The organism is Rhodococcus ruber NBRC 15591 (genome assembly GCF_001894945.1).
Lineage (GTDB): Bacteria > Actinomycetota > Actinomycetes > Mycobacteriales > Mycobacteriaceae > Rhodococcus > Rhodococcus ruber.
The window spans coordinates 113,331-160,854 of sequence record NZ_BCXE01000002.1 but is presented as its reverse complement, the minus strand read 5'-3'; the positions used below and the strand labels follow the sequence as shown (position 1 = coordinate 160,854).

The window sequence follows — 47,524 nt, the reverse complement described above, 5'->3', positions numbered from 1 at the left end:
GACGTTCTCCCACGGCACCAGCACCTTGTCGAAGATGAAGATGGCGTCGTTCTCGTCCATGCGCGAGGAGAGCGGGTAGTCGAACGGCGAGCCGACGACGGCGGCGTTCTGGCTGTAGGAGGCCCGGGAGATGAGCTTGATGCCCGGCGCGTCCATCGGCACCGTGCAGATCAGGGCGAATTCCTTCTTCTTGATCGGCAGGCCGTAGTGGGCGATGAAGTTGTAGTTGGTGATCGCCGAGCCGGTGGCGACGACCTTCGCGCCGGAGACGATCAGGCCGGCATCCGTTTCCTTCTCGACCTTCATGAACACGTCACCCACCTGGTCGGGCGGGAGCTGACGATCCACCGGGGGGTTGATGATGGCGTGGTTCCAGTACAGGACCTTCTCCTGCGATTCGCGGTACCAGCGCTCGGCGTTGTCCTGGAACGGGGCGTAGAGCTCGCTGTTGGCGTTGAGCGTGCCGAGGAAGGACGCCTTGTAGTCGGGGGACCGGCCCATCCAGCCGTAGGTCATCCGCGCCCAGGTGGCGATGGCGTCGCGCTCTTTCAGCAGGTCGTCGGAGGTCTTCGGGGTGCGGAAGAACGGCATGGTCACCCCGCCGTTGCCGGTGTCGGTGGGGCAGGTGAGGGTGCCGACGTGCTCACCGGTGTGCAGCGCGTCGTACAGCCGGGCGGTCATGCGGATGGAGTTGCGGAACGCCGGGTGGTTGGTGAAGTCCTTGACGCGCTCGCCGTGCAGCCAGATCTCGCGGCCGTCCTTGATCGACTCGATGTACTCGTCGCCGGTCATCGGTCGCGTGGCGAAGTTCTGCTGCCGGTTCGCCGGGGCGTCGGCGGCGACGTTGACCTCGGAACGGTCGATCGCGTTCTCGTCGGGACGGGACTCGAGGGTGGTCATGGCTGTCTCCTTGCGAATGGGACGTGACTGGGATGGAAGATGCGGGGTCAGCGGACGGCGGTGTCGACGTGCAGCGGGGTGAACCGGGTCCGGGCGTCGAACCAGCCGCTGTGCGGGTCGTCCATCGACCCGTTCCACGCCGCGGAGGCGCTCGGTGCGCCGAGTTCGTGGAAGGTGCTGCGGTAGAACAGCAGCGGCTCGGTGTCGCGGCACTGCGCGTCGACGATCTCGCCGATGTAGATGACGTGGTCGCCGCCGTCGTACTCGCGCCACGGAACGCAGGACAGGGTTGCCGCTGCTCCGGTGAGCACCGGTGCGGTGGGGCCGTCCTCGAACACCGGGCCGGGGGTCTGCGGCCGGCCGGCGAAGTGCAGGGCGGTGTCGACCTGGTCGGCGGCGAGGATGTTCACTGCGAACGGCGCGCCGGAGAGGAAGGCGCACGCCTTGGACGTCCGGGTCAGGGTGACCTGGCACAGGCGGGGCTCGAGGGAGACCGCGGTGAACGCGGTGACCGTTGCGCCGTGCGGGGTGCCCTCGTGGTTGGCGCAGGTGATCACGGTGACGCCACTTGCGAACTGTCCGAAGATGTTTCGGAGCCGACGCTGATCCATTTCGGCGCTCCTTGCCGGTCGTTCCGTCGTGATGTGATGTAGACCATAGGAGCGGTCGGACGGCCTTCGCGATCCGCTGAGCGCGGTCGCTATCCGTTCGACGCGGTCGTCATGACGAACGACGCTGTTTGCCCGGGGACGTGTTGCTCATCACACTGGGTAGTAGTGTTCGCGGACACGGGCTGAAAGCCCTCGGACGACACGGGCTGAAAGCCCTCGGACGACACGGGCTGAAAGCCCTCGGACGACACGGGCTGAAAGCCCTCGGACGACACGGGCTGAAATGCCCCGAGGATGCAGGGCCGAAGGTCCCGAGAATGCACACGGGAGGTGCACACGTGGTGTCGACGCCGGAGCCGGTCGACTGGGACGAGGCCGAGCATGTGGTGTCCGACGCGTATTTCCCGCACACCCTGACCCCGCTCGCACGAGGTTCGGAACCCCATGTCAACGTGCGGTCGCTGCAGCTCGGTCCGCTGCGGCTCGCGCGTATCGGCTGGGGGGCCGAGGTCGCGGTGGATTCGGATCATCCGGGTGCGTACGCGGTCAACATCCCGCTGTCCGGCCACATCGAGTCGGTGGCGGCGGGACTGGAAGTGAGTTCCGCCCAGGGGCAGGCCTCGGTGTTCCGGCCCGACACGGCGGCGCGGATCACCCGGTGGACCGAGGACTGCGAGATCGTCGGAGTCAAGCTCGACCGTGACTACCTCGACCGCGAGATGCACCGGATCCTCGGTCGTCCCGACCTCGGGCTGCCCGACCAGGTGGACCTGACGAGCGAGGCGGGGCGGAGCTGGATGGCCCTGCTGCAGTCGGTGGTCGAGCAGCTGCGGGCGGACGAGGGGCTGTGGCGCAACCCCCTCGTCGCCGACCAGCTTTCCGGGGCGCTGACCTCGGCATTCGTGCTCGCCGTGATGCCGAACGCGGGTGCCGGCACGGCGGCGCGGCCACGGATCGTCAAGCGCGTTCTCGACCGCATCCACGAGGACCCGGCGCAGCCGTGGACCACCGCGGACATGGCCGAGCTGGCGGGTGTGAGTGTGCGCCGGCTGCAGGAGGGCTTCCGCGAGTACCTCGGTGTCTGTCCCCGCGACTACCTGCTCGATCTGCGGCTCGAGCGGATCCACGAGGAACTCGCGGCCGGCGACCCGGCGACGACGTCGGTCACGGACGTGGCCCTGCGCTGGGGGATGACCCACACCGGCCGATTCGCGGCCGCCTACCGCCGCAAGTACGGGGTGGCGCCGTCGGCGACCCTGCGGGGTTGACGCGCCCTATCCGCGGTATCCGAGGTCGGCGCCGAGGGCGTGCGCGGACTTCATCAGGCATTCCGCGGCGAGCTCGCGGAACTCCCCGGGTGTGTGCCGGGCCGTCGATGTCGAGCAGGCGAGCACGCCGACCACGGTGCCGGTCGCGTCCCGGACCGGCGCCGCGGCCGAGATCAGCCCCTCCTCGAGCTCGGCGGAGGTGAGCGCGTAGCCCTGGGCACGCACGCGCGCGAGCTCGGCGCGCAATTCGTCGGCGTTGCGCACGGTGGCGGTGGCGAGCTTCTCGAAGCGGGTCGCGGCGACGACCTGCTCGACGAGTTCCTCGGGTGCCCACGCCAGCAGCGCCCGGCCCATCGACGTGGCGTACGCCGGGACCCGGGTGCCGACCGAGACGTTGATGCTCATGATGCGGCGCACGGGGACGCGGGCGGCGTAGACGACCTCCGCGCCGTCGAGCACCCCGAGGGAGGCGGATTCGCCGGTGTACTCGGCGATCTCCACCAGTCGCGGCATGGCCGCCTCGACCAGGGCGTGGGAGGCGGAGTAGTGCTGGCCGATGCTGAGCACGCGCGGGGTCAGCGACCAGCGGCTGCCGGTGCTGGTCACGTAGCCGAGCTTCTGCAGGGTGAGCAGGATGCGGCGCACCGCAGGGCGGGACAGGTCGGTCTTCGCTGCCAGTTCGGCGAGGGACGGGGTGGGATGCCGCTCGTCGAACGCGAGCAGCACCGCGAAGCCCCGTTCGATGCTCTGGACGAAATCCCGGTCCTGACTAGGCATTGTGGTCTCCTACCTGCGGTTTCGGGCAATCCGGGCGCCCGGGTGTTGACAATCACCTGTGACTGGACGCACAGTGTGTGTACGCACTGCGATACGGAAGTACGCACAGCGTACAACCCGAGTGGCGAGAGCGCCAGCCCCGCGATCACCACCCACAGCTTTCGCGACCACCGTTCGAGCCTCGCCGAGGAGGACACATGACCACCACCGAAAACCCCACCGCCCACGCCTCGGGCAACGCCGCCACCGACAAGTTCAAGAGCGAGCGGGTCTCGTCGGACACGTCGGTCGAGCGCGCCGCTGCCATCTACAAGGACGTGCTCGGTGCGTTCGCCGAGATCATCCACAAGCACCAGGTCACCTACGACGAGTACCGGGTGCTCAAGCAGTGGATGATCGACGTCGGCGAGTACGGCGAGTGGCCGCTGTGGCTGGACGTCTTCGTCGAGCACGAGATCGAGGAAGTGCACTACAACCGCAAGCACTTCTCCGGCACCAAGGGCAGCATCGAGGGCCCCTACTACGTGCCGGACTCGCCGAAGCTGCCGGCCAAGTGCACCATGCCGATGCGCGAGCAGGACAAGGCCGCCGAGGCGCTGATCTTCAAGGGCCAGGTCACCGACCTCGAGGGCAAGGGCCTGCAGGGCGCCACCGTCGAGCTGTGGCACGCCGACGAGGAGGGCTACTACTCGCAGTTCGCCCCCGGCATCCCCGAGTGGAACCTGCGCGGCACCATCGAGTGCGACGACGAGGGCAACTTCGAGATCACCACGCTCAAGCCCGCGCCCTACAAGATCCCGGCCGACGGCCCGACCGGCTGGTTCATCGACTCCTACGGCGGCCACCCGTGGCGTCCCGCCCACCTGCACCTCATGGTGAAGGCGCCGGGCAAGCGCGCCATCACCACCCAGCTCTACTTCCAGGGCGGCGAGTGGGTCGAGGACGACGTCGCGACCGCGACCAAGCCCGAGCTGATCCTGGACCCGCAGCCGAACGCCGACGGCGTCGACGAGGTGACCTACAACTTCGCGCTCGACCCCGAGGCCTGAGCACTCCTGTGAACCGGGTCCACGAGTGGTGACGAATGCCGGTGTCCGCCAAGGGCACCGGCATTCGTCGTCGCGGAGGCCCGGCTGTTGCCCGCATCACCGCCGAAATCCGATTGTGAGCTGTTCGATGTCCGACCCCGACCTGAAGATCGTCTCGATCGATACGACGATCGTCGACGTACCGCTCGTGCGTCCCCACAAGTTCGCCACCACCACCGCCGAGAAGCAACCCATCCTGCTCGTGGCGATCACCACCGCGGGCGGGGTCACCGGCCACGGAGAGGGCGTCGTCCCCGGCGGTCCGTGGTGGGGCGGCGAATCCGTCGAGACCATGAAGGCGATCGTCGACCGCTACATCGCCCCCTACATCACCGGCCGCGGCGTCGACGAGATCAGCGGCATCATGGTCGACATCGAACGCGTCGTCTCCGGCGCCCGTTTCGCCAAGGCGGCCGTCGATGTCGCCCTGCACGACGCGTGGGCCCGCGCCCTCGGCGTCGGGGTGCACACCCTGCTCGGTGGCGCCTTCCGCACCGGCGTCGACGTGCGGTGGGCGCTCGGTGCGGCACCGGTCGAAGAAATCCTCGAGGAGGTCGAGGAGAAGATGGCGGCACGGCTGAACTTCGCGTTCAAGCTCAAGATGGGCGCGCTCGACCCGAAGGTCGACACCGAACGCGTCGTCACGATCGCTCAGGCCCTCGAGGGCAAGGCCGGCGTGAGCATCGACGTCAACGCCCGCTGGGACCGGTTCACCGCGCTGCGATACGTTCCGCAACTCGTCGACGGCGGTGTCGAGCTCATCGAGCAGCCCACCCCCGGCGAGCAGCGTGAAGTGCTCGCCGAGATCAACCGGCTCGTGTCCGCCCCGGTGATGGCCGACGAGTCCGTGCAGACCCCGCACGACGCCCTCGAGATCGCCAAGCTCGGGGCCGCCGACGTCATCGCCCTCAAGACCACCAAGTGCGGTGGTCTGCAGCGCAGCAAGGAGGTCGTGGCGGTCGCGAAGGCTGCCGGAATCCGCTGCCACGGCGCCACTTCGATCGAAGGACCCATCGGCACCGCGGCATCCGTCCACTTCGCCTGCGCCGAGCCGGGAATCAACTACGGCACCGAACTGTTCGGGCCGCAGCTGTTCGCCGTCGAACTCCTGCAGACCCCGCTGGACTACTCCGAGGGTCAGGTGCACCTGCCCCAGGGACCCGGCCTCGGCGTCGAACTCGACATGGACGTCGTCAAGCACCTCGCCCGCGACTGACCACCCCCCGTGCGCGGTTCCGGTAGCACCCGCTACCGGAACCGCGCACGGCCCGAAAGGAGTACCGACCATGGCACTGTTCCACGTTCGCATGGACGTCGACATCCCCCGCGACCTCGACCCCGAGGTGCGCGCCGAGACCGTCGCGCGGGAGAAGGCGTACAGCCAGGAACTGCAGCGCGAGGGCAAGTGGCGGGAGATCTGGCGCATCGTCGGCAAGTACAGCAACATCAGCATCTTCGACGTCGACTCCGCCGACGAACTCCACGAGATCCTGTGGAACCTGCCGCTGTTCCCGTACATGAACATCGAGATCATGCCGCTGACCAAGCACGGGTCCGACATCAAGGACCAGTGACGCCCGGCAGGCCATACTCGGGTAATGGACCTGCCGCTGCACGACGTCTACGCCGAACCCACCCTCGCGGATCTGATGCCGTCCGTCCTCGCGTCCGCGGGGGTGCCCGGTGAGGCCAACCGTCTCGCCCTCCCCGAGCAGTCCCGCACCGTCGTGCTGCTCGTCGACGGCATGGGGTGGAACCTCCTGCGACGAAATGCGGCCGCCGCCCCCTTTCTCACCGGCCTCGACGGCCGGCCGATCCGCGCCGGATTTCCCACCACCACCGCGGTGAGCATCGCCTCGCTCGGCACCGGCCTGGCCTCCGGCGCTCACGCCGTGACCGGCTACCAGTCCTACGTCGAGGAGATCGACGCCCCGTTCAACTGGCTGCGCTGGACCCTCGCGGGGACCGCCGTCGATCAGCGCGAGCGATTCGTCCCCGAATGGATACAGCCCCACCCGACGGTGTTCGAACGCGCCGACGCGGCCGGGCTGACGGTGACCACCGTCGTGCCCCGCAGTTTCGACGGCAGCGGCCTCACCCGGGCCGTGCTGCGCGGCGGCAACTTCGTCGGTGTCTCCGCCTACGGTGACCTGCTCGCCCACGTCGTCGCCGCCGTCACCGCCGACGACCGCACCCTCGTCTACTGCTACCTCGGCGAGGTCGACACGGTCGGGCACCTGTACGGACCCGAGTCCCCCTCCTGGACCGCGCAGCTGACCGTCGTCGACCGGTTCGTCGAGCAGCTCGTCGCCGCCCTGCCCACCGGGACGCGGCTGCTGATCACCGCCGATCACGGCATGATCGACGCCTCCCGGGGCCGGCGCGCCGACTTCGACCACCTCCCCGCCCTCTCGGAGGACGTCGACGTGATCGCGGGCGAACCCCGCTGCCGGCACGTGCACACCCGGCGACCCGGCGCGGTGCTCGAGCGGTGGCGCAACGAACTCGGGGACGACCTGTGGGTCGGCACCCGCGACGACGTGATCGCCGGCGGACTGTTCGGCCCGGACCCCTCGCCCGCCGCGTGCCGGCGCATCGGTGACGTCGTCGCGATCGGGCTCGGCGAGTCCACGGTGATCCGCACCGACGGCGAGCTGGTCATGTCGCAGCTGCCCGGACAGCACGGTGCGCTGACCGACGAGGAGCTCCTGGTGCCGTTGCTGCAGGTCTGAGGCGGCGGATACGTGTGACGGAGAGTACCTCGACCGGGTGCCGGACCCGTCCTATCGTGGCGTACATGCGCACCCACGGATCGACGATCTGGCACTGGACGGTGAGCCTGCGGGCCATCCTCGTCTTCTGGTTCGTGCGGATCTTCGTCAAGCCGCTGTTCGCCTACTGGCCGGCCACCGACCGCGGGATCGAGGCCCTCAGCCGGCTCGACCGTCGCGTGGACAAGATGCTGCCCCGCCCGCGCAACGTCGACATCGATCCCCTCACCCTCGGCGGGGTGCCCAGTGAACGCATCGAACCGCCGCGTCCCGCCGCGGACTCCCTCGCCGGCGCGACGATCCTCTACTTCCACGGTGGCGCTTTCGTCTTCTGCGGGCTCGCCACGCACCGCACGGTGTGTTCGCTGCTCGCCACCGAATCGGGGGTGCCGGTGTACTCCGTCGCCTACCGGCAGCTACCTGTCGGTTCGATCGGGACGTCCGTCATCGACGCGATGGCCGCGTACACCGGGCTGCTCGAGACGGCCGAGGACCCCACGCGCATCGTCGTCGCCGGCGACTCGGCCGGGGGTTACCTGGCGATGAAGGTCGCCGAGATCGCCGCGCTGCGCGGCATGATCCGGCCGGCCGCGGTGATCGGCTACTCGCCGCTGCTCAACCTCGACCTCGAGGAGCACGATCCCGACTTCATGAAGCGCGACGCGTACCTGCCGATGCGGCAGGTGGAGAAGCTGCGCGACCGCTGGCTCGCCGGCCCCGATCACATCGAAGGCGCCCAGTCCCCGGTCCGCGCCGATCCGGCACTGTTCCCGCCCGCGTTCTTCTCCGTCGCCGAATACGAGATCACCCGCCCCGACGTCGAGATCATGACCGAGGCGTTCGACGAGGTGGGCACGACGGTCGAGACGCACCTGTGGGCCGGTCAGGTGCACGCCTTCCCCGTCATCGGGCAGGTGCTGCCCGAGGCGCGGACACTGCTGCAGCACAGCATCGACTTCGCGCGGCGCACCGTCGTTGCGGAGGAGCGTCGCCACACGGCGTGATCCTGGGTGGCCGACCCCCTGGGTGGCCGACCCCCTGGGTGGCCGACCCCTGGGTGGCCGAATGTCACATTCGGTCGACTGCATCGACGCGATGTGACATTCGGCCACATCCACAACCACAACCACAATCACGCATTGGTGTTCACCGGGTCCGGGGTTGTGGGGAACCCAGCGGACGGGGGACCGTCGTCACCGGCCGCGCACGTGAGACCGAGGGTGTAGGCGCTCATCGACAGCGACCCGTACGCGAAGCCGTCGATCAGCGGTTCGACGAGGTCCTCGCCCACGCCCGCCAGGCCCGCGAAGTACAGCAGCGGCAGGAAGTGGTCCGGGGTGGGAACCGCGTGGTCGAAGTCCGCGTGCCCGTCGAGGGCTGCGACTCCCTCGGGGCGGTCCATGACCATGACCCGCGCGGCGGCGTCGAACCGGTGCGCCCAGTCGAACCCCTCGTCCGGGCGGCGACGATCCATGCCGGCCAGGTTGTGCACGATGTTCCCGCTGCCGACGATCAGCACGCCGCGGTCGCGCAGTGGGGCGAGCTTCGCGCCGAGCTCGAGGTGGTAGTCGAAGTCGCGGTAGGCGTTCAGGCTCAACTGCACCACCGGCACGTCCGCCTCGGGGAAGGCGTGGGTGAGCACCGACCAGGTACCGTGGTCGACACCCCACGAGTCGACGTCCGCACCCACCCACGTCGGATGGACGACGTCGGCGATCTCCTCGGCCAGCTCCGGCAGCCCGGCCGCGGGGTAGTCGACGTCGAACAGCTCCTGCGGGAATCCGTAGAAGTCGTGGATGGTGCGCGGGTTCGGCATCGCGGTCACCGCGGTGGCGTTGATGTACCAGTGCGCCGAGATCGCGAGTATCGCCCGGGGCGTCGGCACCGCGGAACCGAACGCCCGCCACGCCCTGGTGTAGCGATTCGACTCGAGCGCGTTCATCGGGCTGCCGTGGCCGACGAACGCGGCCGGCATGCGCGCGGACGGAGCGGCTGTCACCTCAGCCGAGCCTCGGTCGGAGCCATTCCACCAGGTCGTCGAGTACCTGCTTCTTCTCCGGCTCGTTGAACACCTCGTGGTAGAGGCCCTCGTACAACTTGAGCGTCACGTCCTGCGACCCGACCAGGTCGGCGACGAGCCGGCTGCCGGACGGCGCGGTGAGCCGGTCCTCGGTGCCGTGCTGCAGCAGGATCGGCAGATCCAGCGCGGGGAGCCGGGCCGGCAGGCTCTCTCCCGTGGTGACCAGTGCGCGGGCGATGCCGGCGGGTACGAGACCGTGGTGCACGAGCGGATCGGCTTCGTACGCGGCGACGACGTCGGGGTCGCGCGAGATGCCCGCCGAGTCGAGCTTCTGCACCGGCAGCTGCGGTAGGACGCGCCCGATCACCTTGCCGAGTGCGACGACGGGCCGCGGCGTGCCGGAGGTGACGTCGACGGCGGGACCGGACAGTGCGAGGGCCGTGAGCTCGTCGGGGTGCTCGAGCGCATAGGCCAGGGCGATGGCTCCGCCCATCGAATGGCCCAGCAGGACCCGCGGCAGGCCGGGCTGATCGAACGCGGCGATGCCGACCAGGCGATGCACGTCGCCGGTGAACTGGTCCATGTCCCGCACGAACACTCGTCGGCCGCCCGAGCGGCCGTGCCCGCGGTGGTCGAGGGCGTAGACGACGAGACCCAGCTCGCCGAGGCGCTCGACCACGTGGTCGTACCGGCGGGCGTGCTCACCGAAGCCGTGGCAGAGCACCAGCACGCCCGCGGGGTCGCCGTCGGGCGACCACACGTCGTACACGACGCGGGTGCCGTCGGCACTGGTGAACGAGGTCTCGGTTCGCTGCATGATCGCTCCTCACCGCGTGGGTCCGCCGCCGGCTCGGGCCATCCTTCCACGAAACGGCACCGGATCGGTACGCATTGCGACGACCGCGCGGCGGTGTTCAGCTCTCCGGTCCCGGTGGTGTCCGGCTGGTCATCGACTGGTGCAGCGCGAGGATCAGGCTCGACATGGCCGCCGATCGGGGCGCGTCGTTGCGGAGTACCCCGCACACGGGGATGCTGAGCCGGTTGCGCGCCTCGCGCATGTAGGCCAGGCCGGTCCGGGGGGTCTCCGCGGCGGTGCTCGGGTACAGAACCGTCCACGCCCGCGGATTGGTGATGACGTCGAGGGTGGCGGTGTGGTCGCTCGCGATCGACGGCCCGAGCTGCACCCGGCGTCCCACCGCCCGGAAGGCGTCCTCGATCACCGTGTGGATGAGCACCTGGCTGTGCCGGGGCGGCAGGAGCAGCGGGTAGGGCGCGAGATCGCCGAGGTCGACGGTGGAGAACGCGGAGAGCGGGTGCCGGCTCGACGTGACGATGACCAGATCCTCGATGCCCAGGTCCACGGTCTCGAGTCCGGGGCGGTCGACGCCGCCCCGGATCAGGGCGATGTCGGCGTCGCCGCCGGCGACGGCGTCGATCCGGTCGGCGAAGCTCTTGATGACGAACTCGATGTCGACCGCCGGGTACTGCTCCCGGACATGCGCGATGGCGTCGAGGCTCTGGGATGCGAAGGTCATGTTCGCGGCGATCCGGATGCGGTTGCGCGGCTCGCGCGCCACCGAGAACGCCTGCGCTTCGAGGCTCAGCACCTGCTGGGCGATGGGGACCAGGCGCGAGCCGGCCGGGGTCAGCCGCACCATCCGCGTCGACCGCTCGAACAGCGACGCACCGAGTTCCTTCTCGAGCCGAGTGATCTGATGGCTGATCGCGGACTGGGAGATGAAGCACTTCTGGGCGGCCTTGCTGAAGCTCAGCTCCTCGCTGACGGCGAGGAAGTACCGCAGCTGCCGGAAATCCATACCCCCATCCTACTTATGAGCGATCGAGATAAGAGCTCCCCGAATTCGGCAGGTTGGTGGCCTCGACGGCCCCCCGTCCATACGGTGGGTGTCATACATCGACTTCAGTGTGGAGGTAGAGGTAATCGTGAGTAGCACAGCAGTGACCGACCGGACCGAGGTCGTCGTCGTCGGTTCGGGCTTCGGCGCGCTGGCGACGGCGAAGAAGCTCGCCAAGGCCGGGACGCCGTTCGTCCTGATCTCCGAGACCACCGAACATCTCTTCCAGCCCCTGCTGTACCAGGTCGCCACCGGTGTCCTCTCGGCCGGGGAGATCGCTCCGTCGATCCGCTCCATTCTCGCGAAGTACCCGAACGCGGACGTGCGGCTCGGCCGCGTCGTCGACGTACGGCCCGACGAGCACGAGGTCGACTACGTCGCCGGTGGCACCGTGCACACGGTCGGCTACCGGTCGCTCGTCGCAGCGACGGGCGCCCGGCAGGCGTACTTCGGCCGCGACGAGTTCGAGAAGGTCACCTACGCCCTCAAGACCGTGGAGGACGCCGAGCGGCTCCGCCGGCAGATCCTGCGGTGCTTCGAGGAGGCGCACACCACCACCGACCCGGAGCGCCGCCGCAACCTGCTGAGCTTCGTGGTCATCGGTGCCGGCGCGACGGGCGTCGAGCTCGCCGGCCAGATCAAGGAACTCGCGGGCCGCTACTTCGAGCAGTCGTTCCACGACATCAGCGCCGACGACGTGTCCGTCACCCTCGTCGAGGGCGCGGGCGAGGCCCTCCCGGCCTTCGGTGGCAAGCTCAGCGAGTACACCAAGCAGTCGCTGCAGAAGTCGGGCGTCGACGTCGTGCTCGACACGTTCGTCACCGACATCGACGAGCACGGTGCCACCCTGAAGGCGAAGAACGACGAGGAGCGCCGGATCACCGCCGAGACCATCATCTGGTCGGCCGGGGTGCGTGCCAACGACTTCGCCGGCGTCCTCGCCGAGCGCACCGGCTGCGCCACCGACCGCGCGGGCCGGCTGCTGGTCAACCCGGATCTCACCGTGGGCGGCTACGCCGACGTGTACGCCATCGGCGACATGACGTCGCTGAACAATCTGCCGGGGCAGTCGCCCGTCGCGATGCAGGGCGGCCGCCACGTCGCCCGCACGATCCTCGGCAAGCAGGGCAAGGGCACCCCGTTCAAGTACCGGGACAAGGGCAGCATGGCCATCATCAACCGCTTCCGCGCGATCACCCGCGTCGGAAAGATCGAGCTGAGCGGCTTCGTCGCCTGGGTGCTGTGGCTGGCCGTGCACCTGGTCTACATGGTGGGCTTCCGCAACCGCTACGTCGCAGTGATGTCGTGGTTCGGATCCTTCCTCGGTCACCGTCGCCCCCACTTCCACTACGCGCAGGAAGCGGTGAGGCTCGACGCGGACGTCCCCGACGACATGACCGTCTCCGCTGTACCGCCCCGGGCGGACCGCGCTGCCGAGAAGAAGCCGGAACCCGAGAAGGTCAGCGTCCGGTAGGACGACTCGACGAGACACCGGGCCCCGTGCCGTTCACCACGAACGGCACGGGGCCCGGTCGTCTCGCGCCCGGGAGTGGTCCGTTCGCCGGAACGGCGGCGGACGGGTGTGGTTGGATGCGGCATGACGACTCTCGCCGAGCAGGCCGTAGCGCTGAAGTCCCTGCACGTCCCGGGTGACCCGGTGGTGCTGCCGACCGTGTGGGACGCCTGGTCGGCGAATCTGGCCGTGCAGGCCGGTTTTTCCGCGTTGACGATGGGCAGTCATCCGGTCGCCGACTCGGTCGGCAAGCCGGACAACGAGGGGATGACGTTCGAGGAGCTGCTGACCCGGGTCCGGCAGGTCACTGCGGCGGTCGACGTCCCGATCTCGGTGGACGTGGAGGCCGGCTACGGTGAGGTCCCTGCTCGCATCGTCGAGGGGCTGCTGGGTGCGGGTGCTGTCGGGTTGAACATCGAGGACACCGTGCACAGTGAGGGCGGCCGGCTGCGCGAGCCGGCCGAGCACGCCGAGTACGTGGCCGGGTTGCGTGCCGCCGCCGACGCCGCGGGGGTGCACCTGGTGGTCAATGCCCGCACCGATCTGTTCGTCAAGAAGGTCGGGGCCGAGTCGGACCGGGTGGACCGGGCGATCGACCGTCTGAAGCTGGCCGCCGACGCAGGCGCCGATGTGCTCTATCCGGTCGGCTTCCACAGCGACGAGACACAGCGGCGCCTGACGTCGGAACTGCCGTTGCCGGTCAATGCGATCGCCCACCCGGCGAAGAACGAGCTCGCGTCGTTCGCTGCTCTCGGCGTCGGCCGGATCAGCTTCGGGCCGTTGCTGCAGGCCACCCTGGCCGAGCGGGCGGGCGAGCTGCTGGGGCGGTGGCGCTGACCGGTTCCGCAGCGCGCGTTCACCGGCCGCGCCGCGGGTAGACTCCCGGCATTGTGGGAGAGCCTGGAGAACGCGACGCCGTGGACGCCATCGTCGCGCACTGGGCGGTGGCCCGTCCCGAACTCGACGTCTCGGGGCTGAAGGTCTTCGGGCGTCTGCATCGGAGCTTCCTCGTCTACAAGGCCCGGATCGCGCCCACCTTCGAGGAGCACGGGATCAACGATTCGGGATTCGACGTCCTCGCCTGCCTGCGCCGCGCAGTGCCCCATCATCGGCTCACCGCGGGGGAGCTCGCCGAGCAGACGCTGGTCACCACCGGTGGGCTGTCGCTGCGGGTGAACCGGCTCGAGGAGGCGGGCCTGGTGACCCGATCGAAGGACAGCCAGGACGCCCGCGTCGTGTACGTCGAGCTCACCTCTGCCGGCGCCGCGCTCGTCGACTCGGTGGCCGACGCGCACTTCGCCAAACTGCGCGCGATGCTCGGCGACCTCGACGCGAGCGAGCGCGAGACGCTGGCGCGTCTGCTCGCCCGTCTGGAGCGCTCTGCCCGCGCGGCCGAGTTCGATGCTCCTGCCGATTCGGGTGCCGATCGTCGGGTCTGACGGTCCGGCCGACAAAAAATTTCGAGAAGGGCTATGACGCCCGCCACACCGCTGTGACCTGCGTCTCCTTCGTTTCGAGGCCGTGAATGCGGCGTAACGACCGGCTGATCTGGGCGTTCGAGCCTTGACCTCTTTGCGCTAAGACGCTACAAATCTCTTAGTGCAAAGATATCGATTCGGCGCGCACCACCCACCGCGAGCACCGTGGTCCGCGTCCCTCCCACCGAACGGACCTCCCTCATGCCCATTGCGTACGCGTCCCCCCTCCAGGCGGGAACCGCCGAGCACGCCGAGTCCGTCGACACGGTCGACGAGATCCTCGTCGCCGGCCGCTGGCGACGAGGCCTCGGAGAGCGCCTCGACTCCGTCGACCCCGCGACGGGACGGGTCTTCGCCGGCTTGCACACGGCGACCGTCGACGACGTCGACCGGGCTGTCACCGAGGGACTGCGGGCCGCGCACGGCGGATGGTCGTCGCTGCTCCCGCACGAACGGGCCCGGGTGCTGCACCGCATCGGCAACGCCCTCGACGACGAGGCCGATCGCGTCGCCCGGTTGCAGACCCTCGACACGGGCAAGACCCTGGCCGAGACCCGGGCACTGGTTGCCAGCGCCGCCAACACCTTTCGCTACACGGCGGCCGCCCTCGAGACGATGGACTCGGCCGTGACCACGCCCCGGGGGCCGTGGCTGACCATGTCGACGTACCAGCCGATGGGTGTCGTCGCCGCGATCACGCCGTGGAACTCCCCGATCGCGTCCGACGCACAGAAGATCGCCCCCGCGCTCGCCGCCGGCAACGCCGTCGTGAGCAAGCCGCCGGTGTGGGCCCCGTGGGTGACCCTGCTCCTCGCCCGCATCTGCGAGTCGGCCGGTCTGCCCGCCGGCGTCCTCTCGGTCCTGCCAGGTTCGGGGCGCACGGTCGGCGAGGCGCTGGTCCGGCATCCCGATGTCGCCAAGGTCAGTTTCACCGGCGGCACCGACACCGGTCGCCACCTCGCGCACCTGGCCGCCGACAAGCTCATGCCGATCACGCTCGAACTCGGCGGCAAGTCCCCGACGATCGTGTTCGAGGACGCCGACCCCGAACAGGCCCTCGCCGGCGTGCTCTACGGCATCTTCTCCTCGGCCGGGCAGAGCTGCATCGCCGGCTCACGGATCTTCGTGCACCGCAGCATCGCCGAGACCTTCACCGCCGAACTCGTCCGGCGCGCAGCGGCGCTGCGCCTCGGACCCGGCACCGACCCGCGCACCCGGGTGGCCCCGCTGGTCACCTTCGCCCACCGGGATCGGGTGGCCGCCATGGTCGACGACGCCGTCGCCGACGGGGCCCGGGTGCTGTGCGGGGGCGCGATCCCGACCGACGAACGGCTCACCTGCGGTGCGTACTACCCGCCCACGGTGCTCACCGGGGTCGACAACGCCGCGACGATCTGCCGCGAGGAGGTCTTCGGCCCGGTGGCCGTCGTGCTGCCTTTCGACGACGAGGAGGACCTGATCGCGCAGGCGAACGACTCGGTGTACGGGCTGGCCTGCGGCATCTGGACCGCGGACTACCGACGGGCGTGGCGCGTGGCCGGCGCGGTGAAGGCGGGCACCGTCTGGATCAACACCTACAAGCAGTTCAGCATCTCGACTCCCTTCACCGGTCTCGGCGACAGCGGTCTCGGCACCGAGAAGGGACGCGAGGGCATCCGTCAGTACTGCGACCAGAAGAGCATCTACCTCGACCTGTCCGGCGAACCGATCGCCTGGGCCACCCCCGACCCGACAGAAACCCGAAAGGACCCCTCCCGGTGACCGATTCGACGACCGCGACCCACGACCGCACCGCTCACCCGTACAGTCCCGCCTACGCCGCCGCCGGCTTCGGGTTCGTCTCCGGCGCCCTGTCGGTCGACGAACACGGCATCGCCGTCGACGGCACGACCGCCGCCCTCGACGCCGCGATCGCCCGCCTCGGCGAGCGCCTGGCGACCATCGGCATGACCCTGTCCGACGTCGTCAAGACGACGTACTTCGTGACCGACGTGACGCTCCGCGACCAGGCGAACCGCCACTACGAGAAGATCTTCGCCGCTCCCCGCCCAGCCCGCTCGTTCGTCGAGGTCGCCGCCCTGCCCTACGGCGCCACCGTCGAGATCGAAGCCGTCGCGTACCGCGCCTGAACCACCCACCGCACGAAAGGACCACCGACATGGCCGCACCCGAGAAGACCGATCTCGAAACCCTCATCGACTCCTGCATCGCAGGCCGTGACAGCCGCTACGAGGACTGGGACACCCTCGGCTTCCAGGCCGCCAAGGGCGGAGACCGCTTCAAGCGCGCCCAGATCCGCTACATCGGGTCCGGTGCCACCGGCAACCACGAGGGCGACGCCCGCACGCTGCCCGCCGAGCACTTCACCCTGTCCAACATGCGGCTGCCCGCCGGCGCGGTCGGGCCCGAGCACACCCACCACGACGTCGAAGAGGTGTTCTTCGTGCTCGAGGGCGAGCTCGAGGTCGCGGTCCACGACGTCGAGGACGGCACCCGCAAGGCCGTCCGCCGGCTCGGTTACCGCGACATGATCCGCGTGCCCGCCGGAGTGCCGCGCAGCCTCGCGAACGTCGGCGACACCGACGCGCTGTTCTGCGTGATCATCGGCGCCGCCAAGCCGCAGCTGCCCACCTACCCGCCGAGCTCGGAGATGTACGGCGTCACCCGCTGACGCCACCGAGAAGACCCGCCGACAGGGAGATCCCCGATGGAGCAGTCCGTCCGACGTCGCCTCCGCGTCCACCAGAAAACTTGGGAGGCAGACGGAGTCACCAGCGTGACGTTCGTCGATCCGACCGGCGCCGCGTTGCCGCAGTGGCAGCCGGGTGCGCATCTCGCCCTGCACCTGCCGAACGGGGTGGTGCGCGAGTACTCGCTGTGCTCGGATCCGCAGGACACCACGCGCTGGACGGTCGCGGTGCTGCGCGCCGAGCGTTCCCGCGGCGGCAGCGCCTACGTGCACGAATCGTTGCAGATCGGCGCGGAGATCGACGTCGACGGACCGCGCAGCGCCTTCGCCCTCGACGACGCCGCGACCGAACACGTCCTCGTGGCCGGCGGTATCGGCATCACCCCGATCGTCGCGATGATGCGGCGGCTGCGGGCCGAGGGACGGCCGTGGCGCCTGCTCTACGCCGGACGCTCCCGGGCGGCGATGGCGTTCGTCGACGAGATCGCCGCCGGACCCGCCGGGCAGGTGACCGTCCACGCCGACGACGAGGCCGGTGGTCTGCCGGACCTCGCGGGGACGCTGTCGGGTCTCGCCCCGACCGCCGTCGTCTACTGCTGCGGACCGGCACCGCTCATCGATGCGGTCACCGCCGCGGTCCCGGACCCCGGTCAGGTCCGCACCGAGCGGTTCGCGGCCCCGGAACCGGCGCCGTGCACGGGGGAGGACACCGCCTTCGACGTGATCGTCGAGAGCACCGGCCGGCGCATCCCGGTGCCGCCGACCGTGTCGGTGCTCGACGCCCTCACCGCCGCCGGTGTGCCCGTGCCGAACTCGTGCACCGAAGGTATCTGCGGGACGTGCGAAGTCGGGGTGATCAAAGGCGACGTGGACCACCGCGACTTCCTGCTCACCGAGTCCGAGCACGCCGCCGGATCGACGATGTTTCCGTGCGTGTCCCGGTGCCGCTCTGCCGAACTCGTGCTGGATCTGTGAGAAGGGAACCGGAACGCATGTATCACCACCAACTTCCGCGCTACAGCGACTCGCCCGTCTGCCGGCTGCGCGCCCTGCGCTCGGTCACCCTGTCGGTGCCGGATCCGGCCGCCTCGCGGGACTTCTACCACGAGGCCTGGGGGCTGACGACCGTCGAGGCCGACGGGGATCGATTCTGGTTGCGCGCCACCGGCCCCGAGCACCACGTGCTGACGGTCGAACGGGGGGAGACCAACGCCCTCGGGCGCATCAGCCTCGCCGTCGCCACCCCGCGTGAGATCGACGACGCCGCACTGGCCCTCGACCGGCTCGGCATCCCGATGCTGCGCACACCGGGCCCCCTCGACGACTCCGGCGGCGGCTACGGGCTGCAACTGGTCGATCCGGAGGGACGCTGCCTCGAGCTGTCGGCCGATACCCACGCCGTCACCGAGCAGGAACCGGCGGGACGCCGCGCCGTTCCCCGCAAGATCGCCCACGTCGTGCTCAACACGACCGACATCGAACGCACCACCGCCTTCTACACCCAGGTGCTCGGCATGCGGGTCTCCGACTGGTCGGAGCGGCAGATGTCCTTCCTCCGCTGCAACTCCGACCACCACGTCATCGCGCTCAACCGGGCGCCGTGGCCCTCACTCAACCACGTGGCGTACGAGATGCAGAGCCTCGATCACTTCATGCGCGGCATCGGCAGCCTGAAGGCCCACGGCATCGCGCCGCAGTGGGGCCCGGGCCGGCACGGTCCCGGCGACAACACCTTCTCCTACTTCACCGACCCGGCAGGCCTGGTGTGCGAGTACACCTCCGAGGTCGCCCAGATCGACGAGGACGCCTGGCTGTGCCGCACCTGGAAGCGCACCCCGGAACTGTCCGACCAGTGGGGGACGGCCGGACCGCCCACCACGACCGTGCGTTCCGCCATGGCGGGCAGCCCCGACCCGGGGCACCGCGACCGTGTCGAGGCCCGCGACGCCGGCTACTTCTACGGGGCCGCCGTCGCGGCCGGGGCGCTGTCGTGACCCCCGCGCACCTGCACGTCGAGCGTCTCGGGACGGGAGATCCGGTGCTGATGCTGCACGGCATCGGCGGGAACGCGAACTCCTGTGCACCGCTCGCGGCGGAACTCGCGGCCCGCGGACATGCGACCTACCGGCTCGATGCCGCGGGGTACGGTCGCTCCGCCGACCCGGCCGGCGTCCACCACGACCACGCGGGGGACGTCCTGACCGTCCTCGACGACATCGACCCGGACCGGCCCGTTCACCTCGTCGGAACGTCCTGGGGTGGTGTCGTCGCGCTCGAGGTCGCGCGCCGCCGGCCCGGCCGGGTCCGCACGCTCGTCCTCGCCGACAGCACCCGGGGCTCGGGCACGTCACCCGCCCGCGCCGCCGCCATGCGCGACCGCGTCCCGGCGCTGCGCGCCGCCGGCCCCGAGCGCTTCGCGGCCGAACGCGCACCGAAACTGACCGCACCGGACGCGGCCGAGCACGTGCGGGCTCGCGTCGCCGCCGACATGGCGGCCGTCCGCCCCGCCGGGTACGCGGCCGCCGCCGAATGCATGGCGTCGACCGACCACGGGCCGATCCTGCACACGCTGGCCGTCCCCACCCTCGTGGTGGTCGGTGAGCACGACCGCGTCACCGGCGTCGCCGAGTCGCAACTCCTGGCGGACGCCATTCCCGGGGCGCGGCTCACCGTCGTCACCGGTGCGGGTCACGCCGCGATCCAGGAGCAGCCCCGTTTGGTCGCCGGCGCACTCGTCCGATTCTGGGAAGAGGTGGCGTGATGAGCGGAACCGTCGTGGTGACCGGTGCCGGGCGCGGACTCGGCTACTGCATCGCCGAACGGCTGTGCGCCGAGGGACGGCGCGTGGTGATCGCCGAGCGCAACGCGGCGAACGCCGAAGCCGCCGCCACCGCCCTGCGCGACCGCGGCGGCGAGGCGATCGCGGTGGTCACGGACATCGCGGACGCCGCGTCCGTGCGCGCTCTGGCGGTGCGCGTCGCCGAGGAGGGGCCGCTGGTGGGCCTGGTCAACAACGCCGCCGTCGCCGACGGTGTCGGCGGGGACGCCTTCTGGGAACTGCCCGAACCCGAGTTCGACCGGATCACCTCGGTCAACGTGCGCGGCACCTGGCTCGTGACCAAACACCTGTGGCCGCTGCTCGCCGCCGCCGGCGGCGCGATCGTGAACATGGCATCCGACGTGGCGTTCTACGGATCACCGCGGCTCGTCCACTACGTCGCCTCCAAGGGCGCAGTCGTCGCGATGACCCGTTCGATGGCCCGGGACGCCGGCCCCCACGGGGTGCGGGTCAACGCCGTCGCCCCCGGGCTCGTCCGGGTCGAGGCCACCGAGTCCGTTCCCGCCGCCCGCTACGCCACCTACGCGCAGGGCCGCGCCCTCCCGCGCGACCAGACCCCCGAGGACGTCGCCGGGGTCGTCCGGTTCCTCCTCTCGGAGGACGCCGCCTTCGTCACCGGCCAGACCGTCGTCGTCGACGGCGGATTCGTCCTGAACTGACCTGCTCGCCCGGCGAGCACCCGAACCCACGGAGAACCCATGGACCTGCACCTCACCGGACGCACGGTGATCGTCACCGGCGCGAGTTCCGGGGTCGGCCTCGCCACCGCCCGGATGCTCGCCGCCGAAGGCGCCCGCGTCGCACTCTGCGCCCGCGACCTCGCACGCCTGCGCCGCGCCGCCGCCACCCTGGCGGCCGACCCGGCCGACGTCCTGACCGCCGCGTGCGATGTCACCGACCGGAACTCCGTGCAGGCCTTCGCCGATGCGGTCGTCGACCGGTTCGGCGGCATCGACGGAGTGGTGTGCAACGCCGGGCGCTCGCTGATGTCGACACTCACCGACACCACCGACGAGCAGATCCGGGACGAGTTCGAGCTCAAGATCTTCGGCGCGCTGCATCTGATCCGCGTGGCCCGGCCGGCGCTCGCGAAGTCCGATGCGGCCTCCGTGGTGATCGTCAACGCGATCCTCGCGCGGCAACCCGAACTGCGGCTCGCCGTCACCTCGGCCGCCCGTGCCGGACTGCTCAACCTGGCGCAGTCCCTGTCCGGGGAACTCGCCCCCGACGGCATCCGCGTCAACTCGGTGCTGCTCGGCCTCGTCGACACCGGCCAGTGGCAGCGCCGGCACGCCGAATCCGGCGCCGGCCGCGACTTCGACGAGTGGAGCGCCGAGATCGCCGCCGCCCGCGGAATCGGACTGGGCCGCTTCGGAACTGCGGACGAGGTCGCCTTCCCCGTCACCACCCTGCTCTCACCCCGCAACAGCTACGTGACCGGCGCGACCGTCGACGTCGGCGGCGGAGTCGGACGCTACGTCTGACCCGCCAGTGGTCATCTGCATCGGAGGAAACATGGACACTCCCTCATCCGCGCCGGGTCGGCGCGCCACCGGCGGCGACGTCCTCGTGTCGGTCATGCGCCGGCACGGCATCGACACCGCGTTCGGCGTCGTCAGCATCCACAACCTGCCCCTCGTCGAGGCCGTCGCCCGCGACCTGAACTTCGTCGAGGTGCGGCACGAGGCCGCGGCGGTCAACGCCGCGGACGGGTACGCCCGCGCCTCGGGCCGCATCGGCGTGGCACTGACGAGCACCGGAACCGGCGCCGGCAACGCCGCCGGATCGATGATAGAGGCGCTCACCGCCGGCAGCCGCGTCCTGCACGTGACCGGCCAGATCGAAAGCGAATTCCTCACGCCCGAACCGGCCTCGTCGAGCCGCGGCGTGATCCACGAATTCCCCCGGCAACGGCAGATGCTCGACGCCGTGTCCGCCTACGCGGCGACGATCACCGACGCCAAGGACGCCGAGGCGGAACTCGAGGCCGCGATCGGCCGCATCCTGTCGGCACCGCAGGGGCCGGCGAGTGTCGAATGGCCCACCGACCTGCAGTATCTGGCGTCGCCGGACGAGCAGCGGGCGGCCGATACCCGGATCGCACGGCCACCGGCCCCCAACGCCGCTGCGCTGGACCGCGCCGCCGCGGTGCTCGCCTCCGCCGAGCGGCCGCTGCTGTGGCTCGGTGGGGGTGCCGCCGGCGCCGGCGACGAACTGCGTGCCCTCGCGCACCGGCTCGGGGCCGGGATTCTCACCAGCAACTCCGGACGGGGCATCGTGTCCGAGGACGACGACCTCGTCGTCGGGAACTTCGCGGCCTCCCCCGAGGTCGCGGGGCTCCTCGCCGACGCCGACGTCCTGCTCGCCGTCGGAACCCACTTCCGGTCCAACGAGACCAAGAGCTACCACCTCGCACTGCCGGCGACCCAGGTGCAGATCGACGTCGATCCCGCCGCGATCGGCCGGGTGTATCCGGCCACGGTCGGCATCGTCGCCGACGCCCGCACGGCACTGCGCGGCATCCTCGACGCGCTCGACGGCGCCGGCCGGCGCGACGACTGGGCGGCCCGGGTCCGAACGGTGCGCGAGCGCAGCCGGGCCGCACTCACCGAGTACATCGGCGGCTACGCCGAGATCTGCGAGGGCATGCGCCGCGTGCTGCCCCGTCGGTCCGTGGTCGCCCGCGACGTGACGATCCCGTCCAGCCAGTGGGGCAACCGTCTGCTGCCGTTCTACGAGCGGGAGACCAACATCTTCCCGCTCGGCGGCGGCATCGGGCAGGGCCTGGCCATGGGACTCGGTGCGGCCCAGGCCCGCCGGGACGTGCCGACGGTCGTGATGGCCGGGGACGGCGGTCTGGCCGTGCACCTCGGCGAGCTCGCCTCGCTCGCCGGCACCGACGCGTGGTGCGTCGTGCTGGTGTTCAACGACGGCGGCTACGGCGTTCTCCGGAACATGCAGGAGGCCAACGGTTTCTGTCGGTCCGGGGTGGACCTGCACACGCCGCGGTTCGATCTGCTCGCCGCGTCGATGGGCATGCCGTACACCCTCGTGCAGCGGCCCGGCGTCTTCGAGGCCGCATTGGCCGAGGCGGTCGCGGCGCGCCGGCCCGCCCTCGTCGAGGTCGACGTGACCGCCCTCGACCCCCCGCCCGGACCGTTCGTCCCACCGGTGCACGTGCCGACGGGAGGTGCGCGATGAACTCGCCGGCCGAGGCGCTCTGGTGGGCCGGCGGGCAGGCCGAGACGGCGTTGCGCGACGGCCGCGCGGTGCACCTGTGCGCCGCGGGTGCCGATGCCGAACCCGCCCTGCGCGCGGCGGGCCGTCACGAATCCCTGCTGCGCAGCCTGATCCTCGCCGATCCCGTGCTCGACGTCGACACCGTCGCCGGCGTCCTCGGCCGGATCACCGTCCCCACCCTGGTGGTGGCCTCCGCGCTCGGCGACGACACCGATTTGTCCGTACCGCAGCGCCTCGCCGGCGAGATCGACAACGGAGTCTTCGTCGTCGTCGACGGATGTCCGGCGCCCGTCCACCTCACGCGGCCCGAGTCGTTCGCCGAATGGGCGAGCGCCTTCGCCGCCATCGCCGAGGGACTCGCCGCCCGCTACCGCTCCGGGCTCGCCGCCCCCACCCCCCACATCGAAGGAGTTCTCGCGTGAACCGCACCGCGACGGCACGATCCGCCGAACCGTACCTGGAACCCCGACAGACCCATCCCGATCCGCTGACCCCCTACGAGGACAAGCTCGCCGGTTCCCTGATGGAGATCTTCGGGACCGGCACCCACGACCTGCCCGGTGTCGTCGAGGGACTCAACGGCCTGGGGCTGCACGGCCCCGACGGCCGGCCCTGGACCGAGGACACCTTCCGCGCCGAGATGCGACGACTGGGGAGATGACATGACCACCTTCGAGACCACACACACCACCACCGGGGGCTCGCGCCCGACCGGACCCCGATTCGCCGTCGGCACCCGCCGGCCGATGGACGCCGACGAGATCGCCGCGACCGGCCTGCGCGACCGCTGGTACCCGATCCTCCCGTCGCGCATGGTCGAACCGGGCGCCATGATCAAGGTCACCCGCCTCGGCGTGGACTGGCTGCTGTTCCGCGACGCGCGGGGCGCAGTCCACATGCTCGAGGACCGGTGCCCGCACCGCAGCGCGCCGCTGTCCGTCGGCCAGCACCTCGGTGACCGCGTCGCCTGCCTGTACCACGGCGTGCAGGTCGACGGCACCGGCACCGTCGTCTCCGTGCCCGGCATGCCCGGATGCGCGCTCGAGGGCAAACGCGCGACCGCGTCGCTGTCGGTGGTCGAAGCCGCCGACACGATCTTCGCGTTCGTGCCCCTGACCCACGACTCCGTGCCCACCCCGTTCGTGCTGCCGGACCGGCTCGCGGACGACGAGGTGTCGTGGTTCCCGAACTACGCGGAGTGGGCCGGGCCGTGGCGGTTCTACATGGACAACGTGCTCGATCCGATGCACGGGGCGTTCCTGCACCGCAATTCGCACTCGATGTTCGGCGGCGACACGTCGGCGCGGTTCCGGATCCGCGAGACCGGCCGCGGGTTCTTCTTCGAGAAGACCGACCAGCGCGGCGTGAACTTCGACTGGGTGGAATTCGTGCGCGGATCGATGGACTACGTGGACCTCGAGATCCCGTACGCCCCCAACGCCGGTCCCGGCGGGGTCTTCGGCATCGTCGGGATGTGCACCCCGATCGACCGGGACCACTCCGCCATCTTCCACTGGCGCACCCGGCGGGTATCGGGCTGGGAACGGGAGGCGTGGCGATTCCTGTACCGGACCCGGCTCGAGGAACGGCACTGGGAGGTCCTCGAACAGGACCGCGCCGTCCTCGAGGCGCTGGCTGCGGACGCCGACGTCGAGGAACACCTCTACCAGCACGACCTCGGTGTCTCCCGGATCCGCCGGATCTACCGGGCCGACGCGAAGCAGCAGGCGGCCGTGCTCGCGGGTGTGCCGGCATGAGCGGCGGGACCCTGATGCTCACCGTCGTCCTGCGGCACGACCAGAGCCGGAACCTCGAACAGTTGCAGGGCCGGCTCGACGACGCGGACTGGTGGCACGGGTTCCCGCCCGAGGGGTGCGAGGTCGTCTCGTGGGTCGTCGCGATGGGGATCGGCCAGATCGTGACCCTGCGGCTGCCCGCCGAGCGGCTGGCCGCCGTCAACGTCGAACTCGAGCGTCGCGCGTGGGGCGTGTTCCGCACCGAGTGCTACCCGACCTACGACTTCGTGCCGGTACGCGAGCGGTTGACCCGCGAATCCGACGCACGGGTGGTCCGATGAGCCGCGTCGGCCACCCGTCCGTCCCGGAACCCCCGCGGCCGGGCATGTTCAGCAACGCCCGCGTCGTCGGCCGGCACTTCTTCGTCTCCGGCATGCACGCCGGCACCCCCGACGGTCCCGTCGGCGGCGGCGACGTCTACCGGCAGGCGCGGGAGGCGTTCCGGCGCACCCGCGTCCTGGTCGAAGCCTGCGGCGCGCAGGTCGACGACATCCTCGCCCTGCGCATCTACGTCACGGACATCGCGGACAAGGCCGCCGTCGGGCGGGCCCGGGCCGAGGTGTTCCACGGCGACTTCCCGTGCTCGACCCTGGTCGAGGTGTCGGCCCTGGTCGAGGCCGGCCTCGGCGTCGAGGTCGAGGCACAGGGCATCATCTCAGCGCCCGCGACGGCGGACGCGTAATCTTCCGTTTCGACGCCCGTGGCAGGGCATCGACCGACCCGAGGACGCCATCATGCGCGGAACCGACAGCACACCGTCCCTCACCCGAACCGACGAGGACTCGCCCAACTGGCTGGTCCTCGTCCTGACCTTCGTCGCCGTCGTCCTCGACGGCTACGACACGATCGCCCTGGGCCTGTCGGTCCCGGCACTCGCGAGGGACTGGGGCGTCGCCCCGTCCCACTTCACTCCCGCGCTGTCGCTGACCAGCGCCGGCGTCGCGCTCGGCTACCTCGCCTGCGGCCGGCTCGTCGCCCGGTTCGGTGCCCGCCGCGTCGTGCTGACGGCCGTGGTGGTGTTCACCGTCGGTTCGCTGCTGACCGCGTTCGCGTCGACGATCACCGAACTGACGGCCCTGCGGGTGCTCACCGGACTCGGTCTCGGCGCGGTGCTGCCCGCCGCCGTGTCGCATGCGACGGTGCTCAACCCGCCCCGGCTGCGGCAGTCCATCGCGGTGTTCGTCACGATGGGCATCTCGCTCGGTGCGCTGCTCGCCGGCCTGGTCGGCACGCGCCTGATCGCCGCGTTCGGCTGGGAGTCGGTGTTCCTCGCCGGCGCCGCCGCATCCGCCGTCCTGCTGCCGCTGCTGTGGATCGGACTGCCCGACGGCCGCGCCGCCGCCGGTGGGCCCGCACCGGAGGCCACGACGTCGGCGGTGCGGCAGGCCTCCGTCGCGCGCCTGTTCGACCCCGGTCTGCGCAGCCGCACGCTGCTGCTGTGGGGCTTCTCGTTCCTGATGTTCACCGTGTACTACGTCTTCTCGTCGTGGCTGCCGACGCTGCTGACGAGCTACGGGTTCTCGGCGAGCCTCGCGCCGCTGGGGTCGGCGGCGCTCGGTATCGGCAGCATCGTCGGCGCGGCGGTCCTGATGATCGGCGCGCTGCGGTTCCGGATGTCGTCGGTGCTCGTGGTCACGACGTCGCTGGCGATCGTCTTCCTCGTCGTGTCCGCGTTCCTCGGCGCCGACAAGGTGCTGCTGCTGATCGTCTTCGGTGGAGTGGGGCTCGGCGTCCAGGCGGGCATGATCGGCCAGACCGCACTGTCGGTCTCGATGTATCCGCAGGCCACCGCGACGACGGCGGTGGGCTGGTCGGCGTCGATGGGCCGGCTCGGCTCCGTGGTCGGGCCCGTCCTGGGCGGCGCACTGATCGGCCTCGGCGTCCCCACCGGCACCATCGTCCTCGTCGCCTGCGTCCCGGTCCTGGCCGCCCTGGTCCTCATCGCGGTGCTCGGCCGGATCACCGCGCCGAACACGCTCTCGAAGACGGAACCCGCCGTCGTGCCCGCCCGCCGCTGACGCGGCCGGTGTGTCCTTTGGGCTGCCCTGGCAGCCCAAAGGACACACCGGCGGCTACGCCGCCTTCTCGAACACCGCGGCCAGGCCCTGGCCGCCGCCGATGCACATCGTCTCGAGGCCGTAGCGCCCCCCGCGACGGTCCAGTTCGCGCAGCAGGGTCGCGAGGATGCGGCCGCCGGTCGCGCCGACCGGATGGCCGAGGGAGATGCCGGAGCCGTTGGGGTTCAGGCGGGTGTCGTCGGGCTCGAGGCCCCAGCTGCGGGTCACGGCGAGGGTCTGCGCGGCGAACGCCTCGTTGAGCTCGATCACGTCCATGTCGGCCAGGGTCAGGCCGAGCCGGCCGAGGGCCTTCTCGGTGGCCGGCACCGGGCCGATGCCCATGGTGCGCGGCGGCACTCCCGCCACCGCCCAGCTCGCGAGCCGGGCCAGCGGACGCAGTCCCAGCTGGGCCGCCTTCTCGGCGGTGGTGACGATCGCGACGGCCGCACCGTCGTTCTGGCCGCTGGCGTTGCCGGCGGTGACGGTCGACTCCGGGTCGATCCTGGCCCGGATCGGGCGCAGCGTGGCGAGCGATTCGATGCTGGTGTCGGCGCGGGGGTGCTCGTCGGTGTCGACGACGAGCGGTTCACCCTTGCGCTGCGGCACCGACACGGGAACGATCTCCTGCGCGAAGACGCCGTTCTTCTGCGCGGCGACGGCCCGCTGGTGCGACTGCACCGCCAGGGCGTCCTGGTCCGCCCGGCTGAGGGAGAACTCGGCGCGCAGGTTCTCCGCCGTCTCGATCATGCCGCCGGGCACCGGGAAGTCGCGGCCGCCGGCGGTGACCCGCGCGCGGGCCAGCCGGTCGGACAGGGCCACGGCCTCGCCCTTGACGCCCCACCGCATGCCGGTGGCGTAGAACTCGGCCTGGCTCATCGACTCGGCGCCACCGGCGAGGATCAGGTCGCTGCCGCCGGACTGGACCTGCATGACGGCCTGCAGGATCGCCTGCAGCCCGGAGCCGCAGCGCCGGTCGACCTGCAGTCCCGGAACCTCGACGCCCAGACCGGCGTTCAATGCGGCGACGCGGCCCAGCGCGGGAGCTTCGCCGTTGGGCGAGGCCTGACCGAGGATCACGTCGTCGACGTCCGTGCCGGCGAGGCCGGTGCGGGTGACGAGCTCGCGGATCACGGTGGCGGCCAAGTCTTCCGGCGCGACGTCCTTCAGGACGCCGCCGAAGCGGCCGACGGGGGTACGGAGGGGTTCGCAGATCACGACGTCGCGCATGGCACTTCCTTGTCGGGGAATCGGGGTCAGTGGTTCTGGGTCCGGGCGAGGTCGGACGAGATCGCCGCCGCGGTGTCGACCACAGCGGGCACGAGGTCGCTGTGGACGGCGTCGAGGCTGTAGCGGGCGGCCTGGGTGGAGATGTTCACGGCCGCGACGACGGCACCCGAGGCGTCGCGGATGGGTGCGGCCAGCGACCGCAGGCCCTCCTCGAGCTCCTGGTCGACGATGCAGTAGCCGTCCCGCCGGATCCGGTCGAGCTCGGCGCGCAGGTCGGCGGGAGTGACGAGGGTCCGCGACGTGAGGGGCTCGAGCGTCGCGGTGGCGAGGTAGGCGTCGAGGTCGGCGGGGGACAGGCCGGCCAGCAGCACCCGGCCCATCGACGTGGCGTGCGCCGGGAAGCGGGTGCCGATGGTGATGGAGACGGTCATGATGCGGCTGACCGGCACCCGCGCGACGTACACGACGTCGCCGCCGTCGAGCACGGACACCGACGTCGACTCGTGCACCTTCTGGGCGAGCGCCTCGAGGTGCGGGCGGGCGACGTCCGGCAGCGTCAGACTCGACAGGTAGCTGTAGCCGAGTTCGAGCACGCGCGGCGTCAGCCAGAACTGGGAGCCGTCCGTACGTACGTATCCGAGCTCGACCAGGGTGAGCAGGAACCGTCGCGCGGTGGCCCGGGTCAGGTCGGTGGCCTTGGCGACCTCGCTCAGGGTGCGGCGCGGATGCTCGGCGTCGAATGCCTTGATGACGGACAGTCCGCGGGCGAGGGACTGCACGTAGTCCGGCGACGCCGCGATCGGTTCGCCGTGGGTCATCGTCATGTGGTGCTCCCCTCGCCGTCTGCGAGTGCCTGCCGGCCGAGCGCGAAGGCCCGGTTGCTGTTCGGCACTCCCGCGTAGATCGCGGTGTGCAGGAATACTTCCACGAGCTCGTCGGGGTCGGCTCCGGCGCGCAGCGCGGCCCGGATGTGCATGTCGAGTTCGTGTTCGTTGCCGACGGCGGTGAGGATCGCCAGGGTCAGCAGCCGGCGGGTGTGGTGGTCCAGGCCCGGCCGCGACCACACATCGCCCCACGCGGTGCGGGTGATGAAATCCTGGAACGGCCGGGTGAACTCGGTGGCCGACGCCACGGCCCGGTCGACGTGGGCGTCGCCGAGGACCGTGCGCCGCACCCGCATGCCCTGCTCGAACGCGGCGGTGCGCTGCGCACCGGCGGGCGTCGCACGGGTGATGTGTTCGCGGATGAGGGCGGTGATCCGGCCGGCCTGCTCGACGTTGGCCAGGTGCGCGCCCGGGCCGACGACGTGGAAGTCGGCGCCGGCGATGCCGTCGGCGATGAGCTGCATGGTGGCCGGCGGGGTGGCCGGATCCTGCTCGCCGGCGACGACGAGGGTGGGCGCGACGATGCGGGCCAGGTCGGGGCGCCCGTCCCACGTCGCGAGCGCCTCGCAGCAGGCGGCGTATCCCTCGTCGCTCGTGCCGGAGACCATCTGCACGTGCCGTGCGACGAGTTCGGGGTCGCGTTCGGCGAGTTCGGGGGTGAACCAGCGGCCGACGATCGACTCGGCGATCGATGCCAGCCCGTCGGCGCGGACGGTCGCGGCGCGGTCGAGCCACGGCTGGGCCGGGGCGAACGCGGCGGACGTGCACAGCAGCGTCAGGGTGCGGATGCGCTCGGGACGGTGCGCGGCGAGCCACTGGCCGACGGCACCGCCGAGCGACAGGCCCACGAAGTGCACCGAGTCGAGGCCGAGGGAATCGAGGAGCGCGACGACGTCGCCACCGAGATCGGCCACCGTGTAGGGCCCGTCGACGACGGGTGACTTGCCGTGCCCGCGGTGGTCGACGGCGACGACGTTCGCGATCGGGGACAGCGCGGTGATCTGCGGCGTCCACATCGACCGGTCGGAGCCGAGGGAGCCGAGCAGCACGACCGGCGGGGCCGCGGGGTCGCCGTACTGTTCGTAGTCGAGCGTGACTGTCATGCTTGTCCTCCGAGGAGCCGGTCGTGGTGGGCGAGGGCACGGTCGACGAGATCGCCGGCGTGGCCGAGGTAGCGGGTGGGGTCCAGCAGGGCGCGGACCCGGTCGGCACCGAGGTGTCCGGTGATCGCCGGGTCGCGGTCGAGGGGGGTGCCGGTCTGCGCGGCGGCGGTGACGATGTCGCGGGCCTCGTCGGTGTGCTGGGCCAGGGCGGCGGTGACCTTCTCGGCGAGGATCGCGCCGCCCGTGCGGTCGAGGTTGCGGGCGAGTGCGTCCGGGTGGACGTGCAGTCCGCCGAGGCTGGTCGAAAGCTGATGTGCCGCACCGCCGGTCAGGCGCAACAGGTCGGTGAGCGGCTCCCATTCGGCGTGCCACGCGCCCGCGGCGCGGGCGAATTCGTGGTCGGTCGATGCGAGCACGGTCGCGACCAGGCCGGGTACCCGGCGGGCGGCGGCACGGGCGGTGATCGCGGCGACCGGGTTGCGCTTGTGCGGCATCGCCGACGAACCGCCGGGCGCGTCCTCGCTCACCTCGCCGACTTCGGTGGCGGCCATGAGCACGACGTCGGTGGCGGGTTTGGCGACAGCACCGGCGGCGACGCCGAGCGCCGTCGCGAGCCGGGTGACCGGGGTGCGGGCGGTGTGCCACGGCACGAGGGGCCGGGCGAGGCCGAGCAGGTCGGCGAGGGTGTCCGCGAACGCGAGTCCGTCGGGGTGCACGGCCGCGAGAGTTCCTGCTGCTCCGCCGTATTGGGCCGGCAGATCGCCGAGGGCGCGGTCCAGTTCGGAGGTGGCGTCGTCGAGTGCGACGAGCCACGTCGCGGCGAGGGCGCCGAACGTGGTGGGCAGCGCCTGCTGGCCGAGGGTGCGGGCGACCGTCGGGGTGTCACGGTGCCGGCGGGCCAGGTGCGCCGCGGCGTCGGCGGCGTCGCGCAGCTCGGCGACGACGCGCCGGCCGGCCTCGCGGGCGAGCAGCATCAGCGCGGAGTCGAGGACGTCCTGGCTGGTGGCCCCGACGTGCACCGCGGCGGCGGGGGCGTCCGCGCGCGCCCGCAGGATCTTCACCAGCGGGATCACCGGATTGCCCCCGGCCGCCGAGAGCCGGCCCAGTTCGGCCGGGTCCAGGTCGCGGCCGAGGTCGTCGGCCGCGGCGGCGACGGCGACGACATCGGCGGGGGTCGCCCGACCGTGCTTCTCGGCGGCGCGGGTGATCGCCACCTCCACCTCGAGCAGGGCGGTGATCCACGCGCGGTCGGACAGCAGCGGCGCGAGGTCGGCGGCGCCGAACACGGGGTCGAAGAGGGCACCGCGGGTGGGGTCGGACTGCGCCGGCACGGTCAAGACACGCTCCCGTCTAGATCGCGAAGAACGGCGTCTCCACACCGTTCGGATCGAGGTCCTGAACGTACACGGTCCAGACGTACCCGTCGTCGGACTTCTCGGCGATCAGCTTGCGCCGCTGCGTTTCCGGCAGCGCGGCGAGCACCGGGTCGGTCGCGTGCGCGGCGAGATCCTCCGGGAAGTACAGGCGGGTGCAGAGACGATCGAGCATGCCGCGGGCGAAGATCCCGACGTTCAGGTGCGGCGCCTCGTCGGCGTCCGTGTCGGACTCGTGGGCGCCGGGCTTGATCGTGTAGACGGTGGCGGTGCCGGTCTCGTCGGCGGCGCTGCGGGCGAAGCCGCGGAAACCGTCGGTGCCGAACCGGCCGTCGGCGTCGGCCTGCCAGGTCTCGACCATCGCGTCGGCGATCGGCGTACGGTCACCGTCGATCACGGTGATCCGCACGGTGATCCGGCCGGGCGTGTCGGCGGGGACGACGTTCTCACCGTCGGCGCCCCAGTCGAGGCCGATCTTCCAGTACGGGCCGACGGTCTGCGACGGCGTGGGGCCGAAGGTGGCCGTGCTCTGGTCGCCGGGGGTGACGGGGTAACGAGGAGCGAACTCACTCATCGTCGTCCTCCTCGTTCTCGAAGGGGGTGGCCTCGCGGCCGCGCAGGACGATGTCGAAACGGAATCCGAGGGCCCAGTTGTCGACGGTGGCGTCGTAGTCGAAGACGCTGACCATGCGGTGCCGTGCCTCGGCGGGCACCGAGTTGTAGATCGGGTCCTGGAAGAACATCGGGTCGTCGGGGAAGTACATCTGGGTGACGAGCCGCTGGGTGAACGCCGTGCCGAACAGCGAGAAGTGGATGTGGGCGGGGCGCCACGCGTTGTGGTGGTTGCGCCACGGGTAGGCGCCGGGCTTGATCGTGGTGAACCGGTAGTTGCCCTGGGCGTCGGTGACGCACCGGCCGACGCCGTCGAAGTGCGGGTCGAGCGGGGCGGGCCAGTTGTCGTTCACGTGCCGGTACCGGCCGGCGGCGTTGGCCTGCCACACCTCGAGCAGCGTGTGCGGGACGGGCTTGCCGTCGCCGTCGAGCACCCGGCCGTGCACGATGATGCGCTGCCCGGCGGCCTCGCCGCCGTGGGCGAGGGTCAGGTCGGCGTCGCCCTCCTGCACGCGGTCCTCGCCGAAGACGGGTCCGGTGAGTTCGCCGAGGCGCTGCGGGATCAGCGTCAGCGGCTGGGCCGGGCGGCGCAGCGCGGTGGTCCGGTAGTCGGGGAAGTCCAGCGGCGGGTGTGCGCCGTCGGGGCGCGCAAAGCGGGGCGGCAGATGAAGCATGAGACCTCGGTGTTCGGCGCGTGTTCGCGATATGGACGGAGGGACGCTATGCGTACAAGGCTAGTGGGTCACCCGGCACGAATCAATATTCGAAACTGAAACAGTATCGAAATGGTTCGCATGACGGACGAGGGTTCACATTACGTACGACTGGCGCTATCGTAAGGGCATGGACAAAGTCGTTGCCACCGCCGCCGAGGCCGTAGCCGACATCCCGAACGGCGTCACCATCGCCGTGGGCGGATTCGGCCTGGTCGGCGTCCCGGAAATCCTCATCACTGCGCTGCTCGACCAGGGCGCCACCGACCTCGAGACGGTCAGCAACAACTGCGGCACCGACGGCTTCGGCCTCGGCGTACTGCTGGAGAAGGGGCGCATCCGACGCACCATCTCCTCCTACGTCGGCTCCAACAAGGAGTTCGCCCGCCAGTACCTCTCCGGCGAGCTCGAGGTGGAACTGACCCCGCAGGGCACCCTCGCCGAGCGGCTGCGCGCCGGCGGCGCGGGCATCCCCGCGTTCTTCACCCCGGCCGGCGTGGGCACCCAGGTCGAGGAGGGCGGGCTTCCGCTGCGCTACGACGGCAACGGCGGCATCGCGGTCGCGTCGCCCCCGAAGGAGGTCCGCGAGTTCGACGGCGAGACCTACGTCATGGAGCGCGGAATCGTCGCCGACTACGCCCTGGTGCACGCCTGGAAGGGCGACCGGCACGGCAACCTCGTCTATCGCGCGAGCGCCCGCAACTTCAACCCGCCCGCCGCCACGTCGGGCCGCATCACCATCGCGCAGGTCGAGCACCTCGTCGAACCGGGCGAGCTCGACCCCAACGAGATCCACACCCCCGGCATCCACGTCCAGCGCGTCGTGCCCGTCGGACCTGTCGCTGTCGGCATCGAGAATCGGACGGTTCGTTCATGACCCAGACCGCCACCACCGTGAAGAAGCTGACCCGCGAGCAGATGGCCGCGCGTGTGGCCCGGGAACTCTCGGACGGGCAGTACGTCAACCTCGGCATCGGCATGCCGACCCTGGTGCCCAACTACCTCGATCCGGGCGTCGAGGTCATCCTGCACTCGGAGAACGGCGTGCTCGGCGTCGGCCCGTACCCGACCGAGGACGAACTCGATCCCGAACTGATCAACGCCGGTAAGGAAACCATCACCACCATTGCGGGCGCGTCGTTCTTCGATTCGGCGCAGTCGTTCGGGATGATCCGCGGCGGCCAGATCGACGTCGCCGTCCTGGGCGCGATGCAGGTCTCCGCGAAGGGCGACATCGCCAACTGGATGATCCCCGGCGCGATGGTCAAGGGCATGGGCGGCGCGATGGACCTCGTCCACGGTGCCAAGCGCGTCATCGTGATGATGGAACACGTCACGAAGAAGGGTGAACCGAAGATCTTCGACGAGTGCACCCTGCCGCTGACCGGCAAGCGCTGCGTCCAGCGGATCATCACCGACATGGCCGTCATCGACGTCACCGACGAGGGCCTGAAGCTCGTCGAGACCGCGCCCGGCGTGAGCGTCGACGACGTCGTCGCCGCGACGGCCGCGACCCTTCTCGTCTGATCTCACCGTCTCCGAAAGGCTCACGGGCCGAACACTTACGGGCCGAATGTCACACCGCGTCGATCTGACCGACCGAATGTGACATTCGGCCCGTCGGCGTCGGAGCCGGTGCGGGGTGCCACGCGAACGAAGCGAGCGGCGGGTCCAGTTCGGCACCGGTGAGGCGGTTGGCGAGCGTCGAGAGGGTGAAGGTGCCGACGCCGAGGACGACGTCGAGTGCATGGCGGGTGGTGAAGCCGGCGGCGGTGAACGCGGCCCACCGGTCGGCCGGGACCGCGCCCGCCGAGTCGAGCACGGCGACGGTGAATGTCCGCAGGGCCTCGAGTCGGGGATCGGTGAGCGGTCGGCCGGCCCGCAGGGCGTCGACGAGGTTGCCCGGCGCACCCATCCGCGTCAGCACGGCGGTGTGCAGTGCGACGCAGACGTGGCATTCGTTGCGCGTGGCGATCGTCAGCACGAGCACCTCGCGTTCGAGTTCGTCGAGGCTGCTGCGCTCGAACAGCGCACCGGCGCGGGTGAAGGCGGACAACAGTTCGGGGGATTCCGCCATGAGCGCCACGGCTGCCGGCACGTAGCCGAACTTCTGCCGGATCGCTTCCATGGTGGCCCGCGACGCCGGGGGTGCAGTCTCGGGTCGATGGTGGAGGAATGCTGTGGACACGGGACGGCCTCCGATAAGATAGACAATGTGGTTGACGAAATAGTAAACCGAGTTGTCGAAAATGTGCAAGACCCGACCCCGGGCTACGAGCTGCCCCTGCTCCTGTTCGCCGGATTCCGCTCGCTCGTCGACGCGCTGCATCGCCGGCTGGCCGAGGAGGGTCACCCGGACGTGCGTCCGGCCCACGGGTTCGCGATGCAGGCCGTCGGAGCGACCGGCGCGTCGGCGAGCGAGATCGGACGCCGCCTCGGCGTCTCCAAGCAGGCCGCCGGCAAGACCGTCGACCGGCTCGAGCGTCTCGGTTACGTTCGGCGCGAGCCGGATCCGTCGGACGCGCGGGCGCGGATCGTCGTGCTCACCGACCGGGGCCTCGACTGCCTGCGGCGGTCGGCGGTGATCTTCGACGACCTGCGGGCGGAGTGGGGGCGGACGCTCGGTGCGGACCGGCTCGAGCGCCTCGAGGTCGACCTGCGCGCCGTCACGCACGGTCAGGACGTCCGGCTCGACGCGCAGGCGTGGTTCGACCGGTAGCCGGGGCGGCTGGGGGATCTGGACAACTCGGTTAACAACGATTAACTTCGAGACTCGTTGCCGACGGACCAGGAGCCCCCGTGAGTACGCGCTTTCCCGCCATGGAACTGAAGGATCTGCCCGAGGACATCGCCGCGCGCGTGCTCGAGGTGCAGGAGAAGTCGGGCTTCGTGCCCAACGTGTTCCTCACCTTCGCGCGACGTCCCGCCGAGTGGCGGGCCTTCTTCGCCTACCACGACGCGATCATGCTGCGCGAGGACTCCGGCCTCACCAAGGGCGACCGCGAGATGATCGTGACGACGATCTCCGCCGCCAACAACTGCCTGTACTGCGTCGTCGCGCACGGGGCGATCCTGCGGATCTACGAGAAGAAGCCGACGGTGGCCGATCAGGTCGCGATCAACTACCGCACCGCCGACATCACCGCGCGCCAGCGCGCGATGCTCGACTTCGCCACCAAGGTCAACGAGCGGGCATACGAGATCGACGACGCGGACTTCGAGGCTCTGCACGCACACGGCTTCACGGACGAGGACGCCTGGGACATCGCCTCCGTCACCGCCTTCTTCGGTCTGAGCAACAGGATGGCCGGCGTCGCCGGCATGATGCCCAATCCGGAGTTCTACCTGATGGGCCGGATCCCCCGCGCGTAGCCGCTCAGCCGTCGCCCGGTTCGGGGCCGGGCACGGCGGCGGCGTCCGTGTCGCCGGTGTCGATGACGAGCTCGTAGCGCCGGCCGTACGTTTCCACGAGAGCCTGGAGGACGGCGACGACCGGGACCGACACCAGCGCGCCGATCGCACCGAACAGCGACGCCCCGACGATCACCGACCCGAACGCGACGGCCGGATGGATCGACACGGTCTTCGACGTGATGCGCGGGTGCAGGACGTAGTTCTCGACCTGCTGGTAGGCCGTGCCGAACAGCACCACCCACAACCCGTCGATCGGCTGGTTGGCCGCGGCGATGATCGCGGGCAGCGCGATCGCCAGGTACGTCCCGAGGGTGGGCACGAACTGCGAGACGATCCCGGTCCACAACGCGAGCGGCAGCCAGTACGGCACACCGATGATCATGAGGAAGATGCCGGTGCCCACGGCGCTGACCGCACCGAGGATGAGGCGGGAGACGACGTAGCCACCGGCCTTCTCGACGGAAATCTCCCACACGGTCGAGATGACTAGTTGCTGCCGGGCCGGGAACCAGCTCGAGATCGTGCGGCGCATCGCCGGGCCCTCGGCCGACATGTAGAACACGAACAGCAGCATCGTCATGGCCTGGAAGACCACGCCCACCACCGACGACACCACCCCCAGCACGCCGGGGGTGAACCGCTGGACCAGCTCGCGGACCGTCTCGGGGGTCAGTCGCAGCAGTTCCGGACCCGTGGTGAAGTTCGTGTCGAAGACACGATTGGCCCATTCGGTGACTGCGGTCAGCGCGTCCGGTAAGGCTTTCAGCAACTGGCCCAACTGTTCGGCGAGCAACGTCCCGAACAGTGCGACGAATCCGACGGCGAACGCCAGCAGTCCGAACAGCACCAACCCGGTGGCCGCTCCCCGGCGCAGCCCGTGACGCTCGAGCCAGTCGACGACGGGCTCGAGCGTGATGCTCAGCAACCATGCGAGAAACAGCAATCCGAGGAAGCCGCGCAGGTTGTGGAACAGCCAACCGGACAGCTGGTAGGCGGCGACGGCAAGGAGGACGTACAGGATCGCCGGGCGAAGCCACTGTGGAGCCCGGGGTCCGTTGCGTTTGCGGTGTGCCGGCAGCGGGGCCGGCCCGTCCTCGCTCATGGCACTCTCCGCGGTCGCCCGACAGATCCGTTCACAGCCGGAATCTACCCGTCCGCGCCGCCCGGGCAGAGCGAATGTATCGGTCGCCACCACTATCGAGACGGACGATGCCTTCGCTCGACGAGGCCGGGACGAGCGCGAGGCGAGCCGGACGAGGCCGATACGACGAAACCGGCCCGGACTCGTGAGAGTCCGGGCCGGCGGTGGTAGCGGGGACAGGATTTGAACCTGCGACCTCTGGGTTATGAGCCCAGCGAGCTACCGAGCTGCTCCACCCCGCGTTGCATCACCGACTATACACGAGGCGGAGAGTGCTCCGTTCCGGGGTCGTCCGGACGGGTGTGGTCACGCCCGAGGCTCTCCGCGTAGTAGCCGCGAATGTGATCGACGATGCGGGAACGGGCGAGGTCGGCGTCGCCGGCGCGGACCGCCTCGAGCAGTCCCCGGTGCTCGCACCGCAGCCGGGCACACGTGGTGGGCCAGGTACCCAGCGGAGCGCCGGCGAGCACGTAGCTCTCGATGGAGTCGCGCAGTCCGGTCATCATCGCCGCGATCACCTGGTTCCCGGCTGCGTCCGCCATCGCGATGTGGAACCGGGCGTCGAGCACCAGGAACTCGTGGGCCGCGAGCCCGGCGTCGTCCATCGCGTCGAGCAGTTGCTCCGCGTGGGCAAGGTCGGGCGCCGGATCACTCTCGGCCAGGGCGCGCATCACCTCCGTCTCGAGGACGAGCCGGGTCCGGACCACGTCCGCCACCGGGAAGCTCTGCGCCGCCACCTGCATGCGCATGAGCATCGACATGCCCCCGGTGGGGCGCGAGACGATCATCGCGCCCGCCGTCGGCCCGGATCCGGTCTGTGCGCTGAGCAACCCGAGCGCCTCCATGACGCGCAGGGCCTCCCGCACCGACGAGCGGCCCACGCCGAGATCGGCGGCCAGGACGCGCTCCCCGGGCAACCGCTGGCCGGGCGCGAGTTGTCCCGAGACCAGTTGCTGCTCGAGGTGGTTCAACACGGTCTCCCATGCGCGGGGCTCGGAGTGCGGCATGGTGTGAGCCTATGCCGGTCGCCGGACGGGCCGGACGCTCGGCGGCCGGGCGCGACGTTCCGGGTGCGGCAGAGGAGATCCCGTGCCGCGTCCGCCCGGGGGACGGCTCACGGCAGCATCCACGACAGCACCGGCGTCGACTGGAGGTAGACCAGCACGCACAGCAGGGCCAGCATGCCGACGCTGTAGCCGACGACCTTGCGCAGCAGCAGCGGCTCGCTGCCCGGCCGGCCGACAGCGGTCGCCGCGATGGTGAGGTTCTGCGGGCTGATGAGCTTGCCCACGACACCGCCCGAGGTGTTCGCCGCGACCAGCAGCGTCGGATCGATGCCCGCGGCCTGCCCCGCGGTCTGCTGCAGCCGCGCGAACAACGCGTTCGCCGAGGTTTCCGAGCCGGTCACCGCGGTGCCCAGCCAGCCCAGGATCGGCGACAGCAACGCGAAGATCGCGCCGGTTCCGGCGAGCCACGTGCCGATGGCGACGGTCTGCCCGGAATGGTTCATCACGTAGGCCAGGCCGAGCACCGTGGCCACGGTGGCGACGGAAAGCCGCATCTTCCACAGTGTCCCGGGGAAGGTGCTGAGGGTCAGGCGCACGGTCATCGGGAACCGGCCGCCGCCGCTGAACACCGTGTACACGAGGCCGACGACGATGCCCGAGAACAGCAGGAGGGTACCGGGATTCGACAGCCACGGCAGCGTGTAGATCGCGCCCGTCGAAGGATCTCCGCTCGCGGTGAGCAGATTCCCGTACAGGCCCGGCCATTCGACCTTGATATCGGTGCCCGCCAGCCACTTCGGCACGTCCACGCCGAGCGTCCACAGCTTGGCGATGCCGAACACGACGATGACGAGCAGGTACGGGAACAGCGCCATCGCCGTGCGTGCGGCACCGATCGGTTCCGCGGTGACGTGCGAGTGCTGGTCGTCGGGGGTGCTCGGACGCCAGAACCGCAGCATGACCACGGCCGCGGCGAGGCCGACGAGGGAGGCGACGACGTCCGTGAGCTCGTACGAGAAGTGGCTCGAGCACCAGTACTGCGCGATCGCGAACGCGAAGCCGGTGACCAGCGCGATCGGCCACACCTGGCGGACGCCGCGCCGGCCGTCGACCAGCAGCAGCAACAGGATCGGCACGAACCAGGCGAGCACCGGTGTCTGCCGGCCGACGACGGCGGCGATCTCGGTCGCCGGGATACCGGTGAGGTTTCCGGCGGTGGTGATCGGAATTGCCATGGCGCCGAACGCGACCGGTGCGGTGTTCGCGACGAGTACGGTGACGGCGGCGCGGATCGGGGGCATGCCGATCGCGATGAGCATCGCGCCGGTGATCGCGACCGGTGCCCCGAAACCGGCGAGCGCCTCGAGCATTCCGCCGAAGCAGAAGGCGATGAGCATCGCCTGGATGCGCATGTCGCCGTGACCGACGGAGTTGAACACGTGCCGCAGGTCTTCGAAACGTCCACTGACGACGGTGAGTTCGTAGAACCAGATCGCGGTGACGACGATCCACATGACCGGGAACAGGCCGAACGTGAAGCCCTGCAGGGCGGACAGTCCGGCCAGCGGCGCCGGCATCCCGAAGCCGACGACGGCGACGACGAGGGCCACGGCGAGCGCGCCGAGCCCGGAGTACCAGGCCTTGAGTTTGAGGCCGGCGAGGAGCACGAAGAAGGTCAGGAGGGGGACCAGGCCCAGCAGGGCCGTCGCGGTGAGGTTGCCGGCGACGGCGGTGGTCGACGGTGTGTACGTCACCGCGAGCAGTTCGGTTTCCACATGAAACTCCAGGTTTGCGTCGCGGACCGCGACGGGATCTGTGGTCAGACCACAGGACCGTACACCATGACCTCGGTCACAATCCAGAACCGGAGGGAATTCGCAGAAAATCCGGACAGGGGGTGACGCAGGGCACCGACCATGGGTTACTGTGGTCTGACCACATAGACCCGATGCGGAGATCCACATGCGAATCGCCCTGTTCGCGACGTGCCTCGGGGACACGATGTTCCCCGGCGCCGTCTCGGCCACCGCCCTCCTCCTCGCGCGGCTCGGCCACGACGTCGTCTTCCCCGACGGCCAGACCTGCTGCGGCCAGATGCACGTCAACACCGGCTACCAGCCCGACGCGTTGCCACTCGTCGAGAACTACGCCGACGCCTTCGGCGACAACGGCATCGACGCGGTCGTCGCACCCTCCGGATCCTGCGTCGGGTCCGTGCGGCACCAGCACGAGATCGTCGCCGGTCGCTACGGTTCGCCGGCGCTGTGCAGCCGCGTCGACGAGGTGAAGGCCAAGACGTACGAGCTGTCCGAGTTCCTCGTCGACGTCCTCGGGGTCACCGACGTCGGGGCCTACTTCCCGCACCGCGTGACCTACCATCCCACCTGCCATTCGCTGCGCATGCTGCGCGTGGGGGACAAGCCGCTGCAGCTGCTGCGCGCCGTCCGCGAGATCGACCTCGTGGAGCTGCCGGAGGCCGACTCCTGCTGCGGATTCGGCGGCACCTTCGCGCTCAAGAACGCCGAGACCTCCACCGCGATGCTCGCGGACAAACTGTGCAACATCACCGCAACCGGTGCCGAATACTGCAGCGCCGGCGACTCGTCGTGCCTCATGCACATCGGCGGCGGACTGTCACGTCTGCGCACCGGAACCCGCACCATCCACCTCGCCGAGATCCTCGCCTCGGTAGAACCGGCCGTCTCTCCCAAGGAGGTGCCCGCGTGACCGCTCTCGGCATGCCGCCCGTCCCACCGCGCGGCTCCGGAAATCTGCGGGGTGTCGCGGCGTTTCCCGCCGCGGCGCACCAGGAACTGGCAAACACCCAGCTGCGCCGCAACATCGGCAAGGCCACCCACACCATCCGGGCCAAGCGCCTGAGCGTGACCGGCGAGCTGCCCGACTGGGAGCAGTTGCGCGACGCTGGTGCCGCCGTCAAGACCGACGTGCTGAACCGGCTCCCGGAGCTGCTCACCCAGTTCGAGGCCGCGGTGACCGCCCGTGGCGGCGTCGTGCACTGGGCGGCCGACGCCGCCGAGGCCGATGCCATCGTCACCGACCTGATCCGCGCGACGGGCTCCGACGAGGTCATCAAGGTCAAATCGATGGCCACCCAGGAGATCGGGCTCAACGAGCACCTCGAGGAGCAGGGCATCACGGCCTACGAGACCGACCTCGCCGAGCTGATCGTCCAACTGGGCCACGACAAGCCCTCGCACATCCTCGTTCCCGCCATCCACCGCAACCGGGCCGAGATCCGTGAAATCTTCCTGCGCGAGATGCCGGGCGTCGACCCCGATCTGGACGACAATCCCCGGCATCTCGCGGCTGCGGCGCGGAAGTTCCTGCGTCACAAGTTCATGACCGTGCCGGTCGCGGTGTCGGGCGCGAACTTCGGAATCGCCGACACCGGCACGCTCGCGGTCGTCGAATCCGAGGGCAACGGTCGCATGTGCCTGACGCTGCCGCAGACCCTGATCACCGTGATGGGCATCGAGAAGCTGCTGCCCACCTACCGGGATCTCGAGGTGTTCCTGCAGTTGCTGCCGCGCTCGTCCACGGGCGAGCGGATGAACCCGTACACGTCGATGTGGACCGGCGTCACCCCCGGCGACGGTCCGCAGGAGTTCCATCTCGTGCTGCTCGACAACGGACGCACCGCGGCGCTCGCCGACGAAATGGGACGCGAAGCGCTGCACTGCATCCGATGTTCGGCGTGCCTGAATGTGTGCCCGGTGTACGAGCGCACCGGCGGCCACGCCTACGGCTCGACGTACCCCGGCCCGATCGGCGCCGTGCTCAGCCCACAACTCGCCGGCATGGATGCCCCGGGGGATCCGAACGCGACCCTGCCCTTCGCCTCGAGCCTGTGCGGGGCGTGCTACGACGCATGCCCCGTCAAGATCGACATCCCCTCGCTGCTCGTCGAACTGCGGCACCAGAAGGTCGAGCACGCGTCGTTCGGGATCGAGGCGGCCGCGATGAAGGCGGCATCACTGGCGATGTCGTCGTCGCGTCGCTGGACGACCGCGCAGAAGGCGGCCGGACTCGGCCGGCTCCTCGCCGGGAAGAAGGGGAAGATCACCTCGCTGCCGCGTCCGCTCGCCGGCTGGACGGAAGCCCGCGACATCCCGGCGCCGCCGAGACAGACCTTCCGGCAATGGTGGAACTCCGACGAGGGACGTGCCGCGCTGGCACAGGCGCGCGAGAAGGGACGGCAGCAGTGAGCACCCGCGACGTGATCCTCGGCCGGATCCGCGACGCCCGGACACTTGCCCCACCGGTACCGGTGCAGGTACCCCGCGAGTACCGCACCGGGCGCACCCTGCCGGACGCACAGCGGCGGGAACTGCTCGTGGACCGGCTCGTCGACTACAAGGCGCACGTGCACGAGTGCGCGCCGGCCGACCTTCCCGACGTGCTCGCACGGGTGCTGACCGAGCACGGCGTGCGCCGCGTGGGGGTCCCCGCGGGATTGGACCGGTCGTGGCTCGCACGGTTCGACGGCGACGTGGTGGTGGACTCGTCCGAGATCCCCGCCCCGGACCTCGGCGACCTCGACGGCGTCGTCACCGCCTCCGCGGTCACGTGTGCCGAGACGGGCACCATCTTCCTCGACGGCGGCCCCGACCAGGGCCGGCGCGCGCTGACCCTCGTGCCGGACCTGCACGTGTGCGTCGTGCCCCTCGCCGACGTCGAAGTCGGGGTGCCCGAGGCGCTGATGCGGCTGGTGCCGGAACGCCCCACCACCATGATCAGCGGCCCCTCCGCGACGTCCGACATCGAACTCGAGCGGGTCGAGGGCGTGCACGGGCCACGAACCCTGATCGTGGTGATCGTCGGATGACCGCCACCCGCACCCGGTCCGGGTTCGGGTGGCAGTTCCGCGGCAGTTGCCGCTCCCTCGGCGAGTTCTACTTCTTCGCCCCGGACGGCGAGGAACCGGTCGTGCGGCGACGGCGGGAGGCAGCTGCGAAACGGATCTGCGCGAGCTGCCCGGTGCTGACGGAGTGCCGGACCCACGCGATGCTCGGCCGCGAGCGGCACGGGGTGTGGGGCGGGCTGTCGGAGCGGGAGCGCCGCGCCCGGTGCTGACGGCGAGGCGCTCCCGGTCCGCTCGGACGAGGAGCGCCCCGCGGCAGCTTCACCCCACGGCCGCGAGCGGTGTCGCAGTCCGGCCGGTGGCGGCCGGCACCGACTTCAGCGAAATCGAGCGCCTGGCCCTCATCGGCCGCTGACGCGGCCGGTGTGTCCTTTGGGTTGCCCTGGCAGCCCAAAGGGCACACCGCTGGGGGCGTTACGACTGCCAGGGGATCCGGTACGGCTCCTGGTCCTGCCCGGCCGCAGGCGTGGTACGCGGCGAGGCCGGGAACCACCGGAACCGCGGATTCGCCTTCAGTTCGGCGACCTCCGGTGGAACCGGATGTGCCACCGCCTCGATCTCGGACCAGCGGCACTGTCCGGCAGCAACTCTCGACGCGTACTGCCGCAGTGCGGGAGAGGCGTCGCTGCTCGCCGCGAGTTGTTCCATCACCGCATCGTCGACCTGAATGCACCGGTTCGCGCCGGCGAACCGCTGTGCGCGGATCACGGCGGTGTCGAGGTCGGTCACGGCTCGGTGGATGCGGTCCAGTGGACCGTCGAGGTGCGAGGGCACGTCCCTCACGGCGCGTCCGCCCAGGGGTTCTCGCCGACCGAGTACGGTTCGGAGGGCTTGTTCACGGGGCCGCGGACGTCTGCGACGCCGGCGAGATCGACGGCCACCGCCGCCCGGTGCTCGGTGCGCTCGTACGCCTCGGTCAACGGCGCCAGCGTGTGATCGACCTGCTCCTGCAGGGCGTTCGCCGGCGACGCCAGAGCATCGAGGAACGCCCTCAGTGCGTCCGTGAGCGCGCGGATCCGCGTCACGACGTCGTCGACGAATGCGATCGTGTCCCGAACGATCCTGGCGAGGGTGAGGATCTGTACGGCCGTGCCGGCGAACGGGACCTTCTTCAGCGCGAACTTCAGCGTCTGCATCCCGTCGTCGAACGCCACCTCTTCCTCGAGCATCTCCTTCAGCGACCGAACCGCGGTGACGATCGCTTCCCGGATCTTCTCCGCAACCAGGTTGCACGTCTCCTCGACCACGCGTCCGACCGGTCCCTCCCACCGGAGCGCGTCGACGATCCGGCCGGCGTAGTCCGTGAACGCCCGGGCAGCCTGCCCGTTCCAGTGGGGATCCAGAGCTCGCACCACGGCGTCGAGATTCTCCCCGCCGGCCTCCACCGCCTCCCCGGCGATGCGGTACGCGTTGCCGAGTCGCCGCAGTTCGTTCCAGTTTCCGTCCAGCGGTTCGATCACCTGGGCGATCGGGCTCCACTCGGTCAGCATCTCGATTGTCTTGTCGACGTCGCCGAGCCAGCCGGCCGCCTCCGCGACGATCTCACGGACGTCCTCGTCGGGGGCTTCGGGGTGAGGGAGTTCGGTCCTGCCCGCAACCCCGGTCCGGACGGGATCGGGGTACGGTCGCGCCGGGCCGGCGGCCGGTGTCTCCGGATCGTATGCGTCGATCGACTCCGGAAAGAGGAGGTTGGCATTGAGCCGTTCGTAGTTGCGTTCCTCCGTGTCGTAGTAGATCCACGCGCAGCGGTTCAATTCGATGCCGGTCTTCAGGCAGAGATCGGCAAGGACGAAGTATCGAGACTGTGCCGACGGCAGAACTGCCCGGAACCCGTCCTGGATCGTCCGCAACAGTGCACCGTCCAGTGTGCCGGCCGGCTCACCGTGGACGGCGAGGTACCGGTTGGCCCACAACACATCGTTGCCGATCTCCTGCGCAGCGACGGCAGCGCCGGCGATCTGATTCGCGGTGGCGCTGAACCTCTCGTATGTCTCGGACATCACGACCTCCTCAGCGACTCGACGAGGCCGTCGATGGAATCGTCGTCGAGCTGGCCGGCCACACCGCGATCCGCCTGCACGACGAAGACCGCGACCTCCGCTGAGGCCAGGCCGGTGGTGGCCACGAAGTCCCACCGTGCTGCCGGCGGGGCACATTCGTGGATGTGCGGGATGTCGGCTACACGCGCCGTGATCCGGACCGCCGGATTTCCGTCGATGTCGAAATGGACCGGGGCCGAATACTCGACCGTCGGCGACTGTTCCCGGCCGGAGTACATCCACTCGACTGCTCGAACCTCGTGAGCAGCCACGGTCAGCAGGTCACCGGCGGGCCGCCCCGTGATACCCACGGACGCCAGCGTGGACGTGTCTTCCGCGGCGCAGTACCCATTCCCGAAGGAGGATGCCGAACCGATCACCATCATTTCACCGCCACGGCCGTTCCACCCCATAATGGACTCTCCCCCGAACCAGCCGGGTGGCGTGGTGTACGTGAGCCCGAACTTCGTCGGTACCGGTTGCGGTGCGCCCTCGGGAACGTCGGGCAGTTTCGGAGCCCGCTCCATCGTTGGGAATCCCGGTGGCAGTTCACGTCGTGGTGTTGTGGCAGTAGGTGACTCGGCACGTGACGTCGTGACCGGTGGGGCCCACTCCGGCGCCGCATCCGGAACATCCGGCGCCAGCAGGCTCCCTGCTGCCGATATCCCGCCGATGGCGAGCGCGCCCCCCACGCACCACAACACCACTTTGCCCAGCTCGAAGACGACGACGCCCCACTTCGACATTTCTCGACCCCCCTTGTCGACAGCGGAACCATACCAGTTGATCTGGTCCACAGGGTTTTCCGCGCCCCGAGGGTGTGGAGAACCGGGACCGCCGAACGAGCAACGGCCGCCGGGACGTGGGAGAACGGGGTTCTGCGCGGTCCGCGGGATCGGTCGATCTCACATGCTGTCGAGGCGCCACTGGGCGAGCTGGACTGCGTTCGAGACGCATTCGGTCACCACCGCCGATCGTTCGGCGGGTCCGGGCGCCGTGAGCACCTGCAATCGGTCCGCCTCGCCGATCGGAACGAACCGCGCCAGTGCGAACAGCCGCGCGCCCGGCTCGTCGGGCAGTTCGGTGATGCTCGGCGGTTCGATCCGACCGTTCGACAGCCGGTCGAGCAGACCGTAGATCCGGCCGAGCCCCACGCTCAGTTCGGCGAAATCCACCGGGCCGGAAACCGTGTCCGGCCACGGCTCGACCTCCGCGCGCGGGTACGGGTCGTCCGGAAGCCAGTTCTTCACCCGGATCCGCTCTTCCCCGATGCACTCCAGGACGTATCGACCGTCGTCGAGTTCGGTGTCCATCACGATCCGCGCGATCGTGCCGACGTCGTGGCGGGTCTCCCCGCCCCCCACCTCGTGCCCTCGCTCGATGAGCACGACGCCGAATCGTGGCCCGTCCGGATCTGCGAGGCAGTCCCGGACCAGGCGGCGGTAGCGCGGCTCGAACACATGGAGCGGAAGCGCGTCGCCCGGCAGCAGCACGGTTCCCAGCGGGAACATCGGGAGCACGGGCATCAGGGCAGCCGCAGCCGGGGAATCGGCGGTTCCGGAATCGGCTCGCCGCGTTCGATCTCGGTCAGCAGGTGCTCGGCCCACGCCGCCAGACCGTCGATGTCCAGCCCGTGCGGCGGCTCGTCCTCGTAGTGCCGGATCCGCGCCTCCCCCTGCCGCAACAACGACGCCGCACCCGCCGGATTGTCCCGCAGCAGATGCGTCAGCCCCACGGCGAGCTGCGCCAGCCCCTGCCACAGGGGCCGCTCCTCGACCGGCGCCGATTTCCACGTGCTCTCCAGCACCTCGTGCGCATGAAACGGATGGCCGTGGTCGAGCAGCCGCTGGGCCTCGGTGATCGCCTCGTCGGGCTCGAGGTCCAGGTCCTCCGGGACCCGCTCGACACCCTCCTCGCCGTAGGGGAGAGGACGCCCCAGCGCGTCGCGCGGACGGGCATTCTGCGGCCTACCGTCGACGGTTCGATCCCGTTCAACCATGAACCCAGCGTAAACCGGTATCGCCGACCCGACCGCGCTTCTCGCGAGCCCCGTCGACGGCGCGGGCCAGCTCGTCGCGCAGCAGCTCCGGCGACGCGGGACAGACGTGGGTGTGGCGGCCCGTCCGGAACAGGTACCGGCCGTCCCCGACGACGTCGAACCAACCGAGATCGGTGACCGGCGTGAAGGTCAGACCGTCCGGTGAGGACAGTACCCGCAGGTTGCCC

The 47,524-nt window shown here is 70.4% G+C and carries 54 protein-coding genes and 1 tRNA gene (1 of these 55 running past the window's edge); 32 read left to right on the top strand and 23 right to left on the bottom strand.

Annotation, left to right across the window (positions count from 1 at the left end; all coding sequences use genetic code 11):
• Together RR3_RS03600 and RR3_RS03595 are read right to left on the bottom strand one after the other, a co-directional pair.
• Positions 1-900: 4-hydroxyphenylacetate 3-hydroxylase N-terminal domain-containing protein (locus tag RR3_RS03600; RefSeq protein ID WP_304363081.1), on the bottom strand; the 900-nt coding region annotated here is incomplete at its 3' end.
• A 47-nt stretch (positions 901-947) separates the two neighbouring features.
• Positions 948-1,511 carry a flavin reductase family protein gene (locus tag RR3_RS03595; protein ID WP_010595767.1) on the bottom strand — a complete coding sequence of 188 codons (564 nt, stop codon included), beginning with the start codon at positions 1,509-1,511 and terminating at the stop codon, positions 948-950.
• A 317-nt stretch (positions 1,512-1,828) separates the two neighbouring features.
• Between RR3_RS03595 and RR3_RS03585 the strand changes: the two genes are divergently transcribed.
• A complete protein-coding gene (locus RR3_RS03585) occupies positions 1,829-2,779 on the top strand; it encodes an AraC family transcriptional regulator (protein ID WP_064065619.1) in 951 nt (316 codons plus the stop codon).
• Between the two features lie 6 nt (positions 2,780-2,785).
• Here the strand turns inward: RR3_RS03585 and RR3_RS03580 are convergent, their stop codons facing one another.
• A complete protein-coding gene (locus tag RR3_RS03580; protein WP_010595764.1) occupies positions 2,786-3,556 on the bottom strand; it encodes an IclR family transcriptional regulator domain-containing protein in 771 nt (256 codons plus the stop codon).
• 197 nt (positions 3,557-3,753) lie between these two features.
• On the opposite strand from RR3_RS03580, the gene catA reads away from it, so the two are divergent.
• From catA to RR3_RS03555, 5 genes are all read left to right on the top strand, one after another.
• Positions 3,754-4,605 (top strand): catechol 1,2-dioxygenase, encoded by an 852-nt coding sequence (gene catA / locus RR3_RS03575; RefSeq protein WP_010595763.1) that lies wholly within the window; start codon positions 3,754-3,756, stop codon positions 4,603-4,605.
• A 127-nt stretch (positions 4,606-4,732) separates the two neighbouring features.
• A complete protein-coding gene (locus RR3_RS03570; RefSeq protein WP_040271007.1) occupies positions 4,733-5,860 on the top strand; it encodes a muconate/chloromuconate family cycloisomerase in 1,128 nt (375 codons plus the stop codon).
• A 70-nt stretch (positions 5,861-5,930) separates the two neighbouring features.
• Positions 5,931-6,218, top strand: coding sequence for a muconolactone Delta-isomerase (catC, locus tag RR3_RS03565; protein ID WP_010595761.1), 288 nt, complete (start codon positions 5,931-5,933; stop codon positions 6,216-6,218).
• Positions 6,219-6,242: 24 nt separating this feature from the next.
• Positions 6,243-7,376 (top strand): alkaline phosphatase family protein, encoded by a 1,134-nt coding sequence (locus RR3_RS03560; protein WP_064065620.1) that lies wholly within the window; start codon positions 6,243-6,245, stop codon positions 7,374-7,376.
• 65 nt (positions 7,377-7,441) lie between these two features.
• Positions 7,442-8,419 carry an alpha/beta hydrolase gene (locus RR3_RS03555; protein WP_064065628.1) on the top strand — a complete coding sequence of 326 codons (978 nt, stop codon included), beginning with the start codon at positions 7,442-7,444 and terminating at the stop codon, positions 8,417-8,419.
• A gap of 128 nt (positions 8,420-8,547) precedes the next feature.
• Here RR3_RS03555 and ygiD read toward each other — a convergent pair whose 3' ends face one another.
• The 3 genes from ygiD to RR3_RS03540 form a co-directional block, all read right to left on the bottom strand.
• Positions 8,548-9,390, bottom strand: coding sequence for a 4,5-DOPA-extradiol-dioxygenase (ygiD, locus tag RR3_RS03550; protein WP_010595757.1), 843 nt, complete (start codon positions 9,388-9,390; stop codon positions 8,548-8,550).
• Positions 9,391-9,415: 25 nt separating this feature from the next.
• On the bottom strand, positions 9,416-10,252 hold the full coding sequence (locus tag RR3_RS03545) for an alpha/beta hydrolase (protein ID WP_010595756.1): 837 nt from the start codon (positions 10,250-10,252) through the stop codon (positions 9,416-9,418).
• A gap of 97 nt (positions 10,253-10,349) precedes the next feature.
• Entirely contained in the window at positions 10,350-11,252 is a 903-nt protein-coding gene (locus RR3_RS03540; RefSeq protein ID WP_010595755.1) for a LysR family transcriptional regulator, read from the bottom strand.
• 142 nt (positions 11,253-11,394) lie between these two features.
• On the opposite strand from RR3_RS03540, the gene RR3_RS03535 reads away from it, so the two are divergent.
• The 18 genes from RR3_RS03535 to RR3_RS03450 all read left to right on the top strand — a co-directional run bounded on the left by RR3_RS03535 (position 11,395) and on the right by RR3_RS03450 (position 26,864).
• Positions 11,395-12,765 carry an NAD(P)/FAD-dependent oxidoreductase gene (locus RR3_RS03535; RefSeq protein WP_017679765.1) on the top strand — a complete coding sequence of 457 codons (1,371 nt, stop codon included), beginning with the start codon at positions 11,395-11,397 and terminating at the stop codon, positions 12,763-12,765.
• 123 nt (positions 12,766-12,888) lie between these two features.
• Positions 12,889-13,641 (top strand): isocitrate lyase/PEP mutase family protein, encoded by a 753-nt coding sequence (locus tag RR3_RS03530; RefSeq protein ID WP_017679764.1) that lies wholly within the window; start codon positions 12,889-12,891, stop codon positions 13,639-13,641.
• Between the two features lie 80 nt (positions 13,642-13,721).
• Entirely contained in the window at positions 13,722-14,243 is a 522-nt protein-coding gene (locus tag RR3_RS03525; protein ID WP_017679763.1) for a MarR family winged helix-turn-helix transcriptional regulator, read from the top strand.
• Between the two features lie 240 nt (positions 14,244-14,483).
• Positions 14,484-16,043 carry an aldehyde dehydrogenase gene (locus RR3_RS03520; protein ID WP_026137544.1) on the top strand — a complete coding sequence of 520 codons (1,560 nt, stop codon included), beginning with the start codon at positions 14,484-14,486 and terminating at the stop codon, positions 16,041-16,043.
• Positions 16,040-16,411 (top strand): RidA family protein, encoded by a 372-nt coding sequence (locus RR3_RS03515; protein ID WP_010595750.1) that lies wholly within the window; start codon positions 16,040-16,042, stop codon positions 16,409-16,411. Before RR3_RS03520 ends, RR3_RS03515 begins: the two co-directional genes overlap by 4 nt.
• A 29-nt stretch (positions 16,412-16,440) precedes the next feature.
• Entirely contained in the window at positions 16,441-16,953 is a 513-nt protein-coding gene (locus tag RR3_RS03510; protein WP_017679761.1) for a cupin domain-containing protein, read from the top strand.
• Between the two features lie 105 nt (positions 16,954-17,058).
• The gene (locus tag RR3_RS03505) at positions 17,059-17,946 is read left to right on the top strand and encodes a PDR/VanB family oxidoreductase (RefSeq protein WP_064065621.1); all 888 of its coding nucleotides are present in this window, start codon (positions 17,059-17,061) and stop codon (positions 17,944-17,946) included.
• A gap of 17 nt (positions 17,947-17,963) precedes the next feature.
• Positions 17,964-18,965 carry a VOC family protein gene (locus tag RR3_RS03500; RefSeq protein ID WP_017679759.1) on the top strand — a complete coding sequence of 334 codons (1,002 nt, stop codon included), beginning with the start codon at positions 17,964-17,966 and terminating at the stop codon, positions 18,963-18,965.
• Complete coding sequence (locus RR3_RS03495; protein WP_017679758.1) at positions 18,962-19,732, top strand: alpha/beta fold hydrolase; 771 nt, start codon at positions 18,962-18,964, stop codon at positions 19,730-19,732. Before RR3_RS03500 ends, RR3_RS03495 begins: the two co-directional genes overlap by 4 nt.
• On the top strand, positions 19,732-20,469 hold the full coding sequence (locus RR3_RS03490; protein ID WP_017679757.1) for an SDR family oxidoreductase: 738 nt from the start codon (positions 19,732-19,734) through the stop codon (positions 20,467-20,469). Before RR3_RS03495 ends, RR3_RS03490 begins: the two co-directional genes overlap by 1 nt.
• A gap of 39 nt (positions 20,470-20,508) precedes the next feature.
• A complete protein-coding gene (locus RR3_RS03485) occupies positions 20,509-21,294 on the top strand; it encodes an SDR family oxidoreductase (RefSeq protein WP_010595743.1) in 786 nt (261 codons plus the stop codon).
• 31 nt (positions 21,295-21,325) lie between these two features.
• The gene (locus RR3_RS03480; protein ID WP_040270996.1) at positions 21,326-23,011 is read left to right on the top strand and encodes a thiamine pyrophosphate-binding protein; all 1,686 of its coding nucleotides are present in this window, start codon (positions 21,326-21,328) and stop codon (positions 23,009-23,011) included.
• A complete protein-coding gene (locus tag RR3_RS03475; RefSeq protein ID WP_010595741.1) occupies positions 23,008-23,472 on the top strand; it encodes an alpha/beta fold hydrolase in 465 nt (154 codons plus the stop codon). Before RR3_RS03480 ends, RR3_RS03475 begins: the two co-directional genes overlap by 4 nt.
• On the top strand, positions 23,469-23,711 hold the full coding sequence (locus RR3_RS03470) for a recombinase-like helix-turn-helix domain-containing protein (protein ID WP_003934497.1): 243 nt from the start codon (positions 23,469-23,471) through the stop codon (positions 23,709-23,711). The genes RR3_RS03475 and RR3_RS03470 overlap by 4 nt, the downstream gene beginning before the upstream one ends.
• Position 23,712: 1 nt before the next feature.
• On the top strand, positions 23,713-24,807 hold the full coding sequence (locus RR3_RS03465; RefSeq protein ID WP_010595740.1) for a Rieske 2Fe-2S domain-containing protein: 1,095 nt from the start codon (positions 23,713-23,715) through the stop codon (positions 24,805-24,807).
• Positions 24,804-25,127 (top strand): hypothetical protein, encoded by a 324-nt coding sequence (locus RR3_RS03460; RefSeq protein ID WP_017679754.1) that lies wholly within the window; start codon positions 24,804-24,806, stop codon positions 25,125-25,127. The genes RR3_RS03465 and RR3_RS03460 overlap by 4 nt, the downstream gene beginning before the upstream one ends.
• Entirely contained in the window at positions 25,124-25,528 is a 405-nt protein-coding gene (locus tag RR3_RS03455; protein ID WP_026137542.1) for a RidA family protein, read from the top strand. The genes RR3_RS03460 and RR3_RS03455 overlap by 4 nt, the downstream gene beginning before the upstream one ends.
• A gap of 52 nt (positions 25,529-25,580) precedes the next feature.
• Positions 25,581-26,864 carry an MFS transporter gene (locus RR3_RS03450; protein ID WP_064065622.1) on the top strand — a complete coding sequence of 428 codons (1,284 nt, stop codon included), beginning with the start codon at positions 25,581-25,583 and terminating at the stop codon, positions 26,862-26,864.
• Positions 26,865-26,918: 54 nt separating this feature from the next.
• On the opposite strand, the gene RR3_RS03445 is transcribed toward RR3_RS03450, so the two are convergent.
• From RR3_RS03445 to pcaH, 6 genes are read right to left on the bottom strand one after another with little or no spacing between them, the layout of a single operon-like run.
• Positions 26,919-28,130, bottom strand: coding sequence for an acetyl-CoA C-acetyltransferase (locus RR3_RS03445; protein WP_064065623.1), 1,212 nt, complete (start codon positions 28,128-28,130; stop codon positions 26,919-26,921).
• A gap of 26 nt (positions 28,131-28,156) precedes the next feature.
• Positions 28,157-28,948: an IclR family transcriptional regulator gene (locus RR3_RS03440; protein ID WP_371851024.1), complete on the bottom strand. Its 792-nt coding sequence runs from the start codon at positions 28,946-28,948 to the stop codon at positions 28,157-28,159.
• A 2-nt stretch (positions 28,949-28,950) separates the two neighbouring features.
• Positions 28,951-30,117, bottom strand: coding sequence for a bifunctional 3-oxoadipate enol-lactonase/4-carboxymuconolactone decarboxylase PcaDC (gene pcaDC / locus RR3_RS03435; RefSeq protein WP_064065624.1), 1,167 nt, complete (start codon positions 30,115-30,117; stop codon positions 28,951-28,953).
• Complete coding sequence (locus RR3_RS03430; RefSeq protein ID WP_010595732.1) at positions 30,114-31,454, bottom strand: lyase family protein; 1,341 nt, start codon at positions 31,452-31,454, stop codon at positions 30,114-30,116. Before RR3_RS03430 ends, pcaDC begins: the two co-directional genes overlap by 4 nt.
• 13 nt (positions 31,455-31,467) lie before the next feature.
• Entirely contained in the window at positions 31,468-32,064 is a 597-nt protein-coding gene (gene pcaG / locus RR3_RS03425; RefSeq protein ID WP_010595731.1) for a protocatechuate 3,4-dioxygenase subunit alpha, read from the bottom strand.
• A complete protein-coding gene (gene pcaH, locus RR3_RS03420) occupies positions 32,057-32,776 on the bottom strand; it encodes a protocatechuate 3,4-dioxygenase subunit beta (protein ID WP_017679749.1) in 720 nt (239 codons plus the stop codon). The genes pcaG and pcaH overlap by 8 nt, the downstream gene beginning before the upstream one ends.
• A 169-nt stretch (positions 32,777-32,945) precedes the next feature.
• Between pcaH and RR3_RS03415 the strand changes: the two genes are divergently transcribed.
• Complete coding sequence (locus RR3_RS03415) at positions 32,946-33,692, top strand: CoA transferase subunit A (protein WP_017679748.1); 747 nt, start codon at positions 32,946-32,948, stop codon at positions 33,690-33,692.
• Positions 33,689-34,342, top strand: a complete 654-nt coding sequence (locus RR3_RS03410; protein WP_010595728.1) for a CoA transferase subunit B — start codon at positions 33,689-33,691, stop codon at positions 34,340-34,342. The genes RR3_RS03415 and RR3_RS03410 overlap by 4 nt, the downstream gene beginning before the upstream one ends.
• Before the next feature lie 49 nt (positions 34,343-34,391).
• On the opposite strand, the gene RR3_RS03405 is transcribed toward RR3_RS03410, so the two are convergent.
• A complete protein-coding gene (locus RR3_RS03405; RefSeq protein WP_026137541.1) occupies positions 34,392-35,003 on the bottom strand; it encodes a carboxymuconolactone decarboxylase family protein in 612 nt (203 codons plus the stop codon).
• Between the two features lie 63 nt (positions 35,004-35,066).
• On the opposite strand from RR3_RS03405, the gene RR3_RS03400 reads away from it, so the two are divergent.
• Entirely contained in the window at positions 35,067-35,534 is a 468-nt protein-coding gene (locus RR3_RS03400) for a MarR family winged helix-turn-helix transcriptional regulator (protein WP_010595726.1), read from the top strand.
• A gap of 101 nt (positions 35,535-35,635) precedes the next feature.
• The gene (locus tag RR3_RS03395; protein ID WP_017679747.1) at positions 35,636-36,187 is read left to right on the top strand and encodes a peroxidase-related enzyme; all 552 of its coding nucleotides are present in this window, start codon (positions 35,636-35,638) and stop codon (positions 36,185-36,187) included.
• A 4-nt stretch (positions 36,188-36,191) separates the two neighbouring features.
• Here the strand turns inward: RR3_RS03395 and RR3_RS03390 are convergent, their stop codons facing one another.
• The 4 genes from RR3_RS03390 to RR3_RS03375 all read right to left on the bottom strand — a co-directional run bounded on the left by RR3_RS03390 (position 36,192) and on the right by RR3_RS03375 (position 40,152).
• Positions 36,192-37,331 carry an AI-2E family transporter gene (locus RR3_RS03390; RefSeq protein WP_017679746.1) on the bottom strand — a complete coding sequence of 380 codons (1,140 nt, stop codon included), beginning with the start codon at positions 37,329-37,331 and terminating at the stop codon, positions 36,192-36,194.
• A 204-nt stretch (positions 37,332-37,535) separates the two neighbouring features.
• Positions 37,536-37,612: transfer RNA gene (locus RR3_RS03385), tRNA-Met, on the bottom strand.
• 12 nt (positions 37,613-37,624) lie between these two features.
• On the bottom strand, positions 37,625-38,377 hold the full coding sequence (locus tag RR3_RS03380; RefSeq protein ID WP_017679745.1) for a FadR/GntR family transcriptional regulator: 753 nt from the start codon (positions 38,375-38,377) through the stop codon (positions 37,625-37,627).
• A gap of 107 nt (positions 38,378-38,484) precedes the next feature.
• On the bottom strand, positions 38,485-40,152 hold the full coding sequence (locus RR3_RS03375) for an L-lactate permease (RefSeq protein WP_064065625.1): 1,668 nt from the start codon (positions 40,150-40,152) through the stop codon (positions 38,485-38,487).
• A 187-nt stretch (positions 40,153-40,339) separates the two neighbouring features.
• Here RR3_RS03375 and RR3_RS03370 point away from each other — a divergent pair, with 187 nt between their 5' ends.
• The 4 genes from RR3_RS03370 to RR3_RS03355 are packed head-to-tail and all read left to right on the top strand — an operon-like array spanning position 40,340 to position 43,471.
• The gene (locus RR3_RS03370; protein ID WP_017679744.1) at positions 40,340-41,104 is read left to right on the top strand and encodes a (Fe-S)-binding protein; all 765 of its coding nucleotides are present in this window, start codon (positions 40,340-40,342) and stop codon (positions 41,102-41,104) included.
• Complete coding sequence (locus RR3_RS03365; protein ID WP_017679743.1) at positions 41,101-42,603, top strand: LutB/LldF family L-lactate oxidation iron-sulfur protein; 1,503 nt, start codon at positions 41,101-41,103, stop codon at positions 42,601-42,603. The genes RR3_RS03370 and RR3_RS03365 overlap by 4 nt, the downstream gene beginning before the upstream one ends.
• Positions 42,600-43,223, top strand: a complete 624-nt coding sequence (locus RR3_RS03360; RefSeq protein WP_010595719.1) for a LutC/YkgG family protein — start codon at positions 42,600-42,602, stop codon at positions 43,221-43,223. The genes RR3_RS03365 and RR3_RS03360 overlap by 4 nt, the downstream gene beginning before the upstream one ends.
• Positions 43,220-43,471 (top strand): WhiB family transcriptional regulator, encoded by a 252-nt coding sequence (locus RR3_RS03355; RefSeq protein WP_010595718.1) that lies wholly within the window; start codon positions 43,220-43,222, stop codon positions 43,469-43,471. Before RR3_RS03360 ends, RR3_RS03355 begins: the two co-directional genes overlap by 4 nt.
• Positions 43,472-43,673: 202 nt before the next feature.
• Here the strand turns inward: RR3_RS03355 and RR3_RS03350 are convergent, their stop codons facing one another.
• From RR3_RS03350 to RR3_RS03325, 6 genes are all read right to left on the bottom strand, one after another.
• Positions 43,674-44,042 carry a hypothetical protein gene (locus RR3_RS03350; RefSeq protein WP_010595717.1) on the bottom strand — a complete coding sequence of 123 codons (369 nt, stop codon included), beginning with the start codon at positions 44,040-44,042 and terminating at the stop codon, positions 43,674-43,676.
• A complete protein-coding gene (locus tag RR3_RS03345; RefSeq protein WP_010595716.1) occupies positions 44,039-45,259 on the bottom strand; it encodes a hypothetical protein in 1,221 nt (406 codons plus the stop codon). The genes RR3_RS03350 and RR3_RS03345 overlap by 4 nt, the downstream gene beginning before the upstream one ends.
• A complete protein-coding gene (locus RR3_RS25100; protein WP_225222978.1) occupies positions 45,259-46,095 on the bottom strand; it encodes a DUF8017 domain-containing protein in 837 nt (278 codons plus the stop codon). Before RR3_RS25100 ends, RR3_RS03345 begins: the two co-directional genes overlap by 1 nt.
• A gap of 108 nt (positions 46,096-46,203) precedes the next feature.
• Positions 46,204-46,824 (bottom strand): LON peptidase substrate-binding domain-containing protein, encoded by a 621-nt coding sequence (locus tag RR3_RS03335; protein ID WP_064065626.1) that lies wholly within the window; start codon positions 46,822-46,824, stop codon positions 46,204-46,206.
• Positions 46,824-47,297 carry a DUF309 domain-containing protein gene (locus RR3_RS03330; RefSeq protein ID WP_010595713.1) on the bottom strand — a complete coding sequence of 158 codons (474 nt, stop codon included), beginning with the start codon at positions 47,295-47,297 and terminating at the stop codon, positions 46,824-46,826. Before RR3_RS03330 ends, RR3_RS03335 begins: the two co-directional genes overlap by 1 nt.
• Positions 47,290-47,524: the final stretch of an ESX secretion-associated protein EspG gene (locus tag RR3_RS03325; protein ID WP_010595712.1), read on the bottom strand. Its footprint extends 524 nt past the window's final position; 235 of the gene's 759 nt are visible here — the last part of the coding sequence; the start codon falls outside the window, past its right edge; its stop codon occupies positions 47,290-47,292. Before RR3_RS03325 ends, RR3_RS03330 begins: the two co-directional genes overlap by 8 nt.

Bases quoted from the DNA above. Each gene is read 5' to 3' on its own strand.
- RR3_RS03595 (WP_010595767.1), bottom strand. From the start codon at position 1,511: ATGGATCAGCGTCGGCTCCGAAACATCTTCGGACAGTTCGCAAGTGGC.
- RR3_RS03585 (WP_064065619.1), top strand. From the start codon at position 1,829: ATGCACACGGGAGGTGCACACGTGGTGTCGACGCCGGAGCCGGTCGAC.
- RR3_RS03580 (WP_010595764.1), bottom strand. From the start codon at position 3,556: ATGCCTAGTCAGGACCGGGATTTCGTCCAGAGCATCGAACGGGGCTTC.
- catA (WP_010595763.1), top strand. From the start codon at position 3,754: ATGACCACCACCGAAAACCCCACCGCCCACGCCTCGGGCAACGCCGCC.
- RR3_RS03570 (WP_040271007.1), top strand. From the start codon at position 4,733: ATGTCCGACCCCGACCTGAAGATCGTCTCGATCGATACGACGATCGTC.
- catC (WP_010595761.1), top strand. From the start codon at position 5,931: ATGGCACTGTTCCACGTTCGCATGGACGTCGACATCCCCCGCGACCTC.
- RR3_RS03560 (WP_064065620.1), top strand. From the start codon at position 6,243: ATGGACCTGCCGCTGCACGACGTCTACGCCGAACCCACCCTCGCGGAT.
- RR3_RS03555 (WP_064065628.1), top strand. From the start codon at position 7,442: ATGCGCACCCACGGATCGACGATCTGGCACTGGACGGTGAGCCTGCGG.
- ygiD (WP_010595757.1), bottom strand. From the start codon at position 9,390: ATGCCGGCCGCGTTCGTCGGCCACGGCAGCCCGATGAACGCGCTCGAG.
- RR3_RS03545 (WP_010595756.1), bottom strand. From the start codon at position 10,252: ATGCAGCGAACCGAGACCTCGTTCACCAGTGCCGACGGCACCCGCGTC.
- RR3_RS03540 (WP_010595755.1), bottom strand. From the start codon at position 11,252: ATGGATTTCCGGCAGCTGCGGTACTTCCTCGCCGTCAGCGAGGAGCTG.
- RR3_RS03530 (WP_017679764.1), top strand. From the start codon at position 12,889: ATGACGACTCTCGCCGAGCAGGCCGTAGCGCTGAAGTCCCTGCACGTC.
- RR3_RS03520 (WP_026137544.1), top strand. From the start codon at position 14,484: ATGCCCATTGCGTACGCGTCCCCCCTCCAGGCGGGAACCGCCGAGCAC.
- RR3_RS03510 (WP_017679761.1), top strand. From the start codon at position 16,441: ATGGCCGCACCCGAGAAGACCGATCTCGAAACCCTCATCGACTCCTGC.
- RR3_RS03500 (WP_017679759.1), top strand. From the start codon at position 17,964: ATGTATCACCACCAACTTCCGCGCTACAGCGACTCGCCCGTCTGCCGG.
- RR3_RS03490 (WP_017679757.1), top strand. From the start codon at position 19,732: ATGAGCGGAACCGTCGTGGTGACCGGTGCCGGGCGCGGACTCGGCTAC.
- RR3_RS03485 (WP_010595743.1), top strand. From the start codon at position 20,509: ATGGACCTGCACCTCACCGGACGCACGGTGATCGTCACCGGCGCGAGT.
- RR3_RS03480 (WP_040270996.1), top strand. From the start codon at position 21,326: ATGGACACTCCCTCATCCGCGCCGGGTCGGCGCGCCACCGGCGGCGAC.
- RR3_RS03475 (WP_010595741.1), top strand. From the start codon at position 23,008: ATGAACTCGCCGGCCGAGGCGCTCTGGTGGGCCGGCGGGCAGGCCGAG.
- RR3_RS03465 (WP_010595740.1), top strand. From the start codon at position 23,713: ATGACCACCTTCGAGACCACACACACCACCACCGGGGGCTCGCGCCCG.
- RR3_RS03460 (WP_017679754.1), top strand. From the start codon at position 24,804: ATGAGCGGCGGGACCCTGATGCTCACCGTCGTCCTGCGGCACGACCAG.
- RR3_RS03455 (WP_026137542.1), top strand. From the start codon at position 25,124: ATGAGCCGCGTCGGCCACCCGTCCGTCCCGGAACCCCCGCGGCCGGGC.
- RR3_RS03450 (WP_064065622.1), top strand. From the start codon at position 25,581: ATGCGCGGAACCGACAGCACACCGTCCCTCACCCGAACCGACGAGGAC.
- RR3_RS03445 (WP_064065623.1), bottom strand. From the start codon at position 28,130: ATGCGCGACGTCGTGATCTGCGAACCCCTCCGTACCCCCGTCGGCCGC.
- RR3_RS03440 (WP_371851024.1), bottom strand. From the start codon at position 28,948: ATGACCCACGGCGAACCGATCGCGGCGTCGCCGGACTACGTGCAGTCC.
- pcaDC (WP_064065624.1), bottom strand. From the start codon at position 30,117: ATGACAGTCACGCTCGACTACGAACAGTACGGCGACCCCGCGGCCCCG.
- pcaG (WP_010595731.1), bottom strand. From the start codon at position 32,064: ATGAGTGAGTTCGCTCCTCGTTACCCCGTCACCCCCGGCGACCAGAGC.
- pcaH (WP_017679749.1), bottom strand. From the start codon at position 32,776: ATGCTTCATCTGCCGCCCCGCTTTGCGCGCCCCGACGGCGCACACCCG.
- RR3_RS03415 (WP_017679748.1), top strand. From the start codon at position 32,946: ATGGACAAAGTCGTTGCCACCGCCGCCGAGGCCGTAGCCGACATCCCG.
- RR3_RS03410 (WP_010595728.1), top strand. From the start codon at position 33,689: ATGACCCAGACCGCCACCACCGTGAAGAAGCTGACCCGCGAGCAGATG.
- RR3_RS03395 (WP_017679747.1), top strand. From the start codon at position 35,636: ATGGAACTGAAGGATCTGCCCGAGGACATCGCCGCGCGCGTGCTCGAG.
- RR3_RS03390 (WP_017679746.1), bottom strand. From the start codon at position 37,331: ATGAGCGAGGACGGGCCGGCCCCGCTGCCGGCACACCGCAAACGCAAC.
- RR3_RS03380 (WP_017679745.1), bottom strand. From the start codon at position 38,377: ATGCCGCACTCCGAGCCCCGCGCATGGGAGACCGTGTTGAACCACCTC.
- RR3_RS03370 (WP_017679744.1), top strand. From the start codon at position 40,340: ATGCGAATCGCCCTGTTCGCGACGTGCCTCGGGGACACGATGTTCCCC.
- RR3_RS03355 (WP_010595718.1), top strand. From the start codon at position 43,220: ATGACCGCCACCCGCACCCGGTCCGGGTTCGGGTGGCAGTTCCGCGGC.
- RR3_RS03345 (WP_010595716.1), bottom strand. From the start codon at position 45,259: ATGTCCGAGACATACGAGAGGTTCAGCGCCACCGCGAATCAGATCGCC.
- RR3_RS03335 (WP_064065626.1), bottom strand. From the start codon at position 46,824: ATGCCCGTGCTCCCGATGTTCCCGCTGGGAACCGTGCTGCTGCCGGGC.
- RR3_RS03330 (WP_010595713.1), bottom strand. From the start codon at position 47,297: ATGGTTGAACGGGATCGAACCGTCGACGGTAGGCCGCAGAATGCCCGT.